Annotated in this window: 46 protein-coding genes and 1 tRNA gene (2 of these 47 only partly in view); 25 read left to right on the top strand and 22 right to left on the bottom strand. The window is 42.0% G+C overall.

Annotated elements, in window-relative coordinates; genetic code table 11:
- Together tamL and CLV57_RS14425 are read right to left on the bottom strand one after the other, a co-directional pair.
- Nucleotides 1-750, bottom strand: partial view of a translocation and assembly module lipoprotein TamL gene (gene tamL, locus CLV57_RS14430; protein ID WP_100342090.1) — the start only. The gene continues 1,548 nt to the left of window position 1, outside the view; only the first 750 of its 2,298 coding nucleotides appear in the window; its start codon is at nucleotides 748-750; the stop codon falls past the left edge of the window.
- 68 nt (nucleotides 751-818) lie between these two features.
- Nucleotides 819-5,957: a translocation/assembly module TamB domain-containing protein gene (locus CLV57_RS14425; RefSeq protein ID WP_100342089.1), complete on the bottom strand. Its 5,139-nt coding sequence runs from the start codon at nucleotides 5,955-5,957 to the stop codon at nucleotides 819-821.
- 248 nt (nucleotides 5,958-6,205) lie between these two features.
- Between CLV57_RS14425 and CLV57_RS14420 the strand changes: the two genes are divergently transcribed.
- Nucleotides 6,206-7,189: a type I phosphomannose isomerase catalytic subunit gene (locus CLV57_RS14420; protein ID WP_100342088.1), complete on the top strand. Its 984-nt coding sequence runs from the start codon at nucleotides 6,206-6,208 to the stop codon at nucleotides 7,187-7,189.
- A 4-nt stretch (nucleotides 7,190-7,193) separates the two neighbouring features.
- Here the strand turns inward: CLV57_RS14420 and CLV57_RS14415 are convergent, their stop codons facing one another.
- On the bottom strand, nucleotides 7,194-7,802 hold the full coding sequence (locus tag CLV57_RS14415) for a YdeI/OmpD-associated family protein (protein ID WP_100342087.1): 609 nt from the start codon (nucleotides 7,800-7,802) through the stop codon (nucleotides 7,194-7,196).
- 39 nt (nucleotides 7,803-7,841) lie between these two features.
- Complete coding sequence (locus tag CLV57_RS14410; RefSeq protein WP_100342086.1) at nucleotides 7,842-8,324, bottom strand: ABC transporter ATPase; 483 nt, start codon at nucleotides 8,322-8,324, stop codon at nucleotides 7,842-7,844.
- A 46-nt stretch (nucleotides 8,325-8,370) separates the two neighbouring features.
- Here CLV57_RS14410 and CLV57_RS14405 point away from each other — a divergent pair, with 46 nt between their 5' ends.
- Both CLV57_RS14405 and CLV57_RS14400 read left to right on the top strand, forming a co-directional pair.
- Entirely contained in the window at nucleotides 8,371-8,844 is a 474-nt protein-coding gene (locus CLV57_RS14405) for a hypothetical protein (RefSeq protein WP_100342085.1), read from the top strand.
- A complete protein-coding gene (locus CLV57_RS14400; protein ID WP_100342084.1) occupies nucleotides 8,841-9,299 on the top strand; it encodes a hypothetical protein in 459 nt (152 codons plus the stop codon). Before CLV57_RS14405 ends, CLV57_RS14400 begins: the two co-directional genes overlap by 4 nt.
- A 26-nt stretch (nucleotides 9,300-9,325) precedes the next feature.
- Here the strand turns inward: CLV57_RS14400 and CLV57_RS14395 are convergent, their stop codons facing one another.
- Together CLV57_RS14395 and CLV57_RS14390 are read right to left on the bottom strand one after the other, a co-directional pair.
- Entirely contained in the window at nucleotides 9,326-10,147 is an 822-nt protein-coding gene (locus CLV57_RS14395) for a (Fe-S)-binding protein (protein ID WP_100342083.1), read from the bottom strand.
- A gap of 29 nt (nucleotides 10,148-10,176) precedes the next feature.
- Nucleotides 10,177-11,472, bottom strand: a complete 1,296-nt coding sequence (locus CLV57_RS14390; protein WP_100342082.1) for a (Fe-S)-binding protein — start codon at nucleotides 11,470-11,472, stop codon at nucleotides 10,177-10,179.
- A 155-nt stretch (nucleotides 11,473-11,627) separates the two neighbouring features.
- Here CLV57_RS14390 and CLV57_RS14385 point away from each other — a divergent pair.
- Nucleotides 11,628-11,700 (top strand) — tRNA-Phe (locus tag CLV57_RS14385).
- A 150-nt stretch (nucleotides 11,701-11,850) separates the two neighbouring features.
- On the opposite strand, the gene CLV57_RS14380 is transcribed toward CLV57_RS14385, so the two are convergent.
- On the bottom strand, nucleotides 11,851-12,771 hold the full coding sequence (locus CLV57_RS14380; protein WP_100342081.1) for a DsbA family protein: 921 nt from the start codon (nucleotides 12,769-12,771) through the stop codon (nucleotides 11,851-11,853).
- Nucleotides 12,772-12,900: 129 nt separating this feature from the next.
- Here CLV57_RS14380 and CLV57_RS14375 point away from each other — a divergent pair, with 129 nt between their 5' ends.
- From CLV57_RS14375 to CLV57_RS14340, 8 genes are all read left to right on the top strand, one after another.
- A complete protein-coding gene (locus CLV57_RS14375) occupies nucleotides 12,901-13,215 on the top strand; it encodes a winged helix-turn-helix transcriptional regulator (protein WP_100342080.1) in 315 nt (104 codons plus the stop codon).
- 391 nt (nucleotides 13,216-13,606) lie between these two features.
- Nucleotides 13,607-14,245: an RNA polymerase sigma-70 factor gene (locus CLV57_RS14370; protein WP_100342079.1), complete on the top strand. Its 639-nt coding sequence runs from the start codon at nucleotides 13,607-13,609 to the stop codon at nucleotides 14,243-14,245.
- A 64-nt stretch (nucleotides 14,246-14,309) separates the two neighbouring features.
- Nucleotides 14,310-15,422: a FecR family protein gene (locus tag CLV57_RS14365; protein ID WP_100342078.1), complete on the top strand. Its 1,113-nt coding sequence runs from the start codon at nucleotides 14,310-14,312 to the stop codon at nucleotides 15,420-15,422.
- A gap of 197 nt (nucleotides 15,423-15,619) precedes the next feature.
- Complete coding sequence (locus CLV57_RS14360) at nucleotides 15,620-19,108, top strand: SusC/RagA family TonB-linked outer membrane protein (RefSeq protein WP_157799170.1); 3,489 nt, start codon at nucleotides 15,620-15,622, stop codon at nucleotides 19,106-19,108.
- A gap of 11 nt (nucleotides 19,109-19,119) precedes the next feature.
- Nucleotides 19,120-21,123 (top strand): RagB/SusD family nutrient uptake outer membrane protein, encoded by a 2,004-nt coding sequence (locus CLV57_RS14355; protein WP_100342076.1) that lies wholly within the window; start codon nucleotides 19,120-19,122, stop codon nucleotides 21,121-21,123.
- A gap of 21 nt (nucleotides 21,124-21,144) precedes the next feature.
- The gene (locus tag CLV57_RS14350; protein ID WP_100342075.1) at nucleotides 21,145-21,948 is read left to right on the top strand and encodes a DUF3823 domain-containing protein; all 804 of its coding nucleotides are present in this window, start codon (nucleotides 21,145-21,147) and stop codon (nucleotides 21,946-21,948) included.
- Between the two features lie 252 nt (nucleotides 21,949-22,200).
- Complete coding sequence (locus CLV57_RS14345) at nucleotides 22,201-23,187, top strand: lipid A deacylase LpxR family protein (RefSeq protein WP_100342074.1); 987 nt, start codon at nucleotides 22,201-22,203, stop codon at nucleotides 23,185-23,187.
- A 227-nt stretch (nucleotides 23,188-23,414) separates the two neighbouring features.
- Nucleotides 23,415-26,030: a glycoside hydrolase family 3 C-terminal domain-containing protein gene (locus CLV57_RS14340; RefSeq protein WP_100342073.1), complete on the top strand. Its 2,616-nt coding sequence runs from the start codon at nucleotides 23,415-23,417 to the stop codon at nucleotides 26,028-26,030.
- Between the two features lie 108 nt (nucleotides 26,031-26,138).
- On the opposite strand, the gene CLV57_RS14335 is transcribed toward CLV57_RS14340, so the two are convergent.
- Both CLV57_RS14335 and CLV57_RS14330 read right to left on the bottom strand, forming a co-directional pair.
- Nucleotides 26,139-26,984 carry a metallophosphoesterase family protein gene (locus CLV57_RS14335; protein WP_100342072.1) on the bottom strand — a complete coding sequence of 282 codons (846 nt, stop codon included), beginning with the start codon at nucleotides 26,982-26,984 and terminating at the stop codon, nucleotides 26,139-26,141.
- Nucleotides 26,985-27,032: 48 nt separating this feature from the next.
- The gene (locus CLV57_RS14330; RefSeq protein ID WP_100342071.1) at nucleotides 27,033-27,563 is read right to left on the bottom strand and encodes a YfiT family bacillithiol transferase; all 531 of its coding nucleotides are present in this window, start codon (nucleotides 27,561-27,563) and stop codon (nucleotides 27,033-27,035) included.
- A gap of 76 nt (nucleotides 27,564-27,639) precedes the next feature.
- On the opposite strand from CLV57_RS14330, the gene CLV57_RS14325 reads away from it, so the two are divergent.
- On the top strand, nucleotides 27,640-28,971 hold the full coding sequence (locus tag CLV57_RS14325; RefSeq protein WP_100342070.1) for an FAD-dependent oxidoreductase: 1,332 nt from the start codon (nucleotides 27,640-27,642) through the stop codon (nucleotides 28,969-28,971).
- 55 nt (nucleotides 28,972-29,026) lie between these two features.
- Here the strand turns inward: CLV57_RS14325 and CLV57_RS14320 are convergent, their stop codons facing one another.
- On the bottom strand, nucleotides 29,027-29,335 hold the full coding sequence (locus tag CLV57_RS14320) for a Dabb family protein (protein ID WP_100342069.1): 309 nt from the start codon (nucleotides 29,333-29,335) through the stop codon (nucleotides 29,027-29,029).
- Nucleotides 29,336-29,583: 248 nt separating this feature from the next.
- On the opposite strand from CLV57_RS14320, the gene CLV57_RS14315 reads away from it, so the two are divergent.
- The 6 genes from CLV57_RS14315 to CLV57_RS14295 all read left to right on the top strand — a co-directional run bounded on the left by CLV57_RS14315 (nucleotide 29,584) and on the right by CLV57_RS14295 (nucleotide 36,968).
- Nucleotides 29,584-30,870, top strand: a complete 1,287-nt coding sequence (locus CLV57_RS14315) for a DASH family cryptochrome (RefSeq protein WP_100342068.1) — start codon at nucleotides 29,584-29,586, stop codon at nucleotides 30,868-30,870.
- Between the two features lie 307 nt (nucleotides 30,871-31,177).
- Nucleotides 31,178-33,991 carry a 2-oxoglutarate dehydrogenase E1 component gene (locus tag CLV57_RS14310; RefSeq protein ID WP_100342067.1) on the top strand — a complete coding sequence of 938 codons (2,814 nt, stop codon included), beginning with the start codon at nucleotides 31,178-31,180 and terminating at the stop codon, nucleotides 33,989-33,991.
- 81 nt (nucleotides 33,992-34,072) lie between these two features.
- Nucleotides 34,073-35,620, top strand: a complete 1,548-nt coding sequence (gene odhB, locus CLV57_RS14305) for a 2-oxoglutarate dehydrogenase complex dihydrolipoyllysine-residue succinyltransferase (RefSeq protein WP_100342066.1) — start codon at nucleotides 34,073-34,075, stop codon at nucleotides 35,618-35,620.
- 80 nt (nucleotides 35,621-35,700) lie between these two features.
- Nucleotides 35,701-35,874, top strand: coding sequence for a hypothetical protein (locus CLV57_RS18405; protein ID WP_157799169.1), 174 nt, complete (start codon nucleotides 35,701-35,703; stop codon nucleotides 35,872-35,874).
- The gene (locus CLV57_RS14300; RefSeq protein ID WP_100342065.1) at nucleotides 35,861-36,232 is read left to right on the top strand and encodes a type II toxin-antitoxin system VapC family toxin; all 372 of its coding nucleotides are present in this window, start codon (nucleotides 35,861-35,863) and stop codon (nucleotides 36,230-36,232) included. The genes CLV57_RS18405 and CLV57_RS14300 overlap by 14 nt, the downstream gene beginning before the upstream one ends.
- Before the next feature lie 7 nt (nucleotides 36,233-36,239).
- Nucleotides 36,240-36,968 (top strand): EcsC family protein, encoded by a 729-nt coding sequence (locus tag CLV57_RS14295; RefSeq protein WP_100342064.1) that lies wholly within the window; start codon nucleotides 36,240-36,242, stop codon nucleotides 36,966-36,968.
- Nucleotides 36,969-37,018: 50 nt separating this feature from the next.
- Here the strand turns inward: CLV57_RS14295 and CLV57_RS14290 are convergent, their stop codons facing one another.
- The 3 genes from CLV57_RS14290 to CLV57_RS14280 all read right to left on the bottom strand — a co-directional run bounded on the left by CLV57_RS14290 (nucleotide 37,019) and on the right by CLV57_RS14280 (nucleotide 40,414).
- Complete coding sequence (locus tag CLV57_RS14290) at nucleotides 37,019-39,442, bottom strand: ABC transporter permease (RefSeq protein WP_100342063.1); 2,424 nt, start codon at nucleotides 39,440-39,442, stop codon at nucleotides 37,019-37,021.
- Nucleotides 39,443-39,590: 148 nt separating this feature from the next.
- Nucleotides 39,591-39,917, bottom strand: a complete 327-nt coding sequence (locus CLV57_RS14285; RefSeq protein WP_157799168.1) for a hypothetical protein — start codon at nucleotides 39,915-39,917, stop codon at nucleotides 39,591-39,593.
- Nucleotides 39,918-39,952: 35 nt separating this feature from the next.
- Nucleotides 39,953-40,414, bottom strand: coding sequence for a DinB family protein (locus tag CLV57_RS14280; protein ID WP_100342061.1), 462 nt, complete (start codon nucleotides 40,412-40,414; stop codon nucleotides 39,953-39,955).
- A gap of 74 nt (nucleotides 40,415-40,488) precedes the next feature.
- Between CLV57_RS14280 and CLV57_RS14275 the strand changes: the two genes are divergently transcribed.
- Together CLV57_RS14275 and CLV57_RS14270 are read left to right on the top strand one after the other, a co-directional pair.
- Nucleotides 40,489-42,204, top strand: coding sequence for a glycosyltransferase family 39 protein (locus CLV57_RS14275; protein ID WP_100342060.1), 1,716 nt, complete (start codon nucleotides 40,489-40,491; stop codon nucleotides 42,202-42,204).
- A gap of 9 nt (nucleotides 42,205-42,213) precedes the next feature.
- A complete protein-coding gene (locus CLV57_RS14270) occupies nucleotides 42,214-43,239 on the top strand; it encodes a hypothetical protein (RefSeq protein WP_100342059.1) in 1,026 nt (341 codons plus the stop codon).
- Between the two features lie 56 nt (nucleotides 43,240-43,295).
- Here the strand turns inward: CLV57_RS14270 and CLV57_RS14265 are convergent, their stop codons facing one another.
- The gene (locus CLV57_RS14265; RefSeq protein ID WP_100342058.1) at nucleotides 43,296-44,027 is read right to left on the bottom strand and encodes a head GIN domain-containing protein; all 732 of its coding nucleotides are present in this window, start codon (nucleotides 44,025-44,027) and stop codon (nucleotides 43,296-43,298) included.
- 223 nt (nucleotides 44,028-44,250) lie between these two features.
- On the opposite strand from CLV57_RS14265, the gene CLV57_RS14260 reads away from it, so the two are divergent.
- Entirely contained in the window at nucleotides 44,251-44,592 is a 342-nt protein-coding gene (locus tag CLV57_RS14260) for a low molecular weight protein tyrosine phosphatase family protein (RefSeq protein ID WP_100342057.1), read from the top strand.
- A gap of 6 nt (nucleotides 44,593-44,598) precedes the next feature.
- On the opposite strand, the gene CLV57_RS14255 is transcribed toward CLV57_RS14260, so the two are convergent.
- Both CLV57_RS14255 and CLV57_RS14250 read right to left on the bottom strand, forming a co-directional pair.
- On the bottom strand, nucleotides 44,599-45,519 hold the full coding sequence (locus tag CLV57_RS14255; RefSeq protein ID WP_100342056.1) for an alpha/beta hydrolase: 921 nt from the start codon (nucleotides 45,517-45,519) through the stop codon (nucleotides 44,599-44,601).
- Between the two features lie 75 nt (nucleotides 45,520-45,594).
- Nucleotides 45,595-45,789, bottom strand: coding sequence for a YqaE/Pmp3 family membrane protein (locus tag CLV57_RS14250; RefSeq protein ID WP_100342055.1), 195 nt, complete (start codon nucleotides 45,787-45,789; stop codon nucleotides 45,595-45,597).
- Nucleotides 45,790-45,968: 179 nt separating this feature from the next.
- On the opposite strand from CLV57_RS14250, the gene CLV57_RS14245 reads away from it, so the two are divergent.
- Nucleotides 45,969-46,817, top strand: a complete 849-nt coding sequence (locus CLV57_RS14245; RefSeq protein WP_100342054.1) for a hypothetical protein — start codon at nucleotides 45,969-45,971, stop codon at nucleotides 46,815-46,817.
- A 9-nt stretch (nucleotides 46,818-46,826) separates the two neighbouring features.
- On the opposite strand, the gene CLV57_RS14240 is transcribed toward CLV57_RS14245, so the two are convergent.
- From CLV57_RS14240 to CLV57_RS14225, 4 genes are all read right to left on the bottom strand, one after another.
- Entirely contained in the window at nucleotides 46,827-47,747 is a 921-nt protein-coding gene (locus tag CLV57_RS14240; protein WP_100342053.1) for a DUF58 domain-containing protein, read from the bottom strand.
- 78 nt (nucleotides 47,748-47,825) lie between these two features.
- Nucleotides 47,826-48,146, bottom strand: coding sequence for a thioredoxin (gene trxA / locus CLV57_RS14235; protein ID WP_100342052.1), 321 nt, complete (start codon nucleotides 48,144-48,146; stop codon nucleotides 47,826-47,828).
- A 463-nt stretch (nucleotides 48,147-48,609) separates the two neighbouring features.
- Nucleotides 48,610-52,200: a DNA polymerase III subunit alpha gene (gene dnaE / locus CLV57_RS14230; RefSeq protein ID WP_100342051.1), complete on the bottom strand. Its 3,591-nt coding sequence runs from the start codon at nucleotides 52,198-52,200 to the stop codon at nucleotides 48,610-48,612.
- Between the two features lie 222 nt (nucleotides 52,201-52,422).
- On the bottom strand, nucleotides 52,423-54,120 hold the full coding sequence (locus CLV57_RS14225; protein WP_100342050.1) for an amino acid permease: 1,698 nt from the start codon (nucleotides 54,118-54,120) through the stop codon (nucleotides 52,423-52,425).
- Between the two features lie 92 nt (nucleotides 54,121-54,212).
- On the opposite strand from CLV57_RS14225, the gene CLV57_RS14220 reads away from it, so the two are divergent.
- On the top strand, nucleotides 54,213-54,857 hold the full coding sequence (locus CLV57_RS14220; RefSeq protein WP_157799167.1) for a phosphatase PAP2 family protein: 645 nt from the start codon (nucleotides 54,213-54,215) through the stop codon (nucleotides 54,855-54,857).
- A gap of 49 nt (nucleotides 54,858-54,906) precedes the next feature.
- Here the strand turns inward: CLV57_RS14220 and CLV57_RS14215 are convergent, their stop codons facing one another.
- Together CLV57_RS14215 and CLV57_RS14210 are read right to left on the bottom strand one after the other, a co-directional pair.
- A complete protein-coding gene (locus CLV57_RS14215) occupies nucleotides 54,907-55,557 on the bottom strand; it encodes a hypothetical protein (RefSeq protein WP_169927088.1) in 651 nt (216 codons plus the stop codon).
- Between the two features lie 129 nt (nucleotides 55,558-55,686).
- The gene (locus tag CLV57_RS14210) at nucleotides 55,687-57,387 is read right to left on the bottom strand and encodes a M3 family oligoendopeptidase (RefSeq protein ID WP_100342047.1); all 1,701 of its coding nucleotides are present in this window, start codon (nucleotides 57,385-57,387) and stop codon (nucleotides 55,687-55,689) included.
- A 229-nt stretch (nucleotides 57,388-57,616) separates the two neighbouring features.
- Between CLV57_RS14210 and CLV57_RS14205 the strand changes: the two genes are divergently transcribed.
- On the top strand, nucleotides 57,617-57,671 hold the 5' portion of the coding sequence (locus tag CLV57_RS14205; RefSeq protein ID WP_100342046.1) for a hypothetical protein. The gene runs 524 nt beyond the window's last position; 55 of the gene's 579 nt are visible here — the first part of the coding sequence; it begins with the start codon at nucleotides 57,617-57,619; the stop codon falls past the right edge of the window.

Here is a 57,671-nt window from a genome sequence, read left to right as displayed (position 1 = left end):
GTTGTTAATTGTGTAAACACGGCGGGCTCTGTCGGCGGTTGTGTTCTTCACCCTAACATACATATCTACCTGATGATTGGCTACCGTGCTGTCAACACGTAATATCAGGTCATCATCAGAAAAATAAAAGAACCCTTTTTCTTTTAAACGTGTATCAATACGCAGGCGTTCATTTTTGATCACATCAAGGTTATATTTATCGCCTGGTTTTAGCAGGGTCTCGTCGGCTGTAACAGCAACGGCGGTATCTAATACGCCTCCATCCTGAGGGAAAATAACCTTTCTTATCTTATACCCCGGGCCAGGCACAGCCGTAAATACCGCCTTTGCAGATTGACCTTTACTAACTGTATCGCCACTTACCTGCGATTGAAAATAGCTTACATTTTGCAAACGATTTTGCATAATGGTGCTGTTCTTTTCCAGGTCAACCGTGCTCACCAAAACAGGTGGTTCGCCAAATTTTGTGTTCAGCCAATGTTTAATGCCTTTGGTTTTAGTGGTGCGGGTTTTGTTATAGATCCATAGTTTTACGCGCAAACCTAATATAGAAGAGTTGGGTTTGGGCCTTACCAACGCTTTCAGGTCATCGGTTAAAACCGTGCGCTCATTTTTTGTGGTATTACTATCTGCAGCAATCTCCACCTTTGCGCCTGTATACAATTTCTCATTTTTAGGCAGGTATTTGGTATTGCTGCAGGCATGTAAGGCCAGCGCTAAAATTAAAAGGTATTTTAAATTTTTTGTCATAGATCAAAATTCACTTAAACGCGATTGTGAAGATGAGGGCATGTAAACTCCTCACTCAGCCTACCGCATTATTGTTGCCCGCTTCTTACGGAATCTGCTTTAACAGCTTCTCTTTTCTGAGCTTCTTCTGTGCGCTCCTCTTTGGCTTCACGCTCTTTTTTTTCTTCTTTGTATCGTTTGCGTGCTTCCCTGTCTTCCCTGCTGCGTCTAAAGATCTGAGCAAAGCGGTTATAATCAACCGTTAGGGTAAAGCCAACACCTGTTTCAATAATTTGTCCTTGTATAACCACGTATTGTTCACGACGGTAGGCGCGGAGGGTATATCTACCATCCTTACTCAACTTATAGTTTACCGAAAGATTACCTGCGATGTTAGTGGTTTTTTCGCCCTGCTGTGCACCTTCCAGGTTAAAATTGTTACCCACAGATACCGTTAGCCTGTCATCAAGGAAGCGTTTTGATAGGCCCACATTCAGGTCGGTACGGTTGGTTTCAACACCCGATGAATAATCAGCCCCGGAGTTAAGACCGAAATCCAGATCAACCCCTTGTATCAGGTCGCCTGCTAAACGGTTCAACTGGTCAGACAATAAACCGCTCACGCTGTTTCTGATCATACCATTTACACCGGTACTACCGCCCTTACTGGCCAGCGGATTCTCTCCAATAAAGTGGCCCAGTACCAATACGCCCAATACCTGTTTATTCATTTCGCTTGGCTCTTGCCTTATTTGGGCCAGCCGCGCGTTTACCGTATTCACAACCGTTTGCGATACCGTGTAAGTACTGTCAGGTAGAACAATGTCAAAACCAATAGTTGGTTTCATTAATTCGTTCCGCATGCTCAGGTTCACGTTGAAAGGCAGCTTCTGTTTGTATTGGATCTGGTTTTCAGATCCGCCTAATTGGTCGGCCACCAGGTCAATTGGCGGAACATTGGCAACATAGGTAGCGGTAAGGTCAACATTAGCACTGGTTGGGTCGCCGGTCCATGTAATGGTACTGCCTTTTTTGAAAATGAATGTACGTTTTACGGTAGCATATGAAAGGTTGTATGATCCCTCTTCAACTTCGTAGGTTCCTGTTAAGCTGGTTTTACCGCTCTTGTCAATACCGCCATTTAAGTTAGCTGATCCGCGTAAACGAACTACGTCGCCGTTGCGCTCATCAATAACAATATTAAAGTTAGCTTCTTTTTTGATGACGATGGTTGCCGAAACATCCATACCCGTAAGTTCAGATTGTTTTAATGAATCCAGCTGGCGAGCCGCCAATATGGAATCTAACTTCTGGTTACTTTCGTCAAAGAACTCAACAACACCTTTTCTGTCTTCAATGCCGGGGTCGCTGGAAGGTAATACCACGGTAAGGTCTGTTTGTTCGTTTACCGTTAAGTTAGCGTCTACGACCGGCAATGCCTGCGTTCCACGAATTTTGATCTCGGTATCTAAAAATAGTTTACCATAGTAAAGTTTGTTATCTGCACGGGTTGAGTTCATCACCCTGAAATTTTTAGCAGATATATCCAGGCCAAACCTGTAATCGGTAAATGTTTTGGTAAAAAGGCTACCCCTTATAACCGCCTTATTGTTGGTAGAATCTATCAGCGTGAAATCGTTAAAAGCTATGCCTTCTTCGTTAAAGGTTATGCGCTCGCGCGGCATTCTGAAATACGAGTTGAGCATAGATACATTGAACCCAACATTGTTAAAGTTTACATCGCCGCGTACAGCCGGGGCACTGGTATTACCTGTTATGCGCAGGGTACCGGTAATATCTCCACTGGCATTGCGTATGGACCCAAAGCTAAAGCCTTCAATACTTTTCATATTCAGCTTTACAATGGTTAGCGTCATGTCCAGGTTGCCGCTTGGTTCGGTATAATACAAACCGTTCAGGTCAACCTGGTTGCCTTTACCGGTTATGCTTACATTAGTTGCAATGGCATTGGCGCTTTGGTTATTGGCTTTTATAGCAATGTTGCCAACGGTATCGCCTTTAAAGCTAAAGTCGGCAATGTTCATATCAGCGGTAAATTGCTGCGATGCGTTAAAGTCGCTCACGCGGGCCTGTCCGTTTATTACACCGCCCACCTGTAACGAATCCTGTTGTGCTATAGTGGTAAGCGTTTCTATATGGAAGTTGCGAAAGTTAACGGTAATAGGCGAGTTCATCTCGGTAGAACTGCTGTTAACACTCAAAACCTGATCTGAATTAGTTAAATTTAAATTACGCGCATTCAAACCCTGATTACCAAATAGCAACGCATTATCAGGGTTTACGGTCCATGCTACGTAGTTAAGCAATACGCCATCATTAGCAAAGCTGAATTGATATTCGTTAGGTAGAATACTCAATGCGCCCGCTATTCTGTAGCGTTCTTTTTTATTTACATCACGCACCTGTAAATTAACGTTCAGCTTATTGTTTTGTGCCGAACCGGTAACACTTGTGTTCAGCAGATCAATTGATGGCGAAGGCTTTATTTCATCGGCAGTTAAACTATAATTAAGCGCGTTGTTGGCAGTATTTATGTTGAGCTTGGTGTTATTAATTATGCTGGTACCGTAAACTACTTTAGGTATGCTGCCGTTAACAATCAGTTCGCCCGTACTGCTGTCAAACCTGCCGGTTAGGGCTATAGGATCAAGCTGTTTCAGGTCGGGTGCAAATTGTTGCAGCAAAGGTGTTTTAACCACACGCATGGCAAACCGCATTTGTTGAGGCTGATAGCCGGGTTTGTTAGCTACAACGGTTGCTTTGCCCGTAGTGGCCAGGCCGGTATCAAAATATTTATTGATCACATCCTGCAAAGCGGTGCCTATTTGCGTAAGCTGATATTTACCGCTCATGTTAGCAGTAAGGATAGATGATTTCAGCGCCAGTGTGCTGCTGTCGGCAGTAGCTGTTGATATCAGGCTGATGGTATCCATCCTTATGCGTTGGTCTTTGTTGACTATTAGCAGATCAGAGGCTTTAATGGTTGCATTCAGATAGTCCGGATTAGCGGTTGGCACATCAGCCACAATTTTTCCGTGGATGCGCATTACATCTTTGGTAAAGCCCAGCTTTTGCAAGTCAATACTATCCAGCATAAAAGTGCCGCTTACCGCCGGATATTTTTTGTTCATGTTAGCTTTGGCATCCAGCGAGAAGGTGATATTCGGATCGCGCATGGTGGCTTTAGCTGAATAGCTTCCATTGGTGCCGGTAGCTTTTAGGTTAAGGTTTTTATAGGTATAGCCCTTTACATACGCCGATGCAACGTTACCATCCAGTACTAAACTCGCAGTTTTCGGGTCAATGCCACTTCCTTTTACTTTAGCGGTCATGGTAACCATGCCAACCGTTTGCGGCTGTTTAGTAAGCGCGCCAATATTTAACTGGTTGGCTTTAAGGTCGGCCGTGTAGGTTGCAGCTTTTTTATTGTTTAAATTTCTGACAGCCGCAACCAGATCCGCAGCGCCATAGCTTGAGCGCAGGTTAAGCCGGGTGTTGAAGCTGTTCATGCTGCCTTTAAAGTTGCCCTTTAGCGCCATTGATGGTGGTATGCTAACGTTTGGTGGTATGGTGCCTTTAGGTACAAGGCGTGCTATGTCTGAACTGGTGGTTCTGAAATCCCTGATGTTAATATCAAAATAAGCCTTATTCATATCAGGCAGACCGCGCAGCTTAGCCGAAGCAGCTATGCGGGTACTGCCAAAGCCGCTTACTTCCAGATTTGGAATGTTGAGATTATTCACCTTACCTGTTACCTGGCCATTAATGCGAATAACAGAGTTAGGCGAGCTTTTAAAGGGCTCCATGCTGCTCATGGTTGGCATCAACAGCAATACATCGCGCAGGCCAAGTTTAGAGCCATTTAAGTTGGCTTTAAGGTATAAGTCGCCTATGTTTTTGCTGATGGCATCAATAGAAGGGTAGCTCACCTGCAGTTCTTTTTGTATAACGGTTTGCGGGGTTTCTAATAACAGGTCGTTCAGGTAAGCGCTTTTGGGTCCGTATAAAAATTGGGTACGAAAGTTCTTAATAACAAGTCCGCTCTTTTCATTGAAAGTAACCTGGTTAACTTTACCGGCAATAGTATCCGGACTGTAAGCCAGATCGCTCAGATCAATGTTCAGATCGCGCAGGTGCATGTGTGCAAAGTCCATCCCTTTGCGTAGCGGAGCCTGTGCATCGTTATCAAATTTAATATCGTTACCAGTCAGTTTTATTCTGTTTAAAGATGCCCGCCAAGCCGACTTATTAGGATTTGACGCAAGCGTATCCAGCTTTTTCACCGCTTTTTCAGCAGCTTTTGCAACAGTAGTAGGCTTGGCAAAACGCAGGGCTGCGCTGGTGTTGTTCAGTTCTATATTGTTTACAACTACGTTTTGGTTTTTAAGGTCTATCTTATCCATCTCCACCAAAAACTTGCCCAGGTCAACACTGGCGTCCATCTCGTTGCTGCGGTAGTCAAGCTTTATTTTTGAAAAATCTATGGTGCCCAAACTCAGGTCGAGGTTTAGCGGCGTTACTGCTGTATCAACCGCAGCAGTTTGCGCAATGGTAGAACCGGCAGGCGTCTGAATGATGCGTGCGTTTACGTCAGACAAGTTGATGCGAGGAATGGTAAACTTCATTTTATCCAGATCAAAATCTTTGATGCGGGTATCAAAATGACCCAGATAAAACTTTACATCATTACCGGTGGTAAGGTCTTTGTAGGCTACATTGATCCTGTCTAATATCACCTTATCAACCGAAAATTTCATGGTTGAGGTGGTATCTTCGGGCTTAGGTTCTTTCTTCTGCTCACCGGCGAAAGCTTTGATAATATAATCGAAGTTAAAAACGCTGTCTTTACCGCGGTATATTTTAGTGGTGATGCCTTGCAGGTTGATCTCATTAACCTCAACCTGATTTTTAAGCAGCTTCAACATGCTGATATCAACTTTCAGCTTGTCGCCGGCTATCAGTGTATCTTTTTGTTGATCTTCAAAATAAACGTTTTCCAGCACTAATAATTTGGGAAGGCCCAAACTAATGTGTCCTATTTCAACCTTGGTGTGAATTTTATTTTGCAGGAAGGTAACGGCCTTGTTTTTTACAAAGTTCTGAACAGCAGGTACCTGTATCAAAACAACAACAAGCAATAGTAGTGTTATAATGCCTCCAATTATCCAAAGAAGTGTTTTTAAAGCTATGCGTCCAAATCGTCCCAATTTTGTGGCTATTTGTAAGGTTAAGTAAAATTGTACACACTAATAAACAAATTCCGGGTTAAAAGTTTGCTGTATTTATACTTAAAAAGCAGATTACTCAATTGATACTCCTGTTACGCTGCTTGTGTTATTCTCAGTATTTAATATTTGTTGTTTGGCTTAAATCACCATAACTCAAAACTAATATTTCATTTCACCGTTACTGTTTTCGTCATTTACTGATAAATTGCACGAAAAACAATCAATCTATGTCTGAAGCACTATATCCGTTAAAGTTCAAAACCATCTATAAAGACAAAATATGGGGTGGGCAAAAAATAAAAACTTATCTGCATAAAGATTTTGGTGATCTACCCAACTGCGGCGAAACCTGGGAAATATCGGGCGTAAAAAGTGATGTATCTGTTGTTGATGGCGGCGCGCTGAATGGGGAGTCATTGGCAGATCTGTTGGTACAATATGGTGCCGAACTGGTGGGAGAGAAGGTGTATCAGCATTTTGGCAATGAGTTTCCGTTACTGGTGAAATTTATTGATGCAAACGAGGATCTTTCTATACAGGTGCACCCTGATGATAAACTGGCTAAAGAACGTCATAACTCTTTTGGTAAAACCGAGATGTGGTATGTTATTGAGGCAGACCCGGGTTCAACGCTTATTGCGGGCTTTAACCAGGAACTTACACAAGAGAAATATCTGAAAGTATTTAACAGCGGGCGTTTAACTGATGTACTGAACAAGGAAGACGTTAAAGCGGGGGACGTTTTCTTTTTACCTGCCGGAAGGGTACACACGATAGGCAAAGGCCTGCTGATCGCGGAGATACAGCAAACATCAGATATTACTTACCGTATTTATGATTTTGATCGTGTTGACGATAAAGGCAATAAACGCGAATTGCATGTAGAGGAAGCATTAGCTGCAATTGACTATAAGTTTTATCCTGAATACAAAACCAAATATCAGCCGGCGAAGAACGAAACGGTAAGATTGGTTAAATGCCCTTACTTTACCACCAACGTTTTAGATTTTACCAAAAGCACTACAAAAGATTACAGCAGCTTAGACTCGTTTGTAATACATGTTTGTGTTGAAGGCGCTTATACCATCAAACACAACGGCGAAGCATACCCGGTTAAAATGGGTGAGTGCATGCTACTGCCAAAAACAATTGATAAAGTAGAGTTGGAAACAACTTCGGGCTTTAAAATGCTGGAAAGTTTTATAGAGTAATATTCTACTTATACTTCCAGTTCCTTGATTTTCCTTCATTAAGCCATTCAATAGCCGTGGCCATTCGCTTTTCGCGGGTGGCTTCGGTTTTTGCTTCAGTTATCCACTCCAGGTATTCGCGCTTATGCGATGCGCTGAAGTCCTCAAAAGTGGCCAGTGCTTTAGGTTCTTGCGATAGTACTTTGGCGAAATAATCAGGCATAGGTATCTCGGGCTTTGGCGCACCTGGCGATTTTTTTACGTTGCCTTTTACGCCTGCCTCATTTAGCTTTACAGCCTGCTCAATAAAATCAATTAATATTTCGTCTGACGGAAGATCGACCAATGAAGTAAGCCTGCCAAAGCTGCCCATAGCCGCTTCGCCTGCGTTGATCAATCCGTGCGGATCGTTCAAAGAGGTTGCTTTCCAGAAACCGAAGGCGCAATGCTGTTTGAACGAGGCCATATTACAAACCGGCCCTTTGTAGTCAAAAAACGGCATTCCCCATTTTATGGTTTCGGTAATTTGAGGTGCCGCAGCATGCATTAGGTGCCTAAGGTGTATTAAAACGGGTTTGGCAAAATCTGCAGCTTTTTCAATATAGGCGTCAATGCGGGGATCGTACTTTTCCATAGTACAAGTTAGGAAATTTTAGAGAAAAGGTATTGGTATTTATTTCACCAAACTGCCAAACAGCTGCATGTGCCAGCTATCCTTAAACGGAACTTCCCATTTGTTTTGCAGGTCTTTAAAAGTTGGAATAAGGTTATTAAAAACCACAGTATCCTTGTTGATCTCACCGTTTGCCAGTTTTTCTTCAAATGCGTTGCGGGGTAGTGAAAGTACTTTAGTCCCTTCGCGATAGGCCAGGTTAAAACGGTCAAATAAATTAACACCAAAAGCCTGTTCTATTTGTTTCATAAAATGAACGGATTTATCAATAGAACATCCGCTTGCGCCTGTTTGTGTTTCATCAACTATTAAAATCAGAAAGCGATTATAACGCACCTCACCAGTTGCTTTCAGCTGGTTGTTGTGGGCCGTCCATTGCGCGGCAAATGTATTTAAGTGCTGTTGTATTTGATTGGTTTCCTCGTCAGATAGCTGTCTGTCTGACTGATATATCCACACTCTTGAATTTTCAGAAAATTGCATATTGCAAATTTATAAATTATTAACTTCGACTTTGCGTTTTATTGTAATGATAAGATCAATTATCCTAAAAAGAAAAAAACGGTTTCTTGTATTTTCATTCGTGCTCACCGGGCTGGCGGGTTTGTGCTTTGTTGTTGAGCAGGACTGGCTGAACTGGAGCAATCAATGTCTTACCGCATCATATGACGCCACGGCAGATACAAAGCTGAAAAAGTTTGAGATCAGCCTCAATCAGGAAGCGTTTTTGCGGTTGCGTAAAACCTATCAGAACGGTAAACAGGAATATTTCTCTTTGCAACTGCAACAGTTAGATGACCTCAATTATCTGGGTAACAACTATAAGGGTACGCTACGATTAAAAACCAAAGAAGATGACATTATTGTTCAAACCTACAACGACCGCAAAGGCAACATCGATACTATGGCAACTGTGCTGGACATCCCATTGAAAAACATGGAGCCCGAGCGTTTAGATAGTTTGCAACAGGCTATTAATTTCCTTAAAGCTAAAGGGCTGTGAATTGGATTATCAGAAGAAGCAATAAATTATTGTCTCATACGCACCTGAAGGGGTTAATTCAACCAATTTTTAAAGATATAGAGAAGTGGAGTTGGTTTATTTCTGATCTGGACTTTCTTTCCAATGGCACAATATTGCCAATCAACTTTGATCACGACTATTTTATCCTTTCTCCGGAACAGTTTCAACAGTTGGTTACTGCAGATCCACAGATTATTTGGGGAGTATTACTTGGATTTTCTAACGAGCAATTAATTGACGTAGACGAGGAAAATCTGCCTTATGCTGAAGGAAACGAACTGATATGGAAAAACGGTAACATTCAACATACTAACGCTTTAATTGAAATAGTTTGTTTTGACAGTGGCTATACTATTGTAAAGTTTAGAGACGCGCAACTGTCTGGTAAATTTAAAGCGTATTTTGAGGAAGCCATAGAATTAGAAAGCTTTTAGTAAAGGCAGACTTCATATTAATTACCTCATAACCTATTCGCTCTTGCTGTTATCTCCGCAATATCCAATACTTTAATTTCCTGGTCCTTATCGCGATGTTTAATACCATCGCTTAGCATGGTCATGCAAAACGGACAGGCTGATGCAATTACCTGTGCATTAATAGCAACAACTTCGTCAACGCGCTCCATATTGATGTCTTTGTTTCCCGGCTCAGGTTCTTTAAACATTTGAGCGCCTCCCGCACCACAGCATAAGCCATTGCTGCGGCAACGTTTCATTTCAACCAGTTCGGCATCCAAAATTTCTAAAGCTTTGCGGGGAGCTTCGTATACTTCATTCCCTCTGCCTAAATAACAGGCATCATGATAAGTAATGCGTTTACCTTTAAAACTTTCTCCACCTTCTGCTTTCAGCTTGCCCTCGTCAATTAATTGTTGTATCAGTTGCGAATGATGGATCACCTCATAATTGCCACCCAGGTTAGGGTATTCGTTTTTTATGGTATTGAAGCAATGCGGGCAGCCGGTAACTATTTTTTTGATGTTGTAACCATCAAGCAGCTGGATATTCATCATAGCCTGCATCTGGAACAAAAATTCATTGCCTGCGCGCTTGGCTGGGTCGCCGGTACAGGCTTCTTCCGTGCCTAAAACAGCATAGCTTATGCTAACGTGGTGCAATATTTTGCAAATATCGCGCGTAATTTTCTGGGCGCGCTCATCAAAACTACCGGCGCATCCTACCCAGAATAAAATCTCGGGTTGTTTACCCTCGGCGGCCATTTGAGCCATGGTTGGAATTTCGAAATTCGGATTTTTGATTTCAGATTTGTTTAATTCGTCCATAACTATCTGCTAACTTCCAACTGAACTATCTACTTATCTGCCCAGTTAAACCTATCGGCATTACTGTACTTCCACGGCGCTCCATTATTTTCAACATTGCCAAACATGTTATTAAGGCTGGCCGGCGCTGCCGACTCTTCCATTACAATGTATTGGCGCATCTGAACAATAATATTCAATGGGTCAATATTTACCGGACAAGCCTCTGTGCAGGCGTTGCAGGTAGTACATGCCCAAAGTTCTTCCCGGGTTATGTAATCATCTAATAAGGCCTTGTTATCGTGGTGGTCATTACCGTGTTGATCCATGTTTTTGCCTATCTCCGTAATACGATCGCGTGTATCCATCATGATCTTACGTGGCGATAGTAGTTTACCCGTAATATTTGCCGGGCAAACCGAAGTGCAACGCCCGCACTCGGTGCAGGTATATGCATCCATCAGATTTTTCCAGGTGAGGTCTGTAGCATCTTTGGCGCCGAAACGGCCTGGGGCTTCTGCTGTGGGAACAAACGATGGATCAAGCATGGCCTTCACCTCATTGGTTACGGATGCCATGTTGCTAAATTCTCCTTTTGGCTCCAGTTTAGAATAGTATGTGTTTGGGAAAGCCAGCAATATATGGAAGTGTTTTGAGTAGGGCAAGTAGTTTAAAAACGCCAGTATGCCAACAATGTGAAACCACCAGCAGGCACGCTCTATCGCAACAAGTGTGGATGTTTGACCAGCTAAAAATGAAGTCAGTAAACTGCTTACAGGGAAACTGCCTGCTTTGATATAGTGGTTGTATTGCAAAGTTTGCAACTTGTAATCGGCAGCGTTCATTAACAGAAAAGCCGTCATTAAACATATCTCAATAATGAGTATGTAGTTGGCATCTGACTTTGGCCATTCTTTCATCTCCATACCGCTGAAGCGTTTTAACTTCAACAGGTTTCTGCGCGCAAGGAAAACAACACACGCAGTTAGCACTAAAACAGCTAGTATTTCAAATGAACCTATAAACAGGCTATATAAGCCGCCTAATGCCCGCGAAAATATGCGGTGCGTGCCAAACAGTCCGTCAAGCACTATCTCTAACACCTCAATGTTAATGATAACAAAGCCGACGTAGATAAACAAATGCATTACGGCGGCTACAGGGCGTTTACCCATTTTGCTTTGCCCTAAGGCTACACGGGCCATGGTTTTCCAGCGCTCGGCAGGGCGGTCGCTTCTGTCTGTATCTTTTCCCAATAAAATATTGCGCCGTATGCGGCCAACATTGCGGCTAAAAAGATAGATAGCGGTAGCTAAAACAATAAGAAAAACGATTTGGCCTATCATACTTGATCAACTAAAGTAGAAAATACAATCCGCATAAAAAATGTTTTTGATGCAAGTAGCTGATTTAGATTTGTATAGAAAAAAGCGCGAAAAAAAATTAAAATAAAGTTTTCATAAATGAAAAAACACACTACATTTGCAGTCCCGAAACAAGGGGTACCATAGCTCAGATGGTAGAGCAATGGACTGAAAATCCATGTGTCACTGGTTCGATCCCAGTTGGTACCACAAACGAAAGCCTCTTAGAGAAATCTGAGAGGTTTTTTTTGTTTCAAGTGTCATTTGTGCCATCATGTTGAAAATACTCATTTATAGCAGATAACGCTTTTTTAATTAGTACACTATTTTAATATATCAATGATGCAAACATACATGGTTTTAAGGTTTACTAATCCATAGCGCACCGTTTTTGGCATTGTACCGCCATATCGATCCGGCTTCAAGTAATATATTTAATTTCTTATCTGCGTCTTCAGAGGTTAACGCACTTAGTTCGGCAAATTCTCTTGTAGTTAACGTGTTATAGGTTTGAAATAAATTTTTCCAGTCTTTAGGGTAATCTCGTTTAGCTGCTGCTGGTACAAGCTTAGTGATGGCTTCCTCATAAGCGTTAAAAGCTTTATAGCCATATACCATTTCAGTATTGCCTTCCATGTCATTAAAAAAAATGGTAGGAAATCCTCTTACATGCATACTCCGCGCCAATGCCAGGTCCTTTGAAAATTCGTCTTTTGCTATACCATTTAAATCTGCCCCAAATCTGTTTATATCAAGGCCGGCTTTAGTAGCAGCCTCAATAATTACCTCCACCTTGGCTATATTCATTTTCTTCAGAAAAACCATTTCGCGCATAACTCGCAGCATGTTTATAGCTTTATTTTCATTTTGTAGTTGGGCTGCTTTAAACGCTATTGACGGCGGGTAGGATGAATCAAGCGGATCTTCTAACCATACATCACCATCAATAGGCATGTTGTAATACATGCTTACCTCGTCCCAATGGTGTGCTACGTCTGACGGTTTACTTATGCCGCCGCTATTGTAGCTCCAGTCTGGCAACAGGCCCCCCATGTGGTATTCAATTTCAATGATGTCGCCGTAAGCAAGTTTAAGCTTACGCAATTGTGGTTCTATGCCCCAACAGGATGAGCATATAGGATCAGTAAAATAAAGAACTTTCAAAGGCGTGGAGCCTGTATTCATTATATTCTTTTGGTCGGAAATTTTTTGTTCAGGAATTTCGCAGATCCCGCTTTCAGGATCGCAGATCATCGGGTTATTCGTTGTTTTTATTGTCATAATCTCTCTAAACTTAATTATCAGGTACTGGTACAGTTTTAAAGTGATAACTTTAGGGGACTACGCTAACCTAATGAGCTATTGCAAAGCTCGAAAACATAGTGTTAACCGTCAATAAGTCAAAAAAATATGACCACTATAAGCTCAGACACAACGGATAATAATTGCCCTGCCCAAACCCTGCTAAAGCTATTAGCAGGTAAATGGAAGCCGGAGTTATTTAAACTTGCAACGCGCGCTCCGTTGCGGTTTAATACACTATTAAAGCAACTTGAAGGCAGCAATAAACAATCTTTATCTATTGCTCTTAAGGAACTTGAAGAGGCCGGCATACTGCACAAAGAAGTTATAAAATTGAAACCACTTCATATAGAATACACGCTCACGGATAAAGGGAAGTCTATGACGCCGATATTTTTAAACTTAGAGATCCTGTCGGGTTGAAATAAATTATTAAAAATAAACCTCACTGTGCTGCATTTACAATTGAAATTGCTTCTTGCCGATTGAATAGCATTGCTATTACACGCCTTTGTAACAAAGCGGTTGCAAAAGGATAATAAAATTGATTTATAGCGATATCTGTATTGAATGATCTTTTTTAAACAAGAAGTGTTGTATGTGGTTGTAAATCAAGTAATTGTTTATTTTTTGGTGTATAAAGTACTATTTTAAAAATTAGTTAGATTCGGTTAAAATTGTACTTCTAAGTTAGTTTGATGATAAAAAACAGTCAGTTTTTGATAAAAAAAAGTCAATCAGTATACACATATTTGTTACACACCAATTGCTAACTATTTTAAACCCGGAGCAATCCCCAATTTTTTAAAAGGTTTTGGATCAGAAAAAGGATCGTATTCCATTGCTCTGGCAGCAGATATGTTTTGACAATGACGTTAAGGCGTTTGAGTCATTATACTATCTGTTATACGATGCGCTGGTAAAATTTGGCATGATGTATGTCAACCACCGGGAAGTGGCTGAAGAGATTGTCGGCGATGTGTTTGTTAAAACCTGGATGGGAAGAGATAATATGCAACATGTACAACGAATAGACACCTATTTGTTTGTTGCTGTTAAAAACCAATCATTAAATCATCTTAAAAAATACTCCACTCTGCATGTTGTTGTTGACGATTACGAAAACGATGTAAATTTAATTGACACAACAAATCCTCAAATACAATTGGAAAAAAAGGAGTTACAGGTTTACCTTGATCAGTGCATCAATGCGCTTCCTCAACAATGCCGTATTATTTTTAAACTGATAAAAGAGGACGGCTTAAAATATAAAGAGGTTGCAGAAATATTAAATATTTCACCACGCACGGTTCAAACACAATTGGTTAGGGCTATGCAAAAACTAAGTATCTCTTTGTCAGCGTACGCAGCACAACCCTCTGCAACCGGCGTGAGTATTGCAACATTTATAAATACAGTGTTGCTGTTAATTTTTTCAAAAATATTTTTCTAAGCTGTAGGCAATTCTTCCTTTTTTGTTGTCCTTACATTAAAACCAATAATATTCCAATTCATTAATGGAGCAAACGCGTTTTGTTGAACTGCTTACCAAGGAGCTTGTAGAAGGCTTAACTCTTGCCGAAAAACAGGAGTTGAACCTGCTATTGCAGCAGCGTGCTGAATTTAAAAAGCAAAGAACCATTATAAAAGACTACTGGAGTAACGATAAGGTTGAATACAAGGCAACCGCTGAAGGTTTCAAAAAAGTTATGGATGCGGTATATGTTGCAGAGCAGGCGACAGAACAAGCAACGCAAACCGTTAAAGCAACCAAAGTTTTTAAACTGAGGCCAGCTTTTAGATATGCTGCAGCTATATTACTTCTGGCAACAACTTTATGCTTGTGGTTTTATCATGAAAGCACCTCATCCGGAAAATATCTTTCAACAAAATTTGAGACAAAGATTACTGCCCCAAGAATGAAATCAAGACTGATCTTGTCAGACAGTACTATAGTTACGCTTAACTCGGGCACTACTTTCAAATATCCGGTGGCGTTTGGCAAGGGCAATAGGGAAGTGTATTTAAATGGTGAAGCTTTTTTTGAGGTTCACAAAGATAAAAAACACCCATTCATTATTCACACAAAAGAAATGAATGTTAAGGTTTTAGGAACAGCCTTTAACGTTAAATCATATGACTATGAGCCTAAAAGTGAAACATCACTTATACATGGTTCTATTGAAGTAACGCTTAATGATCGTAAATCTGACAGGATTATTTTAAAGCCTAAAGAGAAATTAATAATAGAAAATAACTCACCCGTAAATAACCAATTGAAAACGGCAACCAAACTGAAAATGGAGGATGCCGAAGAAGAGGGGACGCAATATTCCCTCACCAATTTAACCTATCTCCCTAATATTGACAGCGCGGCTGTTGAAACCCTGTGGTTAAAAAACAAACTGGTATTTAAAAATGAAGACTTTGAATCCATCGCAGCCGATATGAATAGGTGGTATGGCATTCAGATCATATTTAAAAGCCAGGAACTAAAGAAACTTAGGTTCACGGCAACGTTTGAACACGAATCTGCTATTGAAGCGCTTCAATCATTGCGTTTAACCGAAGATTTTCATTTTAAAAAAGATGGTACTATGTTTTACATTTCAAAAGGAAAGGGCCTATGATAACATAATGACATAAAAAACGGGATAACCTTTCTGGTTAATCCCGCTCCAATAAGATGACCATATTATAATGTAACAGCAGATGTTGTTGGCACGGCTACCTGTTGTTCTTCACCTTAATTTTTAAAGTTATGAAAATTTCTATGCACTCGAGGAGTGTACCGGATAAATATTATCTATTTAAGCGTCTGTTAATAATGAAACTGACCGTAATCTTAGTAATGGTTCTTAATCTTAGTGCTTTTGCCAACGTGTTTTCTCAAACAAAAATCTCAGTTGATTTGAAAGATACCGATCTAAGCACATTAATTAATACCATTGAACGCAATACAAGCTATCGCTTTGTATTCAGCAACAGAAAAACTCCAACCGATAAAAAAGTTACTGTAAAAGCCGATAATCAGGATGTAACTGCAGTACTTGGTAAAGTGTTAGCTGATCTAAACCTGGATTTTAGAGAACTTGATAATCATTTGGTAGTGATAGCTCCTGCAGGTAAGCTTAATGAATACCTGGCCGAACAACAACAACAACGTTTTAAAGTAACAGGTTTGGTTACTGATGAAAGGACCGGTGAGACCCTGATTGGCGCTACAGTAGCCGTAAAAGGAACAACAACGGCCGTAGCTGTTGACGTAGCCGGTAAATTTACCATAGAGGCGCCAAGCGCCAACTCAACTTTGGTAATTAAATTTGTCGGTTATACCGATCTGGAGGTGCCCATTGGAGGTAAATCTATCTTGGATATAAAGATGTCAAAAGTGACTCAAAACCTTGAGGAGGTTGTAATAACCGGCTTTGGTTTAACCACCAAGAAAGCTACACTTGCCGGTGCGGTTTCACAACTTAGCGGCGAAGAATTATCACAATCAAGGGCAACTTCAGCTTCAGGTGCAATGGTAGGTAAAGTTGCCGGTGTTAACTTCAGGCAGTCAACAGGCAGACCAGGTGCAAATCCGGATATACGTATTCGTAACTTTGGCGGCGACCCACTAATTATTATTGATGGTACAAGACGTAACATTGACGCTTTTAACGCCCTTGATTTTAATGATGTTGAATCATTAAACGTATTAAAGGACGGTTCAGCCGCTATTTACGGGTTTGCAGGACAAGACGGTGTAATAGTTGTGGTAACAAAAAAAGGAAAAAGAGGCCAAAAACCAACGTTTGCTTTTGATAGCTATTATGGTACCCAAACTTATGCTAATTTTAATAAGCCCGGCGACATAAAAAGCTATGTTAAAGGTATAGTACAAACCGAAACTTATGGTGACGGAAGGCAAAGTGTTCCTACCAGAACCATAACCCGCGAAATTTACGACAAGGTTATGAGTGGCGCGCCAGGTTATGAAGGTTTTGATTGGTATAATTATATCTACAAAAGCGCACCACAATACCAGGCTAAGCTGTCAGTTTCTGGTGGTACAGAAAATACAGATTATTATATTAGTGGAACTACCTTAACTCAAGGCGTAGGTTTACGCGACTTTGGTGACGGTTTTAAACGTCAAAACATACAAGCCAATTTTAACGCCAACATTAGCAAACGTGTTAAGTTTGGTATGCAAATGAACGGATATTGGTCAAAACAATCAAATACCAATGTTGAAGGTAATGATTTTGACTGGCAGGCCGAAGCCCCATATCGTAACCTACCAATCCTACCAGGGTCAGGAGCTTCTCCGTACGCTAATCCTGAATCAGGGCCGTATGTTAATGGCAACCCTTTATATCCAAGAGGTACATCTCCATCCAATCAGGCATACAGCTACGGTTTGGTAAGCCCTGAGCTATCAGGAGTTGAATCAACCACCAGAAGAAACGTTTCAATAACCGGTACCTTAGAAGTTGACATTTTACCTGGCTTAAAAGGCCGTATGCTGGCTAACTACTCATTTTTGAGTAACCAGTTTGATTCACGACGTATGGCGCCAAGTTTGTATCTGTTGAACTCTACAGGTGCAATAGTAGCAGATGGATCATTTGTGCAACAACGTAATAATGAGCACACTTTTACCAATACCGATAACTCTTCACTGCAATTTCAGTTAGAGTATAAAAAATCTATTGGCCAGCATAACTTCCAGGTGAATGTCAATCAGGAGAGTACACTTAACTATGCTCCATCTGTAAGGGTAACGGGTATACCTCCGGCTAATAATATTCCTTATATACCAAATACCGGTCTTACCTATCTTACCTCTTTCGAGGATAACATTAGTAATTATTCACCACAGCAGGGTTATCAGATAAGGTTAAATTACGACTTTGCAGGAAAATACATTGTTGAGGCTTTTGGACGTTACGATGGATCATCTAACTACAGACCTGAACGCAGATGGGGATTCTTCCCAGGCGGTGCTATAGCTTACCGTATCTCTCAGGAAGATTTCTGGAAAAACAGCCCGGTGCTAAGTATTTTTGACGACTTTAAGATCAAAGCATCATACGGTATTTTGGGAGCTAACTTCGGATCTCCTCAAGAAAACTACTTGCCTGGCTATCAATTTAATCAAGGGTCTGCAGTGTTAAACGGTAGTGTAATTACCGGTACACAAGTTTTAAATCCTCCGTCTCTTGCACTAACATGGGGACGCACCTATTCAAGTGATGTTGGTATTGACATGACCTTGTTAAACAACCGCTTAAATATAGCGTTAGACTATTTCAACCGTACCCAAACCGGACTTCCGGCAAACAGAGGGTTAACGTTGCCTGATCTGGTAGGCTTTCAGCCGGGTAATGAAAACATAAATACCGATAAAAACCGCGGTGTTGATGGTAGCATTTCATGGCGCGACCGCGTAGGTGAATTCAGCTACGGCCTTAACGCCAGCTTTAGTTACGGCAGAAGCATAGTTGGTTTCCGTTACAACCGTATTTTCCCGAGTGACTATAACAGATTTATAGGTAGCATTCCGGGAGTTACCGGAACCCAATATGGCGTAGACAGATTAAACGGCGGACCTTTTCAATATACAGTTATAGGACAGTTTCAAAGCTGGGAGCAGATACAGAACTACGGTATTGATCAAGACGGTAAAGGTAACGTAACTCAAAAACCTGGTGATTTCATATTCAGAGACACAAATGGCGATGGTGTTATAAATTCACTTGATCAAACCAGAGAAACTTATCAAATAAATGGTGGTCTTCCGCCACTAAACTTTGGCTTTGGTTTTAATGCAAATTACAAAGGGTTTGATATAAGAGCTGATTTTACAGGTGGTTCATTGTTTACGTTTGAACAAACGTCTTCAGGTTTTAGCAGTGCTACAGGTGCTTATATGCGTGAGTGGTTACCTAACCGCAATACGTCACAGTATTTATTTGACAACTCAAGCTATTATTCTGACATATTTGACAGGAACAGCCCTATAATAGTTGGTAAGTACCCATTGCTTTTACAAACCAACCCTGCTCCTAATACCAATTTTAATCACGGAGGATGGCAAACCAACATAACCTATATTAGAGTACGTAATTTACAATTAGGTTATACCATACCGTATTCTGTTTTGAAAAGTGTGGGTGTAACTAACTTAAGGGTATACTTAGCTGCGCAAAACTTGTATACTTTCTCAAATATGCCGGGTAAAATTGATCCGGAGCTTGTAACAGGTGCCGGCGGCGGATTGCCAAGCCCAAGAGTTTTAACAGCAGGCGTTCAAGTTAAATTCTAAAAAATACGAACATGAAAAAGAAATTTTTATATAGTCTATTTGCACTCTTTTTGATAAACACGGTGTTTATTGGGTGTAAAAGAGACCTAACGGTTGTTCCAAACTCAGTTGTATCAGACGCATCTGTGTATACTGATAAGAATCTGATCACTTCAGTACTGGCACGTTTTTATTCGCAAATTAACGGTGGAAACGCAGGTGCTGGCTGGGGCGCAAGTAACGCTACTGATGATAGCTATCAACAAGATCCGGATGATGCACAAAATAACAGGGGCGGGGCATCTGCTCAACAAGTTCTTTTTACCAAGAACAGGTACCGTGCTTTTGATTACGGTTTGATACGTAGAATAAATATCTTTTTACAAGGCATACGTTCTGAAGAATCAAAAAAGAGTATGTCCGCGTTTGATAATTCGTCGTTTGAAGGACAAGCTTTATTTTTACGTGCCTGGACTTTTTTCCACATGGTAAAAACTTTGGGTGGTATGACCATTGTAGGCGACCAGGTGTTTGAATTTAACGGTGGTACAGATGCTACGCCACTGCAATTAAAACGCAACTCAGAAGAAGAATGTTATGATTACATTTTGGCGCAATGCGATCTTGCTGCTGCAAAACTCACCAGCAGTGGTATAGCAACTATTCCGGCAACGCAGAACAAAAATGCTGCCTTGGCTAACAGGTGGGCAGCCAAAATGCTTAAAGCACGTGCTGCTTTAACTGCGGCATCAATTGCTAAATTTAACACGCCAGGCGACGCGCTTTTGGAAAAAAAGGATAGGTTCGGCACGCAGACCCATGGTATACCTGCAAGCAAAGCTGATGCTTATTATAAAGCCGCTTTTGATGCTGCTAAAGAAGTTATTGACGGTGGTGCTTACCAATTAATGACAGGTGGTGATCTTGCATCTGCACAACAAGCCTTTAATAAGGTATTTAACGTAAAAGACGGTAATACAGAAGTGATATGGGCAGCAGATCGTCAATCGCCTAATATAAATACACAATGGACTTCATGGGTAGGCCCTGTAACTCATACAGAAGGCCCAACAGGTAACCAATTGGGAGCCCCTGCTGATTTTGTTGATACCTTTGAGGATAGATTAACCGGTGCTCAGGGTATTAGAACCAGAACTCTTCCAACCAGTCTTTTAAACGAGATGATTGCTGGTTCAACTAACCCGCCAATCATGTACGATTTGTCAAATCCGGCCGACAATCCATTTATGCAAAAAGATGCCCGTTTATGGGGATCTGTTATTTGGCCTCAAGCTGTTTGGAAAGGTACTCCGGTAGATCTGCGTGCCGGCGAGTGGCGCGGTGAGTATAACGCTGACGGTACGCTTAAGGTTTACACTTCTGCACCTCCGGCTAAAGGAACTCAAGGTACTTTCCTTACCAGTATAAACGGACCTGCTGAGAATACCAGCAATATTGTAAACAAAACCGGTTTTATTCCACGCAAATGGCTTGACGAAAAACCTGGTGCTTCGCTTTCGCCTAACTACAGCGATATCTGGATGATACGTTTCCGTTTGGCTGAAGCTTATGCTATATGTGCTGAGTCTGCTTTACTGAGTGGGCCGTTAGGCGGGCCGGGTGTAGGTGTTACTTATATCAATTTTTTAAGAAGACGTGGTCTGCTTCCGGATCTTACAGCCGGTCAATTTACCTTTGACCAGTTAAGAAGAGAATTGCGTATTGAATTCTTTATGGAAGATCACCGTTTGTGGGATATGAACAGATGGAGACTGGCAGACCAATACTGGGATGGTCCAACCGACTCAAAAAGAGTGGAATATCCAAATGGTACGTCTTATCCATATCAATTATATGGTTATACTGTAAATCTTGGCGCCGGCAACCCTAACAACGGTAAATATGTATTTGAAAGGAAGAAAGCTTTCAGAAAAAGAGCTAATCCTCAATTCTTTCAAAGGTCAAGTTATTATTCAAGTACGGATGATTCTTGGAGAACATGGAATCCAAACTGGGAAAGAAATCCGGGTGAATAATTAAATCATAAAAAACATGTTATGAAAAAGATAAATAGAATAACACTTTTAATAATGTTAGTGATTGCAGCAAGCGTGCTTATGCAGTCATGCGGTAAAGACAACCTGAAATACCCATCATCAACATTGTCGGGACGGTTAACTTACCAGGGCCAACCTGTTGGATTAATACCATCTAACCCTGATATTATCGGATCGGCCAATACCGCTACCTTGCTTTTGCAACAAACAAGCGGTGCTCAGGAAGTTTATGGTGCGGGAGAGGTACGTATTTACGCCAAGAATGATGGTAGTTTTACCAGTAAGTTTTTTGACGGTAAATACCTTATGAGAACTCAGACAAGTAGAAGTCCTTTTGAAGATTTTACCAACAGGGCTGTTACGGTTAGTGGTGATACTGATCTTGGCAATATTGAGGTTGTACCTTACTGGTGGATGAATGGCCTTCAAACCGACTACACAGCAGGTGTATTTACAGCTAACTTTAATCTTACTAAACCATCTGCAAATACTGCAAGAACCTTAGAGAGGGTATATATATTCCTTTCTCCAACTAATTTGCCTGATGTCCAGTCTTCAACTCAAGGTGTAGCTAAAAACTGGATTGCCGGTTTTAATTCTGGAGGTATTGTAGTTCCTGCTGGCTCAAGTACTGGTGGTACAGTTACAATTAAAGTTGATCTGAATGCACTTACTACCGGCGAAAAACAATTTCTAAAGGCCTTTGGTAACAATACTACCGTGTATGCTACTGTAGCCGTTAAAACTACCAACATAAATGATGCGTTGTATTCAAAACCAATACAATTGAAATTGCCGTATTAGTTAACAGCTATAACGAATATTAATTTTTTAGCCCGTAGTGTAAAACAGGGCAAAACCTAAACACTAACACATCTATCCGAAAACCTTCGCTGTACCTAACTCGCGTTAATAGGTACGACGGGGGTTTTCTTTTTATAATGCCTGCTTATTAAATTTTTCTAATATTTATTAAGTGCTTAGTAAATTGTACTGTTAATCAGAAAATAATAAATATTTTTGGGTGCTGTTAATTAAACTTCATCACCCGCACAATTGAACAACGTTACGCGCCCTATCCCCTTAATTTCTAAAGTATTTTTTTGTTGCCTGATAAGTTTAGCAGCTTCGGCGCAAAACACTTACCGCAACCAGATAGGTAACCGTTTAGATAACGACCAATACGTTGACCCATACAATGACCGCTATTACATGGCCGGGCATTTGTTGAATTTTACCACCGTACTAAACAGCAATAAAGATTGTGCTAATTTATTAAGCGGCGGATTGGTAAAAAAAACGCTCGAACTGGAAATTGGCCAGCAAATATACGGCCCCTTTGCTACCTGGGCCCGTTACGATTTTATACAAGACCGCCCATACACTGGTTATCTCTACGCAGGTGCTTCGCTTAATTGGTTGTATAACAACGAAAGCGCTCTTAAAATTACTGCCCAAATTGGAACTATTGGCCGTGCGTCGCAGGCGGAACGGGTGCAAAAGGCCTTTCATCATGCTTTTGGTTTGAAAGAGCCCGAAGGCTGGCAGTACCAGCTAAACAATGAGCCGGGCATTAATCTTGAAGCGCAGTACACTCATTTGCTTTACCGCAATGAAAGTGAGTGGCTTGATGTAGCCGCAACCCCGGCTTTGCGTTTAGGTAATACTTTCAGCAATGCCAATGCTGCTGTGCAGTTGCGGATAGGCAGTATAGATAAGCTTTATCAATCTGCAGGTACTAATAGCAGGGTAAGCATGGGAGGCGATCATCAAAAAACAGAGTTCTACTTTTTTGCCATACCTCAGTTAAGCTATGTAGCTTATAATGCTACTATACAAGGTGGCATGTTTGTTAAAGATAAAGGCCCGGTCCATTTTGATGTGGAGCCTTTGGTATTTACTCAGATTTTAGGCCTGCAATTTTCATCGCAGCGGTGGTCTGCGTCATATACTGCTTTTATAAGGGGAAAGGAAGTAAAAAGCACTGCCACCGGCCAGCAGTATGGCGCCATTGCGCTGGCTTATCGTTTTGGAGCTAATTGAAATTGCTTATAGAGTTTTCTAACTTACACCCAATCTTAAAGAGCCAGAAATCCGGGTTCAGACAATCGCCTCTTTATCGCATAACTCTTACAATCGCCGTCCCAAATAAAATTGCATGGTTAGGCTGTAAACGCTAACTTAGCCAGCGGTTGTTGCTGTGTGTATTTTTGGTTTGCATATGCCGCGCAACCAGCCAATTTTCAACATAAAACCAATCCCATACTAATATGAAATTCCGTTTTAGGCAATTGTTAGTTGCATTATTGTTACTGCCGGCTGTGGTTAGCGCACAGGCGGTAAAGTACCCTTACCAAAACACTAAACTTACCTTTAAAACGCGTGTTGCCGATCTGGTAAAACGCATGACGCTGGAAGAAAAAGTTAGCCAGATGTTAAACTCATCACCGGCTATACCACGCCTGGGCATACCTGCTTATGACTGGTGGAATGAGGTGCTGCACGGTGTTGCACGTACGCCTTATAAAGTAACTGTGTATCCGCAGGCCATAGCTATGGCTGCCACTTTTGACCGTAGCTCACTATTCACTATGGCAGATTATTCTGCTTTAGAGGGTAGAGCGGTGCATAATAAAGCTGTACAACAAGGCCGCGCCAATGAGCGTTATATGGGCCTAACATACTGGACACCTAACATCAACATTTTCCGCGATCCGCGTTGGGGCCGTGGCCAGGAAACTTACGGTGAAGACCCTTACTTAACCGCCATTATGGGTAATAGCTTTGTACGTGGTTTGCAAGGTGATGATCCTAAATATTTAAAAGCTGCTGCCTGCGCCAAGCACTATGCCGTGCATAGCGGTCCAGAGCCTTTAAGACACGTATTTAATACCGATGTAAGCAACTACGACCTGTGGGATACTTACCTGCCTGCCTTTAAAAAACTGGTTACCGAAAGTAATGTTGAAGGCGTAATGTGTGCTTACAATGCTTTCCGCACCCAACCATGCTGCGGCAGCGACGTGTTGATGGTTGATATTTTACGTAACCAGTGGGGCTTTAAAGGTTACGTTACTTCAGATTGCTGGGGTATTGATGACTTCTTTAAAAATCACAAAACCCACACTAATGCCGAAACTGCGTCTGCTGATGCTGTATTGCACGGTACAGACGTAGAGTGCGGAACTGACGCTTATTTATCATTAGTAGCAGCAGTTAAAAATGGCCGTTTGTCTGAAAAAGACATTGACGCTTCTGTAACACGCTTATTCATGACGCGTTTTAAACTGGGCATGTTTGATCCGGTTTCGATGGTGAAATATGCGCAAACTCCTGCATCAGTATTAGAAAGTGCAGAGCACAAAGCGCATGCTTTGAAAATGGCGCGCCAGTCAATCACCATGTTGAAGAATCAAGGAAATACTCTTCCCCTTAAAAAAACTATAAAAAAGATAGCCGTAATTGGCCCCAATGCTGATAATGGCATTGCTATTTTAGGTAACTACAATGGTACGCCAACGGATAGGGTAACTGTATTGCAAGGTATTAAAGCAAAATTGCCTAATGCCGAAATTATCTATGAGAAAGCCATCAACTTTACCAATGATACCTTATTGGATTACCGCGATGTGAGCGGCCAGTACAGCATTGACGGTCACCCTGGTTTTAAAGCCGAATACTTCAATAATGTTGAGTTAAAAGGTACCCCGGTTGTGAAAACAGAAGCTGAAGTAAACCATTTCTGGCAAGAGGGCGAAGCTATTGGCAACGGCATTAAAGCCACCAACTTCTCTGCACGTTACTCTACCAATTACAAAGCAGGTAACGAAGGCTTCATTACTTTTGAAATTGATGGCGATGATGGCTGGCGCTTTTTGGTTGACGGTAAAGAGGTGTTAAACATCTGGACCCGTAACCGTTGGGGTGCGCAGCAGTATAAACTGGTTACTGAGCCTGGCAAAAGCTATAAATTAGAATTAGAGTATTGGCAAGGTGATGGCAAGGCCAACATCCGCATGAGTGCAGGTACTTACAAAAAAACCGACTTTGCTGCATTGACCGAGCGTATCAAAGATGCTGATGCTATTGTTTACGTAGGCGGTATATCTCCGCAATTGGAAGGTGAAGAAATGAAAGTGCCTTATCCTGGCTTTGACGGCGGCGACAGAACGTCTATTATGCTGCCTAAAGTTCAAACTGAACTGATGAAGGCCTTTAAAGGCACAGGAAAACCGGTAGTTTTTGTAATGATGACAGGTAGCGCGGTTGCTATTCCATGGGAGGCCGAAAATGTGCCAGCTATAGTTAACGCATGGTATGCCGGCCAGTCTGCAGGTACTGCAGTTGCTGATGTGTTATTTGGCGATTATAACCCTGCCGGTCGTTTACCTGTTACCTTCTATAAAGGTGACAGCGACCTACCTGATTTTAACGACTACACCATGACCAACCGCACCTACCGTTACTTTACCGGTACCCCATTATATGGCTTCGGTTACGGCTTAAGCTACACTACATTTAAATATGATGCAGTTACAGCTCCATCCATAGTTAAAAAAGGTAATAAAATGGTAGTTACTGTAACAGTTACCAACACCGGCAAAATGGCCGGCGAAGAGGTTGCGCAGCTTTACTTAACTTACAACAACAATGCGCAGAAAACACCAATAAAAGCGTTAAAAGGCTTTAACCGTATATCGCTTAAAGCAGGGGAGCGCAAAATGGTAACCTTTACCGTTTCTCCATCTGATCTTTCCCTACCTGATGCTAACGGCAAAATCACTCCGCTTAAAGGTAAGTTTACTGTAAGTGTAGGTGGCTCGCAGCCTGATGAAAAGAACGTTACCACCGGTAATATTGTTAAAAAGACGGTTACTATGATGTAATCATAAAACATCATCCCTTATAAACAACAACGGCCCCGAATTTTCGGGGCCGTTGTTGTTTATAAGAAAAATAGGTAATGCTGAAACAAGTTCGGCATGAGGTGCGGATTAAAACTTTGCGCTATTAATAACGGGATTTTGGCTTGCATTAACCTGATACGTGTTAATAGAGTTATCCTTACCTATTTCAAAAATTCTGTACCCTTTATAAGCTGTCCCCCAGTTACCGCCAAAGTGGGCATCGAAAATATGCGGCAGTTTGCCGGTATAACGAATAACATCTAAGGAGTGGTCATGTCCATGCAGTACAGCCTTTACATTTGGGTAGCTGTGGAGCAACTCAATGATTTCCGGGCACTCAATAAAATTACCTTTCTCCTCGGGCAGCCACAGGTGCGGCGGAACATGTAGCACTACAAAAACCACGGGTTTATTCTTAAACGCATCTAAAGAGCGTTTTAAAAAGGCGTCATCCGGGCAAACGTATTTGCCTGTTTTGTCTGTAGTGTTTGCCAACACAAAGCCTACATCGCCTTTATCAACAATAAAATTGTCCTCGTAGCCAAATATCGCTTTCCACATGGCGGCGTCTACGTGGTCGTGGTTACCAGGTACAGCATAGCAAGGTACAGGCAGTTTGTCAAGGTAAGTTTTTTTTAGCTTTGGTAGCAGGTCGGGGCGGTCATGTACCAGGTCGCCATTAATGATCACCATGTCCAAATGGTTATCCTTATGCTCTTTTTTTAACCAGGTGATGAGATCGCCGTAAAATTTATCGCCGTCGGTGCCTGGCTGAGCGTAGTGACCGTCGGATGCTACCACGAAACGCAGTTTGAGGTCGGCGGCGGGCTTTACAAGCAGTTTTTTCTCTCCTGCAAATAAATCAATTGATGGCAGCAGGCTCAGGCCTCCAAGGGCCATGCCTGTTTGTATAAATTTTCTGCGACTGTTCATACTGTTAAAGTTAATGCTTCCGTGTTAAGCCAATTTTAAAAAGAGTGATTAAGCATTTATATTGGCTTTAGCTTGCTCAATATGCGCCAAATGATGGCGGCCATGCCAGGAGTATAATGCTAAGTTTCTTTTCAACGATATGGTAGCGCCCGTTTGCGGATGGATGAACGTACGATCCCAATCGGCATCAGTAAAGCTATCAAACAATGCTATTAAGCGCGCGTGTATACCATCCAGCATGTTTAACGAAGGTGCTAACGGTAACTTGTAATCTGCCAACTCCGCCCAAAGATCTTCATGATATGCTTTGATGGTGGGATTTTCTTCAGTCATTGCCCACTTGAAACGAAGAATAGAATTAGTGTGGCTATCAGCAAGGTGATGAACAACCTGCCGTATGGTCCAGCCGCCGGGACGGTAAGGCGTTTCTAACTCCACGTCAGTCAGGTTGCTCACGGCGTTTTTGATCAGTATCGGCAATTCCTTAATATCGGCTTTCCATTGCGCGATATTTTCTTTGGTATAAGTTTCTGGTACTATAAAATTTCCTATCGGATAGCGTAGTTGTTCTTCGGTCATGCGGATGATATATTATTTAGTGGTTATGCAAGCTTTCTGCTAATTTAGCGTTTTGCAAACGCGCTTATTTCAAAGGATGGTAAAAAAGTTACTTGTAGCACTATTGGTTTTTTTGGGAGGTGCTGCCCATGCCGAAACCATAAAAACCGATGTTGTAGTTATAGGTAATGGTACTGCCGCCATAGCAGCCGCCATACAAAGCGGCCGCAGTAACGTTAAAACCCTATTATTGTTAAATGGACCGTGGCTTGAAGAATTATCCCTTCAGAAAATGACCGCCCTCAACGATCCCACTTACGCTCCGTCTGGTATTTGGGAGGAACTGGATAAAGAGCTGCGCCAGTTCTATAAAAAAACATCGGGTTATGATACGCTTGCAAAAGCATTGATGTTTGAACCTTATGCGGCGGCCGGCGCGCTAAAACGCATGGCCGATTCAACTAAGCAGCTAACCGCTAAACTCAATGTTATTTATAACTCAATTGAGAAAGATGGCACCGGCTGGAAACTGGAGGTGATGATAAAAGGGGAGAAAGTAACCATTAAGGCTAAGGTGCTGATTGATGGCACCGAAGATGGCGAGATGATAAAAAAAGCCGGCGCAACACTGCCCCCAGATATTATAACCTGGTTAAGCAAAGGCGCTGCCGACTTGTACCGCACCTCAATAGCTTCGGGTACTTACCTCACCGCTGATAAACAAGGCGCTATTAATTATCCCGGCGGAGCCGTTTATTATATTCCGTTGAGCGCGGTTACCATAAAAGGTGTTGACAATTTGCTAACCATTAATAAAACACTTTTTCCGAACGGTGCTTATAATCTTACAGCCAAAATAGCAGTAGGGCAGGGAGTAGGAGCAACAGCAGCATACTGCGCCTTTTTTAAAACAACCACGCAAAAGTTAGACCCGAGGGTTATCCAAATTGAAATATTGGATTTTAAATCGTCGCTATTGTATTTTACCGATGTGGATAGAAAGGACCCTTATTACCGCGCCGTTCAACAAATTGCAGCAACTGGTTTATTAAAAGGATACTACATCGTACCTGACTCAGAAAATCCAAACGGCGACTTTCATTTTATGCCGGAATTAGAGGTAAGGACTGCGGAGATAAAACCAATTTTAACCGAGATTTACTCACGGGTGTTTTTGTGGATGAACAGGGAAAAACCCGGTGAACAATTTACAGTTGGTAATTTGCTATCACTGATAAGTGAAATAACATTAGCAGAACCAGCCGACTTTAAACTGAAAGTTCAAAAGGCTTGGAAAACTGAATATAAGTTTAAGTCGGATTTTGACCTGAATAAACCTGTCACCCGTCGTGAGTTTGCCATACTGGCCAACCAGTATCTTAGTCCCTTTGCCCGCAAGGTAGACATTAACGGGAAGGTGCTTAATTAAATTTGATCAGTGGATTGCAACTAATCTCTAATTAACCAATCACTGATCAACTAAATTACGCATCCACGCTATCCGTCACCATTACACGTTCAACATATTGTTTAACGTAGTTGGCTAAAAAGTCTTCATGTATAGGGTCAACCTGGTACAGGTCGTGATCTTCCACACTGTTAAATATCGTCAATAACGATACATGGTAGGAGCTTTCTATAATAGGCTTGTCGCTTGGAACAGGTACACCCACATGCACATCGCGCAGGTGTTTAATATTGGCCAGGCCTTTCACGCCTTCAACAAAAGTGGCGGTATCAGCAGGATTTTTCAACCAGAAAAATACGTTATGTACAAAAGCGTCTGTTATCATTGTTGTTTATTTTAGATGTGCCGCTAATATATAAAGTATAGCCGCTAATTGAAAGCGTTGTCGCTTTTGCGTGTGGGTCAAAAATTACGCTGAACTTTTTTTAAAACGAAGAGCATATATTTCAGCTACGTTAACATCAAACTATGCCACCAAAATGTTACCCCGGTGTCAAATATTGGAGATAAAGCAATAATTATTCTAAATAAATTGCAAATTTGATGTTAATTTAATGCCCCGAAACTGTTGGTATGAGCGATAGAACAATATTGGTTTGGTTCCGAAATGATTTGCGTATCCACGACAATGAGATATTGTTGGAGGCGGTGCGTAAAGCAGATAAGGTGCTGCCGGTGTATTGTTTTGATCCGTTTTACTTTACTAAAAACGCTTCAGGCGCGCCCAAAACAGGAAGTTTAAGAGCTAAGTTTCTTTTAGAATCTGTTGCTGATCTGCGCAATAATCTGCGTTTGTTAAACAGCGAATTGATAGTTCGCATAGGCGCTCCTGCCGAAATTTTACCGCAGTTATGTTTGGAATATGGTGTTAACGAGGTTTATCACCACCGCGAAGTAGCACATGAGGAAACCGACATTTCTGAACAGGTTGAGGCCGCGCTTTGGAAGATCAAACTAAATCTTAAACACTTTATAGGCCACACGCTCTATCATAAGGAAGATCTTCCCTTTCCTATAAAAGATATTCCGGATAGCTTTGCTGTCTTCCGCAAAAAAACAGAACGGGAAAGTACTGTCAGGCCGGTGTTGGATACACCCGTGACGATTAACACGCCAACTATAACTGATGCCGGCGAAATGCCAAACTTAAGCGATTTGGGTTTAGATCAACCGGTGGACGACCAGCGGACAAGTACTAAATTTATAGGCGGAGAAACCAGTGGCCTTGTAAAATTGGAGCAATACCTTGCTTCTCCCGAAGCTTTACTGGCGGCAAAAGGCGGGCGTAATGTGCAATCATCTAAATTGTCGCCTTGGCTATCGTTAGGGTGTCTTTCTATGCGGCAGGTTTATTGGGCGGCTAAGCAACAACACACTGATGCATTAGAGATGGAACTGCTTTGGCGGGATTATTTCAGGTTCATGTTTAAAAAACACGGTACAAAATATTTTAAAGCGGGCGATAGCTCAGTGGAGAACGACATTACCGATGAGCTTTTTGATAAATGGAAAAACGGCCATACCAGCGTTCCGTTTATTGACGCCAGCATGCATAAGCTTAACGCCACAGGCTTTATCAGTAATTTCAGCAGGCAAATGGTAGCATCTTACCTGGTTAATGAACTGGAGGTTGACTGGCGCCGTGGTGCTGCCTATTTTGAAGAGAAACTTATCGACTATTCGCCGGCAAGTAATTGGGGCAACTGGGGCTACGTTGCAGGAATTGGCCGCAGCACGCGCGATGATCGTTACTTTAATAGCGTTAAAAACCATGCTGACCTGGCTACCGACGGGGATTTCATTACCAAATGGCTACCTGAAGCTTCGGCAGATAGCTCTTCGTTAGCAGCTGCGATTTAGTAAAATTCAGACACTTTTAGTTGGTCTCTTTATATCAATAATTTATTTGAAATTTCGTCAAACAATCCCAGTTGTTATACGTCTCTTGTTCGTTGTTTTTACCGTCTGATATACGTTCGTTTGGTTTTAGCTAACCGTATTAAGCAGCGCATTTACGAAAAGGATTTAGTTGAATCATTTGTATCTGTTTAAAAGCGCTATAGAATATTATTTCAGCAATACAAAAAGTATTAAATCATTTACAATTTAATGTAAGGTTTATTGCACGTTATCATTACTTTTGTAACATTGTTTAGAATGGTCCACCATGAATAGCCTCAATTATATTAATCAAGGAAACGCAGCATTTATAGATTCTTTATACGAAAATTACCAACAAGACCCGCAATCGGTTGATTTTGGATGGCAAAAGTTTTTTGAAGGATTTGATTTCGGAAGAAATTCTGAAGCTCCGGCAGCAGCAACTGCAAGTGCAGAAACACCTCAGCACATTTTAAAGGAAATTAACGTACTCAACATGATAGACGGCTATCGCGGCCGCGGGCACCTGTTTGCAAAAACAAACCCCGTACGCGAGCGTCGTAAGTACTTTCCGGGTAAAGAGCTGGAAACTTTTGGTTTAAGCGAAGCCGACCTGGATACCGTATTTAATGCCGGTGTTGAGGTAAAGTTGGGCCCTGCCAAACTGCGCGATATTTTGCAAATGCTGGAAGAAACCTATTGCGGTGCAATAGGCGTTGAGTATAAATACATCCGTCATCCCGTTAAAGTAAAATGGTTTGAAGACCGGATGGAAAGCATTCGCAACAAACCATCATTTGATAAAGAAGATAAAAAGCTGATGCTTAAAAAAGTAAGCGAGGCTGTAATATTTGAGAACTTTTTGGGTACCAAGTTTTTGGGACAAAAACGTTTCTCATTAGAAGGTGCCGAAGCGTTGATACCTGCGCTGGATTCTGTTATTCAGAAGGGTGCAACCATCGGTATCAAAGAGTTCATTATTGGTATGGCTCACCGCGGTCGTTTGAACGTGTTGGCCAATATCATGAAGAAAAGCTATAAAGAGATCTTCTCTGAATTTGAAGGCAAAAACTATGATATGGATTCGCCTTTTGGCGGCGACGTTAAGTACCACTTAGGTTACTCAACCGACGTTGACGCTGAAAATGGTAACAAGGTTCACTTGAGCCTTTGCCCTAACCCTTCACACCTTGAGGCTGTTGACCCGGTTGTTGAAGGTATTACCCGCTCAAAAATCGACTTTAAATATGGTGGTGATCATACCCAGATAGCACCTATATTGATCCATGGTGATGCATCAGTTGCAGGCCAGGGTATTGTTTATGAAGTATTACAAATGGAGAAACTGGATGGCTACCGTACAGGTGGTACTATTCACCTGGTTATTAACAACCAGATAGGTTTCACCACTAACTTTAAAGACGCGCGTTCAAGTACTTATTGTACTGATATTGCTAAAACAGTTCAATCGCCTGTTTTCCACGTAAATGGTGATGATGTTGAGGCTTTAGCATACGTAATTAACATGGCTATGGAGTACCGTCAGATATTCCACGAGGATGTGTTCATTGATATATTATGCTACCGTCGTTACGGTCACAATGAGGCGGATGAGCCTAAATTCACCCAGCCAGTATTGTATAAAGCTATAGACGCACATCCAAACCCACGTCAGGTATACTTATCAAAACTATTAGCCGAAGGCAGCATTGATGATGCTACGGTTAAACAGATGGAGAAAGAGTTCAGAGACCTTTTGCAAGGAATGCTGGATGAGGTGAAAGCCGAAACTCGCGTTAACCAATCTGTTGAAATGTTTGCCGGTGCATGGCAGGGCTTACACTTGGCAGAAGACGAAGAGGTGATCCAGTCAACTGACACAACTGTTCCAAAAGAGAAATTATTAGAGATTGGTAAAAAGTTAACCGAATTGCCTAAAGACAGAGAGTTTTTCAAAAAGATTGAAAAACTGTTTGAGGACCGTGCCAAAATGGTTAACGAAACCCAAACCTTTGACTGGGCCATGGGCGAGTTAATGGCTTATGGTAGTTTGTTAAGCGAAGGACGCAGAGTTCGTTTAAGTGGTGAAGACGTTAAACGTGGTACTTTCTCTCACCGTCACGCGGTTATAACGCTACCTGATACTGAGGAGGAATACACACCGCTTTCAAAATTAGATGAGAACAACCGTTTCCATATATATAATTCATTACTATCTGAGTATGGCGTTTTAGGTTTTGAATACGGCTACGCTTTAGCTAACCCCCATGCCTTAACTATCTGGGAAGCTCAGTTTGGCGACTTCTTTAACGGTGCGCAAACTATAGTTGACCAATACATTGTAAGCGCCGAAACCAAATGGCAGCGTGGTAATGGTTTGGTAATGTTGTTGCCGCACGGTTATGAAGGCCAGGGTCCGGAACACTCATCAGCACGTATTGAGCGCTTTATGGAGCTTTGTGCAGATAATAATATTCAGGTGGCTAACTGCTCTACGCCTGCTAACTTCTTCCACATATTACGCCGTCAGTTATACCGTAACTTCCGTAAACCGTTGGTAGTTTTTACACCTAAGAGCTTGTTGCGTAACCCTAAATGTGTATCGCCATTGGCTGACTTTACAGATGCCGGTTTCCGTGAGGTAATTGATGATAACTTTGCAGATAAGAAAAAAGTTAAACGCGTGTTGTTCTGCTCAGGCAAGATCTACTATGATCTGTTAGAGAAACAACAGGCAGATAACCGTAAAGACGTAGCCATCGTTCGTTTAGAGCAACTGTATCCAACTCCGGTTGAGCAATTAGCTAAGATACGCGAATCATACAGCAAAGCTGAAGATTTTATCTGGGTACAGGAAGAACCTGAAAACAGCGGAGCATGGCCATACTTATGGCGTAAATCTCGTACTGAGGATGCTTTGAAATTTGATGATGTTATAGCACGTTTAGAAGCCAGCAGCCCTGCTGCCGGTTACTCAAAACAACATGCTGTACAGCAATTGCAAATAGTTTCAAAAGCGTTTGAATCTCCTGCGGGTAAAAAGGTTAAAAAAGTAGTTAAAGAAACTACGCAAAAAATGGCCGTAGCCGGAGCAGATTAATCAACAAGATAACCAGGAGTAGTGAATGTTGAAAAAATATTCACTACTCATCACTCACAATAAAACTACAATAAAAATTTTATGAGTTTAGAGATCAAAGTTCCGCCGGTAGGCGAATCAATCACTGAAGTTACCATAGCTAACTGGATTAAAAAAGATGGCGACACGGTAGCAATGGATGAAGTTATTGCCGAGCTGGAATCAGATAAAGCTACTTTTGAATTAACTGCCGAAAAAGCAGGTGTTTTGAAAACCTTAGCCAACGTTGGCGATACCATTGCTATAGGCACTGCTGTTGCCAGTATTGAAGATGGTGGCGCTCCGGCTGCTGCTGCTCCTGCACAGGAAGCTGCACCTGCTCCACAAGCTGAAGCTGCTCCGGCACCTGCCGCTGCTGCTCCTGCACAAGGTGGCGCTGCATCAGCCATTAAAGTTCCGCCGGTAGGCGAATCAATTACCGAGGTTACATTATCCCGTTGGTTGAAAAAGAATGGTGAAACCGTTGCAATGGATGAAGCCATTGCCGAACTGGAATCAGACAAAGCCACTTTTGAATTAACTGCCGATAAAGCAGGCGTTTTAACCACCATTGCCAACGAAGGAGACGTATTAGCTATTGGTGCCGAAGTGGCAAGTATATCAGGAAGCGGTGCTGCTGCTCCTGCACAACAGGCTGCTGCTCCGGCCGCTGCTGTTCCAAGCGCTCCTGTTATTACTGATAAAAATTATGCGTCGGGCACACCATCGCCTGCTGCAGGTAAAATATTAGCTGAAAAAGGTATTGACGCTTCTGCCGTTAGCGGTACAGGTGTTAATGGCCGTATCACTAAAGAAGATGCTGTGCAGGCTAAGGCTGCTGCTCCTGCACCAACCCCAGCTGCCAAACCGGCTGCGTCAGCTCCGGCTGCTGCTCCTGCAAAAGCTGGTGAGCGTGGTGAGCGTCGCGAAAAAATGTCGCCTTTACGTAAAACAGTAGCTAAGCGTTTAGTTGCCGTTAAAAACGAAACAGCCATGCTGACCACATTCAACGAAGTTGATATGTCGCCAATTATGGAGTTGCGTGGTAAATACAAAGATAAATTCAAAGAGAAACATGGCGTTGGCTTAGGCTTTATGTCGTTCTTCACCAAAGCAGTAACTGAGGCGTTGAAAGACTGGCCTGCAGTTGGTGCCCGTATTGAAGGTGAAGAAGTGATATACAGCAACTTTGCTGATATCTCTATAGCTGTATCTGCACCTAAAGGTTTGGTGGTTCCGGTTATCCGCAATGCTGATAGCATGAGCCTGGCTGAAATTGAGAAAGCTATTATCACCTTAGCAGGTAAAGCCCGTGAAAGCAAATTGACGCTGGAGGAAATGACAGGCGGTACTTTCACCATTACCAATGGTGGTGTTTTCGGTTCAATGATGTCAACACCTATTATTAACTCACCACAATCGGCTATTTTAGGCATGCACAACATTGTTGAGCGTCCGGTAGCGGTTAATGGTCAGGTAGTTATTCGTCCGATGATGTACTTGGCTTTGTCATACGATCACCGTATAATTGACGGTCGTGAGTCGGTAAGCTTCCTGGTAAGGGTTAAACAATTACTGGAAGATCCCGCAAGATTGTTATTAGGCGTATAAGAAAAAACTCTTAATATTTTGAAAAGCGATGAGTAACCTCATCGCTTTTTTTTGTTAAATAGTATTAATTATATTTGAGTATGGCAAAGGTAATTGAGATTGATAAAACCACCAGCAGAAAGCAATTGGATGATGCGTTAAACAATAATGCTAAGAATAAGTCGTCAATTGACTTAATCAAGTATGCTGGCAAGGTGAAATTTGGGATTGAAGGTTTGAAGTACCAACTAAAAGTCAGAGATGAGTGGAGATAATATTGTTATAGATACTTCATTAATAATTAATTTGTTCAATGGCTCCGATGAGGTTGTTGAATTAATAAAAGGCCGCACTTTATTTGTATCTGTAATTTCTGAAATCGAAGTATTAAGTTTTCCTCAATTATCTGATGACGATAAAAAGCTAATAAAAGATTTTTTATCTCACTGCTACATAATTGACATAGAACCTGCCATAAAGGATATCACAATAAATTTGCGAGCCCAGCGCAAAATCAAGTTACCGGATTCTGTTATTGCCGCCACGGCAATATATTTTGATATTCCACTTTTCACAATGGATAAAGGATTTGAAAAAATAGAAGATTTGCAGTCTGTAATACTATCTGTATGATGAGGTTATGACCTACGAAGAACAAGCCGCCATCCAATTGCAGTTCTGGCAGCATAAAATGCAGAAGAAACCTTCTTTAGGAGACCGCATTGCCAAGGGCCTGCAGGATAAGATCAACGACATCATCCCTGAGAAAATACATGCTGCCATAACTGTTGCCATTGAGAAAATGGTTAAAGGCGTTTTATTTGGAGCACAGCATACTACCAGCTCACCCAAAATTGAAATATCGTTTCAAATGACGGAGGTAAGTGTAAAAAATAGAATAGCGTTTTACCAGAAAACAGCATCCATAGAAGGTGCTGTAACCGGTGCAGGTGGTTTTTTGATGGGACTGGCAGACTTTCCTATTCTAATAGCTCTAAAGCTTAAGTTGCTATTTGAGATTGCTGCGCTTTATGGCTATGATGTTGACGACTATAAAGAGCGCTTATACATACTTTACATATTTCAGTTGGCTTTTAGCAGCCAGCAAAAACGAAATGAAGTATATAAAATAGTTGCCGATTGGGAGGCATATAGCGTTGCACTACCTGAATATGTGGAGCACTTTAACTGGCTCACCTTTCAACAAGAGTACCGCGACTATATAGATCTGGCTAAAATGGCCCAATTGCTGCCGGTTATTGGTGCTGCGGTAGGAGCGATAGTTAATTATAAACTGGTAGCACAATTAGGCGACACCGCCATGAATTGTTACCGGATGAGGCTGCAGAGAAAACAGCTCAAAAATTAGGTGTCCGAACCATTGCTGGCCGAACACCCTTACCGAACTTTTATGAGCAATTAGTCAGTTCTTAAACTTTGTACCGGATTGGCTAATGCTGCTTTTCCGGCTCTTAAACCTACTATAATAAGTGCAATGGTAACCATTAGTAAACCGCTTAACAGGAACAACCACCAACTTAGTGGTGCATGGTAAGCGAAGCTTTGCAACCATTTGTTCATCTGCCACCATGCAATAGGCGCGGCTATAGCGAAAGCCAAGAGCAAAAGTTTTGCAAAATCTGCCGAGAGCAAGGTAACTATTTCTGTTATAGTTGCGCCTAATACCCGCCTTATACCAATTTCTTTAACACGTTTGTTGGTCATGAAGATAACCAGCCCCAACATTCCCAGACAGCTAATGAGTATTGAAACGCCGGCAGACCAGGTGAGCAATGAAGAGAGTTGTCTTTCATTTTGATAAAAGTTCTCCATCTTTTCGTCGAGAAAATGGTATTCAAAATCAACATCAGGATACACGCCTTTCCATGCTGATTGTATCTGAGCAATTGTTTTTTGCCATGTGGTGTGGTCAGCCACCAATGCAATATGCATTACATAGCCGAACTTAGGCGCTGCGAAATAAACAAGTGGTGCTACAGCACGTCTAACAGAAGCCTGGTTAAAATCACGCATAACACCCACTATTGGTTTTGGTCCGCCAAAGTCAAGCGTATGGCCAACGGCTTTTGCCGGCTGCATAAAGCCCAGTTGTTTGGCCAGTGTCTCATTTATCAAAAGTTCATTAGCTGTATCAGAAGCTACAATATTTCTACCGGCTATCAATGGTATCTGGTAAACCTTTAAATACGAGGTGTCACCATTTCGGGAAGCTACTGAGAGGGTCACATCTTTCCCCTTTTCCTTATAAGAAATGCTTGTTTCCATAGAGCCTGCAAAAGCCGGTGTTTGGTTGCCTAAACTTACAGCCTCAACACCGGGCAATGCGTTCAATTTATTTTTTAATATAAAGCCTTTATCATCAGGTTTTGCAAAGTTGCGGGGAATGATAAAATTGATCACCGCATTTTTACGGAATCCCATGTCTTTTTGCATGGCAAATTGCACCTGCTTGTTTACCACCATTACAGCTATGACAAACACTTGTGCGATTACAAACTGCGATACAATGAGCGTACTGCGCAACCACGAACTACGCGATGCGCCCGAGCTGCTAACTACCGTATTTTTCAGAACCGAAACAGGTTTGAAACGTGTAAGCACAAAGGCCGGGTACAAACCAGCTATTAAACTTACAGTAATGATCAATAACAAGAGGAATACCCAAACCATAGGTTCGCGTAAAATATAAACGGCAGTTAACCCTTCCGGAATAAAGCTGCCAAATACCATCAGCAGTAGTGGTAATAATGCCAAAGATACTATGGCGGTAAATGTGGTGAGCAGGAAAGTTTCGGTGAGGAATTGCGCTATTAATTGCGTTTTTAAACTGCCTAAAGTTTTGCGTATGCCTATATCCTTGGCTCTTTCGCTTGCCTGTGCTGTAGAAAGGTTTACAAAGTTAATGGCACCTAAAGCCAACAGGAAGATAGCCAAAATGGTAAGGTTACGTAACGTTTCCGGATTTACCTGCCCATCATAACTTGGGTTGGTGTGTATATTTGATAAAGCCTGTAACCGATGAATGGTTTTTATACCGTTATTGTTCTTTTCGCCAAATCTGTCAAAAATGTTGGCTATCTGTTTATTAATACGGGCTTCAGATACATTAGGGGCCAGCTTTACAAAAATCTGGTTAGATGAATTGGTACTGCCCCACACATCTGTTTGGTAGTAAGTTTTTAAACCGGTATTGTAAACAGTGCTTAATGAAACAAATGCATCATATTTGAAATCGCTAAGGGCTTTGTTTGCGGCAACAATTCCGGTAATGGTTGTTTTAACGGTATCATTAAAGATGACCGTTCTGCCAACAAGGTGTTCGGGTGCTACATCGGGGAAATATAGCTTCGCGCGCTCGTCTGAAAGTACTAATCCATAAGGTTGCTTTAACGCTGATGAAGCATTTCCGGCTATCCACGTATATGGGAAGATGTCAAAATACCCTGCATCGGTAAAAACAATACCTTGCTGATTTTTAAATAGCTTGTCTACTTTATTGCTGCCTTCGGGGATGCTTACTGGCGTGTTCCACCCGTAATCAAAAATGGGCGCTATGGCCGAAACGCCGCCCGAATTTTGTTTAAAGGCCTGAACGAAAGGCACCGGCACGCCTGAATTCTTCCAGCCATCACCATCTGTAACCACCCTGTATATACGGTCGTTATCCGGCTGGTATTTATCAAAGCTGTAATCGTACTTTACAATGATAAATATAACGAGGGCTGCGCTGATACCCACTGATAGCCCTAAGACATTGATAGCGGCTGTTAGCTTATGCCTGGAAAAATGCCTGAAGGCGGTTTTTAAGTAGTGCTTAAACATATCTTAAAAGGTTTGGATCTAAGCTATGCCAATAATCAGACCTGTTATATAAGGATCTGATTTTTAGATTTTTACCGTTTACTGAATGCCGTTACTGTTCGAAAACGTACGCTTTTAGTTCGGGTTTGATACAGTAGTGGATCAGCCTTTAATCATTTCTCCATTCTTTCACCTGGAAGGATGATAATACCGAGTCTTTATCAAATTTAAGTTCTAAAGTTTTGATGTAAACTGGATCTATATCACTTCCGTAATCAGTAATTATGTCGTAGCTTAAAGAAATATCGCTTTCATGATAGTTTGAGTCGCCTAATAGATCAATAGCATTTTTATATTTTAATCCAACAAGCTGGTGGTTTTTAGTCAAATCTTCCAGCATGGAGTCTCTGTAAGGCCATTCGATATCTTCTTTTGTGTCCCATAAAACTTTATTAAACGGCTCCTTAAACTTGCAGGAGAAAATGGTGATCAACAAAATCGGAAAAAATCTTTTTATCATCTCGTCGGAGTTTAGGGGCTCAACACCCTTTTTTGCGCCTGAATATAACCCATATGTATACCTTCATGGTAAGGCAAAAAGGCTAAAACATCATCAATGGTGTTAATGTCAACGCCAGCACGGGTGGTCCAGGCCGTGTAATTGTTAAATAAACCTGCTTGCAGGTCCTGCTCAAATTGATCTAACGTACTGAAAAACAGTTCCTGTATGCGCGCTATTTCTTCAGATTTAACAGGTCCTTCTGGTTTGCTTCCCGGCGCATATGCATTAATAAAGTCAGCATCTAATATAGGTTCAACGCCAGCCCGGCGGTAGCAAACTATCTGCTGCGTGGCTATGAGGTGTGCCATGTTCCAGATAATGTTGTTGTTAAAACCTTTTGGTATTTGATTGAGTTGTTCAATGCTTAGCTCTTTGATAGTATTAACTTGCACCAAACGTGCCTTGCGTATAAAGTCGAGACCTTTGTTCATGATTACGTAAAATAAGACTGCAATTTAAGGCTTAAACTTAATTTATCTACATTTGCAGCTTAGTTTAGCTATAAATGCCATCTCCAACAGAACAGAACACCATTAAGACCAATCTTATTTTAGGCTGGTTTCTGGCAGGTTGGACACTCCTTAACATCATACAAGCTTTTACCCTTGAGATACACGCCGATGAAGCTTATTACTGGATGTATTCCAAGTTTTTAGACTGGGGTTATTTTGATCATCCGCCAATGGTGGCTGTTTTTATTAAAATTGGCGATTCGTTGGTGCACAATGAGTTCGGACTGAGGTTGGTTACCATTATAACCAGCAGCTTGTCTATTTACGTACTGTGGCTGATCTTAAAGAAATATTCGGTTGATGTATGGCAGTTTGTGTTGATTACCGCAGGCATATTCATTTTTAGTATATACGGATTCACCACCACGCCCGATGCGCCATTGTATTTCTTCGCTATACTATTTTACTACGTTTACCAAAAATATATAGATGACGACAGCTGGTTGTTAGCCTTGCTGTTAGGTGTGCTCATTGCCTGCATGTTGTATAGCAAATACCATGCGGTGCTGTTGGTTTTTTTTACCGTGGCTTCTAATATTAATTTGTTCAGGCGTCCGTCGTTTTACCTCATAGCCGCGTTGGCTGTGGCGCTTTACCTACCGCATATTTTATGGCAGGTGCAGCATGGTTACCCATCACTTAATTACCATTTGTATGAGCGGGCCGCAAGTATCTATAATTCAAGTAACAGTTATTCGTACTTACCCGGACAGTTGTTAATGGCCGGACCGCTAATTGGCTGGTTTTTATTTTATCGCGCTTTCACCATAAAAATTAAAGATGCCTTTATACGCTGTTTATTGGTAAACTGCGTTGGTACGCTGATCTTCTTTTTTATTACAACATTCAGGGGCGAGGCGCAGCCACACTGGACGCTGATAGCCTTTGCGCCGCTTGCTATGCTGGCGCTTATAGGCTTTAAGCAAGTTGGTGGAGTGTCGCGTTGGTTTTATCTGCTTGCCGTTGTAAACATAGTACTTATTGTTACTGTAAGGTTGTGCCTGGTGTTTGGAGTTCCGTTTGTAAAGCAGTTAGGGCAAATCAAAAGCTATTTCGGTTTTAAAGACTGGGCCAACGTGGTCAAACAAAAGGCAGGCAACGCTTATGTGGTTATGGCAGATGGCTTTCAAAACCCGTCTAAATACAATTATTACACAAACAGTCTGAAAGGGTTCTCGTACGATTCGCGTTTTTATCATCGTACCCAGTTTGATATCTGGCCCATTGAAGAAAAAATGCAGAGGCAACGCGTGCTTTATTTAAATGATTATAAAAACCGTTTGACCACAGATTCCATAAAAACTGCACACTGGACCTGGTACATACAATGGATAGATGATTTCCGTACTTATCAAAAGGTTAAAATCGAAACAAAAGTAAATGCGATAAACGTTAAGCAGGGCGATAGCGTTAAAGTTGACCTGATGATCACTAACCCATACAAAACCGCTATCAACTTTAGCAATGTTGATCGTATGCAACATGTTTTGTTAGGTGCAGCATTTTTTAAAGGAGATAAACTGGTACGCGCCCAAAAAAGCGACGATGCTTTTAATCAGATCACTTTACAGCCTGGGGAAAGCAAACTCTATACATTTAACCTGATTCCGCCTAAACAAAAAGGTACTTACCAGTTGATTTTTTCGGTGAAAACAACTCCTTTTGCAGGCAGTACCAACAGCAGGACAATTAAACTCACAGTAGAATAGACATACATTATGTTCAGAAAACTATACCTTGTAGTATTTTTATTTGTAGCCACATCAGCATCGGCCGTAGCGCAGCAAAGCCTTGACATTCATTTTAACGGTTTGGGTTTTTTAGATAACCGCGAGTACAAGGCATTCATTCCGCGTTCGCGAACCTATTCGGGTACACGTATCGCTATTGACCTCGGTTTGAACTTAGATAGCAATAACCATTTTATTGTAGGAGCCAATGCATTGCACGAGTTTGGTGCCCGGCAGTTTTATGGCAAAGTTGACCCGGTAGCTTACTATAGCTACACCGGCAAAAACTGGTTATTTAACGCGGGTATGTTTCCGCGCGAGGGGCTGTTGAGCAATTATCCGAGGGCGATTTTGAATGACACTTTAAGATATTTTCGCCCCAATGTACAAGGTTTGCTGGCGCGTGTAAGCAATGAGTATTTTACCGAGACGGGCTGGATTGACTGGGTGAGCCGCCAAACACAAACAGACCGCGAACAGTTTTTATTTGGTTTAGCAGGTAAGTACAAACCGGCTGTGAACGGTGCATTCTATGTTTCGCATTATTTTATGCTAATGCACGATGCCGGCGCTGAAATTTCTGTACCTAATGACCACATTAATGATAACGGCGCGGCGCAGATAAGATTAGGACTTGACCTGAGCCACAAAACCATGTTCGATTCGCTTACGGTAGAGGCCGGTGGAATGATGTCTTTAGAGCGAGAGCGTGGTATAGATGGGTTGCGTACGCCTAAAGGCTTTGTGGCCAGTGCATACATTAGCTATAAACGTTTTGCTTTGTATGATGAATTTTATGCAGGGCAGGGGAGCCGCATTGTTTACGGAGATTCGTACTATTCAAAGTCGAGGTATAACCGTTTGGATATTATCTACACGCCTTTTTTGTTCAACCGTATAAAAGGGCAGTTTATATTTAGCTTCCATTTCTCGCCGGGTTATAATAACGACAATCAACAGGCTTTCCGCGTAACTTATGATCTGGGAAGGAAAGTTTTAGCAAGGTTTAAATAAGGACGGTATGGTAAATAGTCATGCCTAAATAAAGTCGGCATGACTATTTATATGTTTTATCCTCTCTCAATACTTCCGCTGCCTGATTTTGATTTAGAAACGCTTTTAGGATTTCCGCTGTAACGTATGTCGCCGGAGCCGGCTAATTTAGCGTTCAAACTTCCGCTAACATTTACATCAACATCGCCCGAACCTACCAACTCAACGTAAGTATTAACGGTTTGCAAGTCGCGGGCAGAAAGATCGCCCGAACCGGTCAGTTTTATCCTGGCATTCTCGGCACGACCGCTAATTTTTAGGTCGCCCGAACCTGTTAATGTGCATTCAACAGAACTAGCGTTTATTTTGCCCACAACATCGCCCGATCCGCTAAGCGTAACAGCCATGTCAGTGCTGTTTATGCCTTCTTTGAAGAATACATCGCCCGATCCTGAAAGCTTAATACTGTTAATGTCTTTAGCAGTAATGTAAACAGCTATTTTTTCGTTATTGAACAAATTGCCCCAGTTGGTGTGGTTTTTTGTGTAAACGTTCAGTACACCGTTTTTAACCTCGGTAATAATATACGGCAGCACTTTGGCCGGTGCCTCAACGCGCACTGCATTGGTATTTCCCTGTTTTACGTAATAGTCGTAAGAACCCGATAAATTGATCCCTTTAAAGTCGGATACCTTGCGGTCTTCAACATCTGCAACAATTGTGTGAACAGGTTTAAGCGGGTTGGCAAAAGATTGTGTAGCGCTTGTAAGCAACACGGCGGCTAATAACACTTTGAAATTTATTTTCATGACGGCTGAGTTTTTATTTATGACGTTGGATAGTACAAATTAGTTACAGTAAAAATACGTTTATTATTAAAAGTGGGTGGCTCTGAGCCACGTGAGCCACTGTGAGCCACTGTGAGCCACTCGCAAAATTTTGTCAGTACTTATCTTATTTTAGACGATAATTTTCCAAAGCGAGGTTATATACTTTGTGTTAATAACCGTTAATACACATATTTGCACAAACATGGACAGACCGAATATACTTGTAATATGTGGCAAAAATAAGCGACGAAGCCGTACCGCCGAGTTCATTTTTAAAAATGATGATCGCTTCAATATCCGTTCTGCAGGTTTAAGCCCCAAGAGCGATAGGCGATTAACCGAAAACGACCTGATCTGGGCCGACCTTATCCTGGTTATGGAAACAGAGCACCGTTCCCGTTTAAAACAAACATACGCCGCAACCACCAACGCACTGGTTGAAGTGCTTCACGTTCCGGATGAATATGAGTTTATGGATGAGGAATTGATTGAAATATTACAAACCAAAATTGACGATTTGTTCCATCGGTACTTCAAAAGTTGATCTCGCTTATTTGGCGGCAGTAAGCCAGCCGTTAGTGTCCATCCAGCCTTTACACCAATCAAACCAGTTTTCTTTGCTTTTCCGGTTGTTTATACCAAAGCCGTGCCCGCCGGCAGGATAAATATGCATTTCTGAGGGTACTTTGTTTTTTACCAGTGCATCATAAAACATCAGCGTGTTTTGTACAGGCACGGTTGTATCGTCTTGCGCATGAATGATGAAGGTAGGAGGTGTATTAGCCGTAACCTGTTTTTCGTTAGAGTAAAGATCCACTTTGTCCTGCGTAGGCGTTGTGCCAATCAACCCTCTTTTTGAACCGCCGTGCGTTAATTCGCCAAAGGTTATAACAGGGTAGATCAATATCATAAAATCGGCCCGTAGACTAACGTTTGCTTTGTTTTCAATTACCGGCGTGTTGAAGTGCGTGCCCGCGGTTGATGCCAGGTGACCACCGGCAGAAAAGCCCATAATGCCTATGCGGTTAGGGTTAATACCCCATTCGGCAGCGCGCGAGCGTACCAAAGCCATAGCAGCCTGTGCATCCTGCAGCGGACCGATGCTTTTATCAGTCATGATGTCATCGCTTGGTAAACGGTATTTTAACACAAAGGCCGTAACGCCTATCTTATTAAATTCTTTAGCAGCAGGGTAACCCTCACCGGTCATGGCCAAAAATCCATAACCGCCGCCGGGGCAAATAATTACCGCGGTGCCGTTAGCGGTGCCTTTTTCGGGTAAAAATGGGATGAGTGTGGGCTCGATTACTTTTGATACCCGGCCGTTCATATCCTGCTCAACATAAGTATCCGGTCCTTTTTTGGAGTTGGGAACGCCGTTAGGATATAGTGGTATTTGTTTGGCGTCTTGCGAAAAAACAGCTGTTATGTTGAACAGGATTAATGCCGCCAGTATTGATATGAATTTCATTTCGAAATAATTGGTTGTAACAAATATAAATAACCAATTAAATAACCGTTATGCTTTGCTAATAATTAGCAGCTGCTATGCTCTGCGCATCACCCTAACCAGTTGCCTGTGGCGGCGTGCCGAATAATAATCATTGGTAACCAATATGGCATGTATAACGCCGGGTATCCAAAAGCAAATGGTTAATATAATACTTAATATAAAGGCACCAATGCGGCCGGTAGTTAACACGGCTAATGGCGGACATATGATACATAAAAAGAAACGCATAGTAGTATTTTTTTAAGTAAGACGAAAGGCAAGCCTTGTTGTTACAGTTACATATTTACCCATTGCTTGCTGTGTAACTTGTATGCGATAATACTGACTAATGTGTATGTTTTTGGCTGTATTGCTTATTGGTTAAGCGTTTTTTAACGACTTTCGCGCAACACTACCGTAAGCTATACATGGGACTAAACTTCATTAAGCGGATAACACAAATACGCAATATTTTTACAAGTGCAATCGCGCAAAACAATATCCACAGAGGTTTACAGGTAGCCCAGTTTTTAGCAGACAACTTATACAACAACCCTAAATACGCCAGCAACAAACGTTTAAATAAGCACGAATACCAGGTGTTTTCGCAAAACGGAGAGGATGGCATTATTGCTGAGATATTTAACCGTATTGGTTTAACTAACAAATACTTTATTGAATTTGGTGTAACCGAGGGCCTGGAGTGTAACAGTTTAAATCTGCTTTACAAACAGTGGCAGGGCTTATGGATAGACGGCGACCCCGAGTATATAAAAAAGATCAATACCCGCTTTAGCGATTTTATTGGCGATAAAAGGCTTACCGTTAGAAATAACTTTATCACTGCCGAAAATATTGAATCGATTTTTGATGGTGCCGGTGTACCCGCCGAGCCTGATATGCTGTCGATAGATATTGACTATAACGACTATTACATTTGGCAGGCTATTACCAAATACCGCCCAAGGGTGGTGGTGATTGAATATAACTCCAATTTTAGACCTGATACTCACTTCGTTGTAAAATACAATGCCCAACGCACATATGATGGTACCAGCTTTTTCGGTGCATCGTTATTAGCTTTGGAACAACTGGGTAGAGAGAAGGGTTATGTGTTGGTGGGGTGTGTGTTTACAGGCAGCAATGCTTTTTTTGTAAGAGAAGACCTGATAGCAGATCATTTCGAAGCCCCTTACACAGCCAACAATCACTACGAGCCTAACCGCGATTTCCTATATTATATTAACGGACACAGGCGCAATCACATACCTGATTGATCAATCTTGTTAGATCATGCTGTTCCTTTTAATAAGATAGGAGCGCAGTATCTGGTAATAACCATCCTGTACAGCAGCGTCAACAATATCAATATTGTATTGTGCGCATTTTAGTTCGAGCTCGCGCCGGTAATGCATTAACGAGGTTTGGTAAGCGTTACGTATTTTACCCGGATGCACCTTAATTTCTTCCCCGCTCTCCATATCAATAAAATGATGCGGACGGTTATCAAAACTAAATTCCATTTCTTTTTGCTTATCATTCACGTTAAAAATAATAACCTCGTGCTTGTTATATTTTAAGTGTTGTATAGCTGCAAAAAGCGCTTGCAGTTTGGCATTGTCCATATTATTCTCCAACATATCACTGAATATAATGATAAGCGACCGTTGGTGTACCTGATCTGCTACATGATGCAATACATCGGCAATGTTAGTAGTTGTATTGGTGTTGGGTTGCTGGTACAGTTTTTCCAGTTCGGCATACAAATAAAATAAATGGGTTGACGCCGATTTGGCCGGTGTTAACTTATCAATTTTATCAGAGAACGTACACAAACCGAAAGCATCGCGCTGCTTTTTGAAGAGGTACATTAACGATGCAATACCATATATGGAGAACTGCAGCTTATTCAAACCCTGCTCGGGGAAGTTCATAGACGAGGATGTATCTAAAACCAGATAACAGCGCAGGTTGGTTTCTTCTTCAAACTGCTTAACAAACAGCTTATCTGTTTTGGCAAACAACTTCCAATCTATATTCTTAACCGACTCGCCATTGTTATATAAGCGGTGTTCGGCAAACTCAACCGAAAAGCCATGAAACGGACTTTGGTGCAGGCCGGTAATAAAACCTTCAACCACTTGCCGGGCCAATAATTCAAGGTTGGCTAATTGCCTTACGTGCTGATCTTCGTTGAGTTGCGACATATAAAAACTAAAATAAAACAAAAAAAGCGTTACAAATCAATTGTAACGCTTTTTAAACGAATTATTTGATACGGACAATTATGCCAGTTGCTTGTCTAATTTACCAGCTAATACTGATTTAGGAACAGCGCCGATTTGTTTGTCAACTATCTCGCCGTTTTTGAAGTATAATAACGCAGGTATATTACGGATGCCGTATTTTACAGAGATACCTGGGTTATGGTCAACATTCACTTTTCCAACTACAGCCTTATCTGCATAATCTTTTGATATTTCTTCTACTACCGGGCCAACCATTCTACAAGGACCGCACCATTCAGCCCAAAAGTCAACTAATACGGGTTTATCTGATTTAAGCACAAGCTCCTCAAAGTTTGCGTCGGTTATTTCTAAAGCCATGATATATAAATTTTATTGTTAAACAAATATGAGTATTCAAATTGCTTGCCACAAGTACGGTACTGACATTCTGACAAAGAAATTACTAACAAACTGCATAATTATCCACTTTGACAAATTGGTGATCAACGGCTATAACGGATCATGATATTTTTCAAAATCTTTGTCTGATAAAAGGAGGTGCCTCACTTTTAAACACCGCGCGCAGAAGAAACTTTTTATTGGTAAAAAGAACAAAATGGATGAAAGCCATAAAGGTGTTTTAACCCGGTAGTGAAAGGGTTGTTTGCATTTATGACAACGTAAATACGGTTTTTCCATAACAGAAATTGTAAGTAATGTTAAGATAGAGGTGTAATTACGATGAAAAGTATCGGCTGGATTTAGCGGTATTATATTGCAGGAGTAATATAAACAACCCTAACAAGGGAGTTTTGTTTACAATAAGATAGCAATTCAGCTGTTAATTTAAAATAGGCTGTGTGCGGGTAAGCGATGCTATATCTGCCATTAGGTCATCACTTGGGTTTACCTTGTACGTTTTTGAGGCCATATCAACCAATAAAGAATCTTCGCGGTCTTTTATAATGAAACGCAGCGAGCAGTTTTTTACCGGATATTTTTCGTTGTTGATATTTACTACCTTTTGAATATCCTGCATCAGTTGTGAGTTAATGGCACTCAGGTCAAGCGCTACGGTTAAAGAGCGGGTTAACTTGTCGCGCATTTCTGTGAGCAGGCTCATAGTAGTTATGCGCAGGTCCCAGTTATCTTTCTGTCTGAATTTTTCTTCAATTGTACCTTTAATATGAAGAAAGTAACCATTAACCATGAGATCCTTAAACTTCACGTAGTCATCGCCAAAAAGGGCAAACTCGTACGATTCATAGTAATCTTCCAAAACAAAGGTGCCGAAAGGCCTGCCCGTTTTTGTCATTTTATGCTGAGCGTTACCCACCAGTCCGCCAATGCATACCTCGCCCTTTCTTCTAAGCGCGGCAAAAGCAGCCATTACTTCTTCGCCACCTTCGCCCGAGCGGGCTTTTTGCATATTCTTTAAATCGGCAATGGTACTATTACAATACTTTTCCAGCTCCAATTTATAATTGTCAAGCGGGTGTCCGGTAAGGTATATACCAATTACGTCTTTCTCACACTTTAATTTTTCTATCAAACCCCACTCTTCGCACTCAGGCATAGGCGGTTCCGGAACAAATGAGGCTACCGACCCGCCAAATAGGGAAGACTGTGAGCTGTTTTGTGTATTTTGGTAATCATTTGAGTACTTGATCAAACGTTCTACCCCGGTAAGCGGTACATTCTCTGATTTAGCGAAAAACTGCGCCCGGTGATAACCGAAATTATCAAACGCGCCGCCATAAACTAAATTTTCATAAGCCTTGCGGTTAACGCTACGTGTGTTAGAGCGCCTTGCAAAATCGTAAACATCCTTATAAGGGCCGCGCTCAATGCGCTCATCAATAATGCTTTCAACCGCCTTTTCGCCAACGCCTTTAACACCGGCCAAACCAAAGCGGATAACGCCGTTTTTATTAGCGGTAAAGGCCATATAACTTTCGTTAATATCAGGGCCCAAAACCTCAATACCCATGCGGCGGCACTCCTCCATAAAGAAGGTGATCTTCTCAATACTATTCTGGTTGTTTAAAACCGCGGCCATGTATTCAGAAGGATAATGCGCTTTTAAATAAGCCGTTTGATAGGCCACAAATGCATAACAGGTGGAGTGCGATTTGTTGAACGCGTATTGGGCAAATGCTTTCCAATCGTTCCATATCTTTGTCAGCTTATCTTTTGGATGCCCTTTAGCCGAAGCGCCATCCATAAACTGCGCCTCCATTTTGTTCAATACCTCAATCTGCTTTTTACCCATGGCTTTACGCAGAACGTCGGCATCACCTTTACTAAAGCCAGCCAGTTTCTGCGATAGAAGCATCACCTGCTCCTGATACACCGTAATACCGTAGGTTTCACCCAGGTATTCTTCCATATCCGGCAAGTCAAACGTTATGGGTTCACGGCCATGCTTACGGTTAATAAAGTTGGGTATATACTCTATCGGCCCCGGACGATAAAGGGCGTTCATGGCTATCAAGTCCTCAAACTTATCGGGTTTTAGTTCGCGCAGGTACATTTGCATACCATCACTTTCAAACTGGAACGTGCCGTTGGTATCGCCGCGTTGGTATAGCTCAAAAGTTTTCTGGTCGTCAAGCGGGATGTAATCTATATCTATCTCAACACCATGATTTTGCTTGATGAGGCGAAGGGCGTCCTTTAAAATAGTAAGCGTTTTTAGCCCCAAAAAGTCCATCTTGATAACGCCTGCATCCTCAATAACACGGCCATCATATTGGGTAACCAACAGGTCAGAATCCTTTGCTGTTGCTACCGGTACAATGTCGGTAAGGTCATATGGGGCGATAATGATACCTGCAGCGTGTACACCTGTATTACGTACAGAACCCTCCAGCTTTTCAGCCTCGCGAAGTACCACACCTTTCAGGTCGTTTGATTTGTAGATATCCTGTAGTTCAGGCACCTGCTCGATAGCGGTTTTCAGGTTGATACCCAAGGTTTCAGGCACCAGCTTTTTCAGTGCGCTAACATCTGATAATGGCATATCCAGTACGCGGCCAACATCCTGAATACTGGTACGCGCAGCCATTGAACCGTAGGTGATGATCTGCGCCACCTGATTTTTGCCGTACTTATCAACTACGTAATCAATTACACGCTGCCTGCCGGCATCGTCAAAGTCCGTATCAATATCGGGCATCGACTTACGGTCGGGGTTCAGGAATCTTTCAAACAGCAGGTTATATTTTACAGGGTCTATGTTGGTGATGCCTATACAATAAGCCACCACCGAACCCGCTGCCGAACCACGCCCCGGGCCAATAAATACACCCATATCTCGCCCGGCTTTAATAAAGTCGGCCACGATAAGGAAGTAGCCCGCAAAGCCCATGGTGCGTATGGTGAACAACTCAAAGTTGATGCGTTCTTCAATTTCGGCGGTGAGGTCACTGTAACGCTCGGCAGCACCCTTAAACGTTAAGTGTTTAAGGTATTCCCACTGGTTTAGCGTATCCGAATCCGGCGTGCTTTCGCTGTGTATTTTAAACTCGTTGGGGATAACAAAGTTAGGTAGCAATATGTCGCGTTTCAGCTTCAATACCTCCACCTTGTCCACGATCTCGCCTGTGTTGTCTAATGATTCCGGCAGGTCATGGAACAGTTGTCCCATTTCGGCCTGTGTTTTAAAATAGAATTGGTCGTTAGGGAAACCAAACCTGTATCCCTTGCCGCCTTCCTCATCGGTAGCAATAGGAGTGCTTTGCATATCGCCGGTGTTCACACAAAGCAAAATATCGTGCGCGTTACTGTCCTGCTGATCCACGTAGTGCGAATCATTAGAGCAGATCACCTTTACATTATATTTTTTGGCGTATTTGAGCAGTTGCTGGTTGATGATCTCCTGCTCTGGAATTTCATGTCGTTGTAATTCTATGTAATAGTCTTCGCCAAACAGGTCGAGCCACCATTTAAATTCGGCCTCCGCTTCCTCCGGTGTACCTTTTAAAATAGTTTGCGGTACCGATGCGCCAATACAGCAAGTAGTGGCAATAAGCCCTTTATGGTGCTTTAATATAAGTTCTTTATCAATACGGGGCCATTTGCTGTAAAGGCCTTCCATGTAGCCGTAAGAGCACAGCTTAACCAGGTTTTTATAACCTTCGGGGTTTTTAGCTAAGAAAAGCTGGTGCCGGCGTACATCTTTTTTCTCTTTGGTGAATTGTTTTTTATGGCGATCCTCAACCACATAAAACTCGCAGCCTACAATGGGTTTAACATTGTGTTTACCGGCCTCGGCCACAAATTTAAACACCCCAAACATGTTACCATGGTCAGTAATAGCCAGCGCTTTCATGCCATCCGCAGCAGCTTTTTTATAAAGCTTGGATATATCGGCAGCACCGTCTAATAGTGAAAACTGGGTGTGTACGTGTAAGTGTGAAAATTCCGGCATGATAAACTCGCTATATCTTTCTCCCCAAATCGGTAGTATACAAATTTATTAAAAAAGTAATGGCAGAACAGCGGTGTTGAAAAGAATGTCTTAAGGATGATTTGTCTGAACTAAGATTTGCAGGATTTATTTGAGTTTAAGATTTAAACAACCGGATGGTATAATCCTATAATAATATCAATCCAACTAATCTTAGTTCAGACAATCTTAGTTCAGAACAAATCAATTAACTTCTTTAGCAAGCGCGCTGTTTTTATAGCTATAGGTAGCGTATATAACTAAACCAATAACCAGCCAGATGAGGAACCTTATCCAGCTTTGATAGTTTAGAGACGACATTAAATAAAAACAGCTCAATAAACCCAAAACAGGAATTAGCGACAGATTTTTTATGAACGATGCCACCGCCAAGCCCGCAGCTAAAATTACAAACAGGAAGTAGGGGAAGTTCTGGTGCAGATCATCACCTGAAAATAAGCCGCTGAGCTGCGATCTGAAAACAACGATCCCAACTACAAACAAAGCGGGCATTATAAACCTGGCGTTGATGTAAGGCATTTTGAAACGCCCGCGGGTAGCATCTTCTTTAGGTAAAAGCAACACGCCGCCGCAAACCAGCACAAATGCAAACAGGGTGCCTATGCTTGTTAGGTCGGTTACCTCAGTAAGGTTCATAAACAATGCGGGTATAGCTACCACAAAACCTGTTACAATGGTTGAGAATGATGGTGTGCGATATTTTGGATGAATACGCGAAAACGCTTTGGGTAATAAACCATCACGACTCATGCTCATCCATATGCGTGGTTGTCCCAATTGGAAAATAAGCAACACGCTGGCTGTAGCGATAACCGCGCTTACAGATATTACATAGCTAATTTTATTAAGACCGATCTTGCCAAAAACAAATGCCAACGGGTCGGCAACTTGCAGGTCTTTGTAACTAACCATTCCTGTGAGTACCAATGCAACCAACACGTATAAAACGGTGCAAATAACCAATGAGTAGATCATGCCGCGCGGCAAGTCACGCCGGGGGTTCTCGCATTCTTCAGCAGTGGTTGATATGGCATCAAAGCCAATGTAGGCAAAGAATACACCCGATACGCCCTTCATTACCCCACCAAAACCATTAGGTAAAAACGGGTGCCAGTTGGCCGGAGTAACATAGAAAAAACCAATAATAATTACTGCAATAACCACCGCTATTTTAAGCATAACCATAGCATTGGTTGCCTTTTTAGTTTCGCGTATACCTATGTAGACCAAATAAGTTATGATCACCACAATAAGCAGTGCCGGTATGTTGGCTATTATTCTGAAATCGCCTGAACCAGGAGCTGTAGCCCAAGCTTCAGCAGCGTTTTTAAGGTCATCGGTAATAGTTGAAAGCTGACCAGCTGCGGTGAGTTCCTGTATTTTTTCGTGCGCTTTAAATGCTGTTAAATAATCCATGGTGAGGTAAGCGGGCATATGGATGTTAAACCCTTCTAACAGGTTCACAAAATAGCCGCTCCATGATATGGCCACGGCAATATTACCAATGGCATATTCCATCAACAGGTCCCAGCCAATTATCCATGCTATCAGCTCACCAAATGATGCATAAGCATAGGTATAAGCGCTACCTGCAACCGGTATGCGGGAAGCAAATTCGGCATAACAAAGTGCGGAGAACCCACAGGTAATGGCAGTTAATACGAATAATATACTTACCCCCGGTCCGCCATAAAACGATGCTTCGCCGATGGTGGAGAATATACCTGCGCCTACAACTGCGGCTATACCCATCAAGGTAAGGTCCTTAACTTTTAATTCTTTTTGGAGATGAACGCCTGAGTGTTCTGAGTCGCTGAAGCCGCTTGCAACGTCGGCTAAAATTTTGCTAATAGACTTTTTTCGAAATATACTTTTCGACATTTGATTTAATAAGATGCGTCAATGGAAATCAAACATAATCATTTTTTTGCTGAGTATAAGTATATGCGTTACTTTGCAGCATGAATATAAGCATGAGGCACATTTTATATCAGGTAAGATGGTTTTTGATCCCCTTTTTAATTGTGCTTGCCATTTGTTTGATAATAAAGCTAACCTACACCCGTGAAGAAATTTATTTCTACGTAAATGCACTTTACAGCCCTTGGGCAGATAATGCCGCGCCCTATATTACCAATATGGGTAGTGGTTGGACGGTGGTAGTATTAGGTTTAGCGCTCATCCTGTATAATTATCGTTTTGCGTTTTTAGTGTCTACCGCCAACATTGTAAGTGCGTTGGTAGCACAGGTATTAAAGCGATATTTTGATGCCCCACGACCACAACTGTATTTTAAAGACCAGCTGGACCGAATACATTTTGTAATTGGCACTGAACAATTGAGCCTGCATAGTTTTCCGTCGGGGCATACCGTGAGTGCCTTTAGCACCGCTATTGTGATTACTTATTTATGCCGTAAAAAGCAGTGGGGATTACCTTTATTCCTGCTAGCTGCCCTGGTAGGTTATTCAAGGATGTACCTTAGTCAGCATTTTTTTGAGGATGTAACCGCAGGTTCGGCCATTGGTGTGATGATCAGCGCCATCTGGTTATATTTTGCCGACAACTGGAAATTCCTGCACTCCGGAAAATGGAGCCGGGGACTTATAAAAAAATAAAAGGGATGGCAAATTTGCCATCCCTTTATTCTTAAATCAGGTTGTTATATTATGCAATAGCTTGTTTACGTTTGTTCATCCAAACAACAACTAAGGCTACTACCAGTAAAGAGCCGCCTGCTATTAGCCCTGTTTTTACTACAGGAGACATGCCTTTATCATTAGATAAGTATTGGTCAGTTCTTGATAGTTGCGGCGAAACCTTTATTGACGACAGGAAGGTTTTTAATTCGTTACCTACCACATCTGATCGCATACTTGGGTACGCGTATTGAAAAAAGTAGCTTGCCCCTGTAGTGTAAAGCAAAACAAAGTTTTTAAACTGAACACTGCTGTCGTCGGCGCGATACTCTAATGTAAAAGCTTTTGCTTTAAGCGGGCCAACAGTGGTGTCGCGCACGTTTTGGGCGCTGGCATCTTTGTATTGGTGCTTAAAGTTATCTACATAGTTATCCATCACCTTGTTGAGGTCATTCTCTTTTTCCAAAGGTTTGTTATTGTCTTCGGTAGCTTTAACTACCACCATATAACCCAGATCGCTATTGGCAGAATAAACCTGCTGGTCAAGGGTATCAACTTTATTATAGCTGGCCGGTAACGACACAGTTACCAGACTATCAATTTTTACCGGTTCCAGTTGTTGTGCAAATCCTGCTGCGGTAAAAAACAGCAAGGCGGCACTTAACATCATTTTCCTCATGTGTTAAGTGCCCCTAAAACCGTACCAAGTGGGGTATATGGCAGTCAGAGAATTGTTAATTAATGTTAAATTAGGTATAGTTTAAGTTAAAAAAGACTAATTGCTAATCACAACTCAACTAATCTCTAACTACAATTTCTCTATCTCTGCCTTAACAAATTGTGCCAGTTCGGCTACATAATCAGCGCTGAAATCAAATTTGATGCCTGCTGTCTCGTATATCTCTTTAATGGTTTTGGTGTAGCCTAACTTCAAAGCATCCAGGTATTGCTCAAGTGCTTTTGTAGGATTTTCTTTATAGTTTTTCCATACCGCGATAGCACCTAACTGAGCCATGCCATATTCAATATAGTAGAACGGTATCTCAAATATATGCAGCTGTTTTTGCCATAGGTTAAGCTCTGCATCTTCAAAACCGCTCCAATCGGCAAAGCCGGCACCAAAGCGCTCATAGATCTGCTTCCAGGCGTCGCGACGCTCGTCTGCAGTGTGGCCAGGGTTGGTGTAGATCCAGTGCTGGAACTGGTCAACCACGGCTACCCATGGCAGGGTTTTCAACACATCCACCAATTGGTCGCGTTTGGCGCGGCGCAGGTCGTCCTCATTAGTAAAGTACACATTCCAGTTATCCATAGAGAGCAGCTCCATTGACATAGACGCCAACTCCGCCACTTCAGACGGGCAATGTTTAAAGTCGTTCAGTTCCAGATCAGCAGTAAGGAAAGTATGTACAGCATGCCCACCCTCGTGTACCATGGTGGTCAGATCGCGGAAGGTATTAGCCGAGTTCATAAAGATGAAAGGCGCGCCGGTTTCTGATAGGGGATAGTTGTAACCACCCGGAGCCTTACCTTTGCGGCTCTCCACATCAAACAGGTTGTTAACCTTCATTATTTCCAAACGCTCACCCAGGTACTTGCTGATGTTGGTAAAGCACTGGATGGTTTTATCTATAAGTTCCTCGCCGTTGTTAAATGGTTTAAGCGGTGGTTTGCCTGAAGTATTTACATCCATATCCCAGGGACGAAGTTCTTCCAGGCCTAATGCCTCTTTGCGCTGATGTGCCTGCTCCTGCAAAATAGGTACCACCTCGCGCTCAATGGCTTCATGGAAGGCATAGCAATCCTGCGGGGTGTAGTCAAATCTGCCTAAGGCCTGGAACATATAGTCGCGGTAGTTTTCAAAACCGGCGTTTACAGCTACCTGGTGGCGCAGGCCGCGCAGGTGATCGTACAACTCATCCAATTTCTCTTTTTCCTGCAGGCGGCGGGAGGTTATTGCTTTCCAGGCTTCCTCGCGTTTGGCGCGATCAGTATCTTTCAGCAAAACTGCTGCTTGTTCTAAGGTATATTCCTTATCGCCAATGGTAACAGACATAGCACCGCTTATCTGCTGGTACTTTTGCTGCTCCACCTGTATCTGTGTTTGTATCGGGATGTTTTCTTCCCTGAACAGTTCCAACGCTTTTTTAACACCGCGGAGGTAAACAAAATATTTGTCGTGGTCCAGTTCGTCAAAAAAATCGCTGGCAACCAGTTTTTTGTTAAGTTCGTTACTGTAAGGCGCTGTTTTAGGCTCAATCTCGGTAGCGAAGTATTGGAAAGCGGCCAGCTTTTCCTCACTATTGGTATCGCAGGTCATGCGGATATAGCGCCAGGCAAAGTCTTCCTCTAAAGCAGCTTCCAGTTCGCTGCGGTCGCGTAGCCAAAGCTCCAGATCGCCTACGTTGTTGATATGGCGGTTAACCAAGTCAGTATAAAGTGGTTCAAGGTTTTCCCATTTGATATCCAGATCAGCAGGGATGTATTTGCGTGTTTTTTTATGGATCATGTTTGTTGATGCGTAAATATGTAGATATGCAAATGTGCAGATTAGTCGGCAAGTGCGGAAGCGTGTACGTCTGAAAGATGTAAACATTTTTCGTTTTGTCAGGAAGTTCGGAAAGTCGGCAAGTCCGGGAGTTGTGTTTGGTACACGAAAATAGATGAAATACTTGGGCTGAATTATAAATGCTGTCAAACTTCACTATATCATTTCCGACTTGTACTTTTATATCAATATGACTCAAAAACGTGCTAAAGAGGTGTTATGTATTTACTTTATACTTATCGTTT

Source organism: Mucilaginibacter auburnensis (assembly GCF_002797815.1).
Lineage (GTDB): Bacteria > Bacteroidota > Bacteroidia > Sphingobacteriales > Sphingobacteriaceae > Mucilaginibacter > Mucilaginibacter auburnensis.
The sequence above is the reverse complement of the archived record's forward strand: the minus strand, read 5'-3'. Positions and strand labels throughout refer to the sequence as shown.

Coding starts and splice junctions, on each gene's coding strand:
- CLV57_RS14335 (WP_100342072.1), bottom strand. CDS start 26,984: ATGAACAGTCGCAGAAAATTTATACAAACAGGCATGGCCCTTGGAGGC.
- dnaE (WP_100342051.1), bottom strand. CDS start 52,200: ATGCCGGAATTTTCACACTTACACGTACACACCCAGTTTTCACTATTA.
- CLV57_RS14380 (WP_100342081.1), bottom strand. CDS start 12,771: ATGACAATAAAAACAACGAATAACCCGATGATCTGCGATCCTGAAAGC.
- CLV57_RS14280 (WP_100342061.1), bottom strand. CDS start 40,414: ATGAACAAAGGTCTCGACTTTATACGCAAGGCACGTTTGGTGCAAGTT.
- CLV57_RS14260 (WP_100342057.1), top strand. CDS start 44,251: ATGGACAGACCGAATATACTTGTAATATGTGGCAAAAATAAGCGACGA.
- CLV57_RS14320 (WP_100342069.1), bottom strand. CDS start 29,335: ATGATAACAGACGCTTTTGTACATAACGTATTTTTCTGGTTGAAAAAT.
- CLV57_RS14410 (WP_100342086.1), bottom strand. CDS start 8,324: ATGCAATTTTCTGAAAATTCAAGAGTGTGGATATATCAGTCAGACAGA.
- CLV57_RS14365 (WP_100342078.1), top strand. CDS start 14,310: ATGGAGCAAACGCGTTTTGTTGAACTGCTTACCAAGGAGCTTGTAGAA.
- CLV57_RS14315 (WP_100342068.1), top strand. CDS start 29,584: ATGAGCGATAGAACAATATTGGTTTGGTTCCGAAATGATTTGCGTATC.
- CLV57_RS14350 (WP_100342075.1), top strand. CDS start 21,145: ATGAAAAAGATAAATAGAATAACACTTTTAATAATGTTAGTGATTGCA.
- CLV57_RS14340 (WP_100342073.1), top strand. CDS start 23,415: ATGAAATTCCGTTTTAGGCAATTGTTAGTTGCATTATTGTTACTGCCG.
- CLV57_RS14210 (WP_100342047.1), bottom strand. CDS start 57,387: ATGATCCATAAAAAAACACGCAAATACATCCCTGCTGATCTGGATATC.
- CLV57_RS14225 (WP_100342050.1), bottom strand. CDS start 54,120: ATGTCGAAAAGTATATTTCGAAAAAAGTCTATTAGCAAAATTTTAGCC.
- odhB (WP_100342066.1), top strand. CDS start 34,073: ATGAGTTTAGAGATCAAAGTTCCGCCGGTAGGCGAATCAATCACTGAA.
- CLV57_RS14325 (WP_100342070.1), top strand. CDS start 27,640: ATGGTAAAAAAGTTACTTGTAGCACTATTGGTTTTTTTGGGAGGTGCT.
- CLV57_RS14355 (WP_100342076.1), top strand. CDS start 19,120: ATGAAAAAGAAATTTTTATATAGTCTATTTGCACTCTTTTTGATAAAC.
- CLV57_RS14405 (WP_100342085.1), top strand. CDS start 8,371: ATGATAAGATCAATTATCCTAAAAAGAAAAAAACGGTTTCTTGTATTT.
- CLV57_RS14395 (WP_100342083.1), bottom strand. CDS start 10,147: ATGGACGAATTAAACAAATCTGAAATCAAAAATCCGAATTTCGAAATT.
- CLV57_RS14290 (WP_100342063.1), bottom strand. CDS start 39,442: ATGTTTAAGCACTACTTAAAAACCGCCTTCAGGCATTTTTCCAGGCAT.
- CLV57_RS14420 (WP_100342088.1), top strand. CDS start 6,206: ATGTCTGAAGCACTATATCCGTTAAAGTTCAAAACCATCTATAAAGAC.
- CLV57_RS14295 (WP_100342064.1), top strand. CDS start 36,240: ATGACCTACGAAGAACAAGCCGCCATCCAATTGCAGTTCTGGCAGCAT.
- CLV57_RS14330 (WP_100342071.1), bottom strand. CDS start 27,563: ATGACCGAAGAACAACTACGCTATCCGATAGGAAATTTTATAGTACCA.
- CLV57_RS14220 (WP_157799167.1), top strand. CDS start 54,213: ATGAGGCACATTTTATATCAGGTAAGATGGTTTTTGATCCCCTTTTTA.
- trxA (WP_100342052.1), bottom strand. CDS start 48,146: ATGGCTTTAGAAATAACCGACGCAAACTTTGAGGAGCTTGTGCTTAAA.
- CLV57_RS14310 (WP_100342067.1), top strand. CDS start 31,178: ATGAATAGCCTCAATTATATTAATCAAGGAAACGCAGCATTTATAGAT.
- CLV57_RS14300 (WP_100342065.1), top strand. CDS start 35,861: ATGAGTGGAGATAATATTGTTATAGATACTTCATTAATAATTAATTTG.
- CLV57_RS14415 (WP_100342087.1), bottom strand. CDS start 7,802: ATGGAAAAGTACGATCCCCGCATTGACGCCTATATTGAAAAAGCTGCA.
- CLV57_RS18405 (WP_157799169.1), top strand. CDS start 35,701: ATGGCAAAGGTAATTGAGATTGATAAAACCACCAGCAGAAAGCAATTG.
- CLV57_RS14265 (WP_100342058.1), bottom strand. CDS start 44,027: ATGAAAATAAATTTCAAAGTGTTATTAGCCGCCGTGTTGCTTACAAGC.
- CLV57_RS14255 (WP_100342056.1), bottom strand. CDS start 45,519: ATGAAATTCATATCAATACTGGCGGCATTAATCCTGTTCAACATAACA.
- CLV57_RS14390 (WP_100342082.1), bottom strand. CDS start 11,472: ATGATAGGCCAAATCGTTTTTCTTATTGTTTTAGCTACCGCTATCTAT.
- CLV57_RS14250 (WP_100342055.1), bottom strand. CDS start 45,789: ATGCGTTTCTTTTTATGTATCATATGTCCGCCATTAGCCGTGTTAACT.
- CLV57_RS14375 (WP_100342080.1), top strand. CDS start 12,901: ATGACCACTATAAGCTCAGACACAACGGATAATAATTGCCCTGCCCAA.
- CLV57_RS14360 (WP_157799170.1), top strand. CDS start 15,620: ATGAAACTGACCGTAATCTTAGTAATGGTTCTTAATCTTAGTGCTTTT.
- CLV57_RS14275 (WP_100342060.1), top strand. CDS start 40,489: ATGCCATCTCCAACAGAACAGAACACCATTAAGACCAATCTTATTTTA.
- CLV57_RS14215 (WP_169927088.1), bottom strand. CDS start 55,557: ATGAGGAAAATGATGTTAAGTGCCGCCTTGCTGTTTTTTACCGCAGCA.
- CLV57_RS14245 (WP_100342054.1), top strand. CDS start 45,969: ATGGGACTAAACTTCATTAAGCGGATAACACAAATACGCAATATTTTT.
- CLV57_RS14270 (WP_100342059.1), top strand. CDS start 42,214: ATGTTCAGAAAACTATACCTTGTAGTATTTTTATTTGTAGCCACATCA.
- CLV57_RS14240 (WP_100342053.1), bottom strand. CDS start 47,747: ATGTCGCAACTCAACGAAGATCAGCACGTAAGGCAATTAGCCAACCTT.